The organism is Cellulosimicrobium sp. JZ28, from assembly GCF_015327065.1.
Lineage (GTDB): Bacteria > Actinomycetota > Actinomycetes > Actinomycetales > Cellulomonadaceae > Cellulosimicrobium > Cellulosimicrobium funkei.
Map to the genome: position 1 here is coordinate 3,143,225 of NZ_CP017660.1, position 57,671 is coordinate 3,200,895.

General features: G+C 74.1%; 44 protein-coding genes, 3 rRNA genes and 1 pseudogene (2 of these 48 running past the window's edge). 16 read left to right on the forward strand and 32 right to left on the reverse strand.

Translation table 11 applies throughout. The features are described 5' to 3' along the window. On the forward strand, nucleotides 1–825 hold the 3' portion of the coding sequence (locus tag BJP59_RS14040; protein WP_194521215.1) for a zinc-binding dehydrogenase. Its footprint begins 135 nt before the window's first position; only the last 825 of its 960 coding nucleotides appear in the window; its start codon lies beyond the left edge, outside the window; its stop codon occupies nucleotides 823–825. Continuing rightward, nucleotides 822–1,793 carry an alpha/beta hydrolase gene (locus tag BJP59_RS14045; protein ID WP_194521216.1) on the forward strand — a complete coding sequence of 324 codons (972 nt, stop codon included), beginning with the start codon at nucleotides 822–824 and terminating at the stop codon, nucleotides 1,791–1,793. The genes BJP59_RS14040 and BJP59_RS14045 overlap by 4 nt, the downstream gene beginning before the upstream one ends. 155 nt (nucleotides 1,794–1,948) lie before the next feature. Here the strand turns inward: BJP59_RS14045 and rrf are convergent. The 4 genes from rrf to BJP59_RS14065 form a co-directional block, all read right to left on the reverse strand. Beyond that, nucleotides 1,949–2,065, reverse strand: a 5S ribosomal RNA gene (gene rrf, locus BJP59_RS14050). Between the two features lie 96 nt (nucleotides 2,066–2,161). Next, nucleotides 2,162–5,269, reverse strand: a 23S ribosomal RNA gene (locus BJP59_RS14055). A gap of 470 nt (nucleotides 5,270–5,739) precedes the next feature. Continuing rightward, nucleotides 5,740–7,260: ribosomal RNA gene (locus BJP59_RS14060) — 16S ribosomal RNA — on the reverse strand. The 16S, 23S and 5S rRNA genes sit together here, the layout of an rRNA operon. A 536-nt stretch (nucleotides 7,261–7,796) precedes the next feature. Further along, complete coding sequence (locus BJP59_RS14065) at nucleotides 7,797–8,810, reverse strand: helix-turn-helix transcriptional regulator (protein WP_194521217.1); 1,014 nt, start codon at nucleotides 8,808–8,810, stop codon at nucleotides 7,797–7,799. A 93-nt stretch (nucleotides 8,811–8,903) separates the two neighbouring features. Between BJP59_RS14065 and BJP59_RS14070 the strand changes: the two genes are divergently transcribed. Continuing rightward, nucleotides 8,904–10,013: an ATP-binding cassette domain-containing protein gene (locus BJP59_RS14070; protein WP_194521218.1), complete on the forward strand. Its 1,110-nt coding sequence runs from the start codon at nucleotides 8,904–8,906 to the stop codon at nucleotides 10,011–10,013. Then, nucleotides 10,010–10,861 (forward strand): ABC transporter permease, encoded by an 852-nt coding sequence (locus tag BJP59_RS14075; RefSeq protein WP_194521219.1) that lies wholly within the window; start codon nucleotides 10,010–10,012, stop codon nucleotides 10,859–10,861. Before BJP59_RS14070 ends, BJP59_RS14075 begins: the two co-directional genes overlap by 4 nt. A 13-nt stretch (nucleotides 10,862–10,874) precedes the next feature. Here BJP59_RS14075 and BJP59_RS20170 read toward each other — a convergent pair whose 3' ends face one another. The 4 genes from BJP59_RS20170 to BJP59_RS14090 all read right to left on the reverse strand — a co-directional run bounded on the left by BJP59_RS20170 (nucleotide 10,875) and on the right by BJP59_RS14090 (nucleotide 13,571). Then, on the reverse strand, nucleotides 10,875–10,997 hold the full coding sequence (locus BJP59_RS20170) for a hypothetical protein (protein ID WP_255541853.1): 123 nt from the start codon (nucleotides 10,995–10,997) through the stop codon (nucleotides 10,875–10,877). A 54-nt stretch (nucleotides 10,998–11,051) separates the two neighbouring features. Continuing rightward, nucleotides 11,052–11,519 carry a hypothetical protein gene (locus BJP59_RS14080; RefSeq protein ID WP_228485073.1) on the reverse strand — a complete coding sequence of 156 codons (468 nt, stop codon included), beginning with the start codon at nucleotides 11,517–11,519 and terminating at the stop codon, nucleotides 11,052–11,054. A 127-nt stretch (nucleotides 11,520–11,646) separates the two neighbouring features. Further along, on the reverse strand, nucleotides 11,647–13,101 hold the full coding sequence (locus BJP59_RS14085; RefSeq protein WP_194521220.1) for a hypothetical protein: 1,455 nt from the start codon (nucleotides 13,099–13,101) through the stop codon (nucleotides 11,647–11,649). A gap of 149 nt (nucleotides 13,102–13,250) precedes the next feature. Further along, nucleotides 13,251–13,571 carry an MTH1187 family thiamine-binding protein gene (locus BJP59_RS14090; protein WP_194521221.1) on the reverse strand — a complete coding sequence of 107 codons (321 nt, stop codon included), beginning with the start codon at nucleotides 13,569–13,571 and terminating at the stop codon, nucleotides 13,251–13,253. 85 nt (nucleotides 13,572–13,656) lie between these two features. Between BJP59_RS14090 and cofD the strand changes: the two genes are divergently transcribed. After that, nucleotides 13,657–14,610 carry a 2-phospho-L-lactate transferase gene (cofD, locus tag BJP59_RS14095; RefSeq protein ID WP_228485074.1) on the forward strand — a complete coding sequence of 318 codons (954 nt, stop codon included), beginning with the start codon at nucleotides 13,657–13,659 and terminating at the stop codon, nucleotides 14,608–14,610. Continuing rightward, nucleotides 14,603–15,484 (forward strand): 2-phospho-L-lactate guanylyltransferase, encoded by an 882-nt coding sequence (locus tag BJP59_RS14100; RefSeq protein ID WP_228485075.1) that lies wholly within the window; start codon nucleotides 14,603–14,605, stop codon nucleotides 15,482–15,484. Before cofD ends, BJP59_RS14100 begins: the two co-directional genes overlap by 8 nt. A gap of 20 nt (nucleotides 15,485–15,504) precedes the next feature. On the opposite strand, the gene BJP59_RS14105 is transcribed toward BJP59_RS14100, so the two are convergent. From BJP59_RS14105 to BJP59_RS14120, 4 genes are read right to left on the reverse strand one after another with little or no spacing between them, the layout of a single operon-like run. Then, nucleotides 15,505–16,251: a hypothetical protein gene (locus BJP59_RS14105; RefSeq protein ID WP_194521223.1), complete on the reverse strand. Its 747-nt coding sequence runs from the start codon at nucleotides 16,249–16,251 to the stop codon at nucleotides 15,505–15,507. Continuing rightward, nucleotides 16,248–16,865, reverse strand: coding sequence for a nitroreductase family protein (locus BJP59_RS14110; protein WP_194521224.1), 618 nt, complete (start codon nucleotides 16,863–16,865; stop codon nucleotides 16,248–16,250). The genes BJP59_RS14105 and BJP59_RS14110 overlap by 4 nt, the downstream gene beginning before the upstream one ends. 40 nt (nucleotides 16,866–16,905) lie before the next feature. Next, nucleotides 16,906–17,469 (reverse strand): GNAT family N-acetyltransferase, encoded by a 564-nt coding sequence (locus tag BJP59_RS14115; RefSeq protein ID WP_194521225.1) that lies wholly within the window; start codon nucleotides 17,467–17,469, stop codon nucleotides 16,906–16,908. A 59-nt stretch (nucleotides 17,470–17,528) separates the two neighbouring features. Beyond that, nucleotides 17,529–18,512, reverse strand: a complete 984-nt coding sequence (locus tag BJP59_RS14120) for an aldo/keto reductase (RefSeq protein WP_194521226.1) — start codon at nucleotides 18,510–18,512, stop codon at nucleotides 17,529–17,531. Nucleotides 18,513–18,622: 110 nt separating this feature from the next. Here BJP59_RS14120 and pdxR point away from each other — a divergent pair, with 110 nt between their 5' ends. Further along, complete coding sequence (pdxR, locus tag BJP59_RS14125; protein ID WP_194521227.1) at nucleotides 18,623–20,278, forward strand: MocR-like pyridoxine biosynthesis transcription factor PdxR; 1,656 nt, start codon at nucleotides 18,623–18,625, stop codon at nucleotides 20,276–20,278. Here the strand turns inward: pdxR and BJP59_RS14130 are convergent. The 5 genes from BJP59_RS14130 to BJP59_RS14150 all read right to left on the reverse strand — a co-directional run bounded on the left by BJP59_RS14130 (nucleotide 20,259) and on the right by BJP59_RS14150 (nucleotide 29,372). Further along, nucleotides 20,259–20,651: a hypothetical protein gene (locus BJP59_RS14130; protein ID WP_194521228.1), complete on the reverse strand. Its 393-nt coding sequence runs from the start codon at nucleotides 20,649–20,651 to the stop codon at nucleotides 20,259–20,261. The two genes, pdxR and BJP59_RS14130, sit on opposite strands and share 20 nt — an antisense overlap. 31 nt (nucleotides 20,652–20,682) lie before the next feature. Continuing rightward, nucleotides 20,683–22,482 (reverse strand): oleate hydratase, encoded by a 1,800-nt coding sequence (locus tag BJP59_RS14135; RefSeq protein ID WP_194523076.1) that lies wholly within the window; start codon nucleotides 22,480–22,482, stop codon nucleotides 20,683–20,685. Nucleotides 22,483–22,677: 195 nt separating this feature from the next. Next, on the reverse strand, nucleotides 22,678–25,584 hold the full coding sequence (locus tag BJP59_RS14140) for an FAD-binding and (Fe-S)-binding domain-containing protein (RefSeq protein ID WP_228485442.1): 2,907 nt from the start codon (nucleotides 25,582–25,584) through the stop codon (nucleotides 22,678–22,680). 795 nt (nucleotides 25,585–26,379) lie between these two features. Continuing rightward, on the reverse strand, nucleotides 26,380–28,482 hold the full coding sequence (locus BJP59_RS14145; RefSeq protein ID WP_114554001.1) for a YhgE/Pip domain-containing protein: 2,103 nt from the start codon (nucleotides 28,480–28,482) through the stop codon (nucleotides 26,380–26,382). Beyond that, on the reverse strand, nucleotides 28,479–29,372 hold the full coding sequence (locus tag BJP59_RS14150; protein ID WP_194521229.1) for a hypothetical protein: 894 nt from the start codon (nucleotides 29,370–29,372) through the stop codon (nucleotides 28,479–28,481). Before BJP59_RS14150 ends, BJP59_RS14145 begins: the two co-directional genes overlap by 4 nt. Before the next feature lie 113 nt (nucleotides 29,373–29,485). On the opposite strand from BJP59_RS14150, the gene BJP59_RS14155 reads away from it, so the two are divergent. Together BJP59_RS14155 and BJP59_RS14160 are read left to right on the forward strand one after the other, a co-directional pair. Then, on the forward strand, nucleotides 29,486–30,196 hold the full coding sequence (locus BJP59_RS14155) for a TetR/AcrR family transcriptional regulator (protein ID WP_086149727.1): 711 nt from the start codon (nucleotides 29,486–29,488) through the stop codon (nucleotides 30,194–30,196). Between the two features lie 41 nt (nucleotides 30,197–30,237). Further along, nucleotides 30,238–31,281: an NAD-dependent epimerase/dehydratase family protein gene (locus BJP59_RS14160; protein WP_144680050.1), complete on the forward strand. Its 1,044-nt coding sequence runs from the start codon at nucleotides 30,238–30,240 to the stop codon at nucleotides 31,279–31,281. A gap of 97 nt (nucleotides 31,282–31,378) precedes the next feature. On the opposite strand, the gene BJP59_RS14165 is transcribed toward BJP59_RS14160, so the two are convergent. Together BJP59_RS14165 and BJP59_RS14170 are read right to left on the reverse strand one after the other, a co-directional pair. Further along, a complete protein-coding gene (locus BJP59_RS14165) occupies nucleotides 31,379–31,822 on the reverse strand; it encodes an OsmC family peroxiredoxin (RefSeq protein WP_043658839.1) in 444 nt (147 codons plus the stop codon). A gap of 114 nt (nucleotides 31,823–31,936) precedes the next feature. After that, nucleotides 31,937–32,653 (reverse strand): hypothetical protein, encoded by a 717-nt coding sequence (locus tag BJP59_RS14170; RefSeq protein WP_194521230.1) that lies wholly within the window; start codon nucleotides 32,651–32,653, stop codon nucleotides 31,937–31,939. Nucleotides 32,654–32,950: 297 nt separating this feature from the next. Here BJP59_RS14170 and BJP59_RS14175 point away from each other — a divergent pair, with 297 nt between their 5' ends. The 5 genes from BJP59_RS14175 (at nucleotide 32,951) to BJP59_RS14195 (ending at nucleotide 40,274) form a co-directional block, all read left to right on the forward strand. Then, on the forward strand, nucleotides 32,951–36,553 hold the full coding sequence (locus BJP59_RS14175; RefSeq protein ID WP_194521231.1) for a S8 family peptidase: 3,603 nt from the start codon (nucleotides 32,951–32,953) through the stop codon (nucleotides 36,551–36,553). Nucleotides 36,554–36,720: 167 nt separating this feature from the next. Further along, nucleotides 36,721–37,470 carry an SAM-dependent methyltransferase gene (locus BJP59_RS14180; protein ID WP_194521232.1) on the forward strand — a complete coding sequence of 250 codons (750 nt, stop codon included), beginning with the start codon at nucleotides 36,721–36,723 and terminating at the stop codon, nucleotides 37,468–37,470. A gap of 120 nt (nucleotides 37,471–37,590) precedes the next feature. Then, nucleotides 37,591–38,283, forward strand: a complete 693-nt coding sequence (locus BJP59_RS14185; protein ID WP_171468354.1) for a DUF4241 domain-containing protein — start codon at nucleotides 37,591–37,593, stop codon at nucleotides 38,281–38,283. Between the two features lie 85 nt (nucleotides 38,284–38,368). Next, nucleotides 38,369–38,917 (forward strand): hypothetical protein, encoded by a 549-nt coding sequence (locus BJP59_RS14190; protein ID WP_043658818.1) that lies wholly within the window; start codon nucleotides 38,369–38,371, stop codon nucleotides 38,915–38,917. 127 nt (nucleotides 38,918–39,044) lie between these two features. Then, complete coding sequence (locus tag BJP59_RS14195; protein ID WP_194521233.1) at nucleotides 39,045–40,274, forward strand: alpha/beta hydrolase family protein; 1,230 nt, start codon at nucleotides 39,045–39,047, stop codon at nucleotides 40,272–40,274. A 10-nt stretch (nucleotides 40,275–40,284) separates the two neighbouring features. On the opposite strand, the gene BJP59_RS14200 is transcribed toward BJP59_RS14195, so the two are convergent. From BJP59_RS14200 to BJP59_RS14235, 10 genes and pseudogenes are all read right to left on the reverse strand, one after another. Beyond that, complete coding sequence (locus BJP59_RS14200) at nucleotides 40,285–41,703, reverse strand: alkaline phosphatase family protein (protein ID WP_085387332.1); 1,419 nt, start codon at nucleotides 41,701–41,703, stop codon at nucleotides 40,285–40,287. Beyond that, the gene (gene eboE, locus BJP59_RS14205) at nucleotides 41,700–42,968 is read right to left on the reverse strand and encodes a metabolite traffic protein EboE (protein ID WP_194521234.1); all 1,269 of its coding nucleotides are present in this window, start codon (nucleotides 42,966–42,968) and stop codon (nucleotides 41,700–41,702) included. Before eboE ends, BJP59_RS14200 begins: the two co-directional genes overlap by 4 nt. A 17-nt stretch (nucleotides 42,969–42,985) precedes the next feature. Next, entirely contained in the window at nucleotides 42,986–43,864 is an 879-nt protein-coding gene (locus tag BJP59_RS14210; protein ID WP_194521235.1) for a TatD family hydrolase, read from the reverse strand. Further along, complete coding sequence (locus BJP59_RS19850) at nucleotides 43,864–44,565, reverse strand: EboA domain-containing protein (RefSeq protein ID WP_216608000.1); 702 nt, start codon at nucleotides 44,563–44,565, stop codon at nucleotides 43,864–43,866. The genes BJP59_RS14210 and BJP59_RS19850 overlap by 1 nt, the downstream gene beginning before the upstream one ends. Beyond that, nucleotides 44,562–45,476 (reverse strand): sugar phosphate isomerase/epimerase family protein, encoded by a 915-nt coding sequence (locus tag BJP59_RS19855; protein WP_228485443.1) that lies wholly within the window; start codon nucleotides 45,474–45,476, stop codon nucleotides 44,562–44,564. The genes BJP59_RS19850 and BJP59_RS19855 overlap by 4 nt, the downstream gene beginning before the upstream one ends. Before the next feature lie 7 nt (nucleotides 45,477–45,483). Beyond that, entirely contained in the window at nucleotides 45,484–45,990 is a 507-nt protein-coding gene (locus tag BJP59_RS19860; protein WP_228485471.1) for a hypothetical protein, read from the reverse strand. A 32-nt stretch (nucleotides 45,991–46,022) separates the two neighbouring features. Beyond that, a pseudogene (locus tag BJP59_RS19865) lies at nucleotides 46,023–46,400 on the reverse strand (UbiA family prenyltransferase); the annotation flags it as partial. Then, nucleotides 46,397–47,644 (reverse strand): inositol-3-phosphate synthase, encoded by a 1,248-nt coding sequence (locus BJP59_RS14225; RefSeq protein ID WP_194521236.1) that lies wholly within the window; start codon nucleotides 47,642–47,644, stop codon nucleotides 46,397–46,399. The gene BJP59_RS14225 and the pseudogene BJP59_RS19865, both read right to left, overlap by 4 nt. Nucleotides 47,645–47,923: 279 nt before the next feature. Then, entirely contained in the window at nucleotides 47,924–49,417 is a 1,494-nt protein-coding gene (locus BJP59_RS14230) for a hypothetical protein (protein ID WP_194521237.1), read from the reverse strand. A gap of 70 nt (nucleotides 49,418–49,487) precedes the next feature. Continuing rightward, nucleotides 49,488–50,051 (reverse strand): RNA polymerase sigma factor, encoded by a 564-nt coding sequence (locus BJP59_RS14235; protein ID WP_051028536.1) that lies wholly within the window; start codon nucleotides 50,049–50,051, stop codon nucleotides 49,488–49,490. A 138-nt stretch (nucleotides 50,052–50,189) separates the two neighbouring features. Here BJP59_RS14235 and BJP59_RS14240 point away from each other — a divergent pair, with 138 nt between their 5' ends. Both BJP59_RS14240 and BJP59_RS14245 read left to right on the forward strand, forming a co-directional pair. Continuing rightward, nucleotides 50,190–52,016, forward strand: coding sequence for a DUF4012 domain-containing protein (locus BJP59_RS14240; protein ID WP_194521238.1), 1,827 nt, complete (start codon nucleotides 50,190–50,192; stop codon nucleotides 52,014–52,016). 207 nt (nucleotides 52,017–52,223) lie between these two features. Further along, entirely contained in the window at nucleotides 52,224–52,904 is a 681-nt protein-coding gene (locus tag BJP59_RS14245; protein ID WP_194521239.1) for a peptidase, read from the forward strand. Nucleotides 52,905–52,989: 85 nt separating this feature from the next. Here BJP59_RS14245 and BJP59_RS14250 read toward each other — a convergent pair whose 3' ends face one another. From BJP59_RS14250 to BJP59_RS14260, 3 genes are all read right to left on the reverse strand, one after another. Next, complete coding sequence (locus BJP59_RS14250) at nucleotides 52,990–53,583, reverse strand: hypothetical protein (RefSeq protein ID WP_194521240.1); 594 nt, start codon at nucleotides 53,581–53,583, stop codon at nucleotides 52,990–52,992. A 265-nt stretch (nucleotides 53,584–53,848) separates the two neighbouring features. Beyond that, entirely contained in the window at nucleotides 53,849–55,732 is a 1,884-nt protein-coding gene (locus BJP59_RS14255) for a glycosyl hydrolase family 18 protein (RefSeq protein WP_194521241.1), read from the reverse strand. 212 nt (nucleotides 55,733–55,944) lie between these two features. Then, nucleotides 55,945–57,671 carry the 3' portion of a helix-turn-helix domain-containing protein gene (locus BJP59_RS14260; RefSeq protein WP_194521242.1) on the reverse strand. 421 nt of this gene lie beyond the right edge of the window, so the window shows 1,727 of its 2,148 coding nt (coding positions 422–2,148); the start codon falls outside the window, past its right edge — the gene reads right to left on this strand; the stop codon is at nucleotides 55,945–55,947.

The following is a 57,671-nucleotide window of genomic DNA, read 5'->3' on the forward strand; positions in this document are numbered from 1 at the left end:
GATCTCTGGTCGCTGCGCGGCGTCGGGCTGCCCGCCGACCGCCTGCCCATGATCCTCGGGACCGACGCCGCCGGCGTCGCCCCCGACGGCTCCGAGGTCGTCGTGCACGCCGTCGTCGGCGCGGACGGGCACGGCGTCGGGCCCACCGAGCGTCGATCTCTGCTGTCCGAGCGGTACCCCGGCACCCTCGCGGAGCGCGTCGCCGTCCCGAGCCACAACCTCGTCCTCAAGCCGCCCGAGCTGACCTTCGTCGAGGCCGCGTGCGTCCCGACGGCGTGGCTCACCGCCTATCGCATGCTCTTCACCGCCGGTGGCGCCGCCCCCGGCGACCGTGTCCTCGTGCAGGGCGCGGGCGGCGGGGTCGCGACGGCGGCCGTCGCGCTCGGCGCCGCCGCGGGGCTCGAGACGTGGGTGACGTCCCGCTCCGCGGCGAAGCGGGCCGGAGCGGCCCGCCTCGGGGCGGCGGCGACGTTCGAGCCCGGCGCCCGCCTGCCCGCGCCCGTCGACGTCGTCGCCGAGACGGTCGGGCAGGCCACGTGGAGCCACTCGCTGCGGTCGGTGCGGCCGGGCGGCACCGTCGTCGTGGCGGGGGCGACGAGCGGCGACGCGTCGCCCGCCGAGCTCACACGCGTCTTCTTCCACGAGATCCGCGTGCAGGGCGTGACCATGGGCTCGCGCGACGACCTCGCCGCGCTCCTGCGGTTCCTCGCGCGCAGCGAGGTGCGTCCCGTCGTCGACCAGGTGCTCCCCCTCGCCCGCGCCCGCGGCGGCCTCGCGCGGCTCGCGGCCGGCGACCACTTCGGCAAGGTGGTGCTCACGCCGTGACGTCCCCGGCCTGGGCCCCCGACGTGCTCGGGGCAGGGTTCGAGCAGCGCACCGTCGAGCTGGAGCCCGACGACGAGGGCGACGTCGTCGTCACGGTCGTCCGGCACGTCCCGCCGACGGACGAGCCCGTGCGCCCCGCGCGCGCGGTGCTCTACCTGCACGGCTGGAGCGACTACTTCTTCCAGACCGAGCTCGCCCAGACCTGGCACGGCCTCGGCGCCGCGTTCTACGCCGTCGACCTGCGCAAGTACGGTCGCAGCCTGCGTCCGCACCAGACCCCCGGGTACGCGGACCACCTCGAAGAGTACGACGCCGACATCGCCGCCGCGCTGGACGTCGTGCGGGAGGACCTCGGAGCGCACGTCGCGATCATGCTCATGGGGCACTCGACCGGCGGTCTCGTCGCGGCGCTGTGGGCGCACCGGCACCCCGGCGTCGTGCGCGGCCTGGTGCTCAACAGCCCGTGGCTGGAGCTGCAGGGCTCGTCGGTGGCGCGGACCGTCTCCGGCCCCGCGATCCGCCAGCTCGCCCGCTTCCAGCCCCGTGCCCCGCTCCCTAACGTCGATCCCGGCTACTACGCCCGGACGCTCCGGGACCGCGAGGACGGCACGTGGACCATCGACGACGCGTGGCGTCCGGTCCCGTCGTTCCCCGTCCGCGCGGGATGGCTGCGCGCGATCATCTCGGGCCACGCGCGCGTCGCCGCCGGCCTGGCGATCGACTGCCCCGTGCTCGTGCTCCTCGCCGAGAGGTCGCTGTTCAGCACGCGGTGGACGGAAGAGATGCGCGCCGCCGACATCGTGCTCGACGTCGAGCCGCTCGCCCGCCGGGCCTCGCACCTGGGTCGCGTCGTCACCCTGGTCCGTATCCCCGGCGGCATGCACGACCTGTCGCTCTCGGCGCCGGAACCCCGGGCACGCTTCTTCGCAGAGATCGTCCGCTGGTCGGCCGGGTACGGCTGGTCCTGAGGACTCCTCGGCCGCTCTCGCGTCCCGGTGCGACCGTCCGTGGGGCCGACGACGGCCCCGGACGTGCCGGCCCCGGCGCGTCCGTCGCGTGGTGTGGGGGTATGCGGATATGCCGAAGGCCCACCCCGTGTGGGGTGGGCCTTCGGTGAAGGGTTGTCCGGCGGCGTCCTACTCTCCCACCCCGTCTCCAGGGCAGTACCATCGGCGCTGAAGGGCTTAGCTTCCGGGTTCGGTATGGGACCGGGCGTTTCCCCTTCGCTGTGACCGCCGTAACTCTGTTGAACCGTGTCAACACCTGGGGCACCCCGTGCGGGGGTGTGGTGTTGGTGGTTCGGGAACCGCACAGTGGACGCGTAGCAAAGTGTTTGGTGTTGAAGTTGTCGGCTGATTAGTACCGGTCAGCTGCACGGGTCTTTCGTCCCCGCTTCCACGTCCGGCCTATCGACCCAGTGTTCTGCTGGGTGCCTCTCACCCCGTAGGGTATGGAAACCTCATCTTGAAGCAGGCTTCCCGCTTAGATGCTTTCAGCGGTTATCCCTTCCGAACGTAGCCAACCAGCGGTGCTCCTGGCGGAACAACTGGCACACCAGAGGTTCGTCCGTCCCGGTCCTCTCGTACTAGGGACAGCCCTTCTCAAGTTTCCTGCGCGCGCAGCGGATAGGGACCGAACTGTCTCACGACGTTCTAAACCCAGCTCGCGTACCGCTTTAATGGGCGAACAGCCCAACCCTTGGGACCTACTCCAGCCCCAGGATGCGACGAGCCGACATCGAGGTGCCAAACCATGCCGTCGATATGGACTCTTGGGCAAGATCAGCCTGTTATCCCCGGGGTACCTTTTATCCGTTGAGCGACGGCGCTTCCACAAGCCACCGCCGGATCACTAGTTCCGACTTTCGTCCCTGCTCGACCTGTCAGTCTCACAGTCAAGCTCCCTTGTGCACTTGCACTCGACACCTGATTGCCAACCAGGCTGAGGGAACCTTTGAGCGCCTCCGTTACATTTTAGGAGGCAACCGCCCCAGTTAAACTACCCACCAGGCACTGTCCCTGGTCCGGATCACGGACCGAGGTTAGACATCCGAAGCGGCCAGAGTGGTATTTCAACGTTGACTCCACCCGCACTGGCGTACGGGCTTCACGGTCTCCCACCTATCCTACACAAGCCGCACCGAACACCAATACCAAGCTATAGTAAAGGTCCCGGGGTCTTTCCGTCCTGCTGCGCGTAACGAGCATCTTTACTCGTAGTGCAATTTCGCCGAGTTCGCGGTTGAGACAGCGGAGAAGTCGTTACGCCATTCGTGCAGGTCGGAACTTACCCGACAAGGAATTTCGCTACCTTAGGATGGTTATAGTTACCACCGCCGTTTACTGGGGCTTAAATTCTGAGCTTCACCCCGAAGGGTTGACCCGTCCTCTTAACCTTCCAGCACCGGGCAGGCGTCAGTCCGTATACATCGTCTTGCGACTTCGCACGGACCTGTGTTTTTAGTAAACAGTCGCTTCTCCCTGGTCTCTGCGGCCGTCCACGCTCCCACCGCGAGGGTGTTCACGCTTCGGGCCCCCCTTCTCCCGAAGTTACGGGGGCATTTTGCCGAGTTCCTTAACCACGATTCTCTCGATCGCCTTAGTATTCTCTACCTGACCACCTGAGTCGGTTTGGGGTACGGGCGGCTAGAACCTCGCGCCGAGGCTTTTCTTGGCAGCATAGGATCACCCAGTTCGCGCTTGTGCGCTCACCGTCAGCTCTCAACCTGTGTGTCGGGCGGATTTGCCTACCCGACGGCCTACAGCCTTGGACGTGGTCTACCATCGCCACGCCGGGCTACCTTCCTGCGTCACCCCTGTTAATACGCTTACCTACTACCGGATTGGGTCCCGCGCGCCCCTGCCCGGTGACCCCGAAGGGTCGATGGGCAGGTTTGGGCGGTCAGCATCACCGGGCTCGGTATGGGCGGTTCTTCGCCGGTAGGAGAATATCAACTCCTTGTCCATCGACTACGCCTGTCGGCCTCGCCTTAGGTCCCGACTTACCCAGGGCGGATTAACCTGGCCCTGGAACCCTTGGTCATTCGGCGGACGGGTTTCTCACCCGTCTTTCGCTACTCATGCCTGCATTCTCACTCGTGTGGGCTCCACCGCTGGGTTCCCCCGCGGCTTCACCGCCCACACGACGCTCCCCTACCCACCTGCGCCTCTGGACCACGAAGGCCTGAGTTGAGCGCAGATGCCACGGCTTCGGCGGTGTACTTGAGCCCCGCTACATTGTCGGCGCGGAATCACTTGACCAGTGAGCTATTACGCACTCTTTCAAGGGTGGCTGCTTCTAAGCCAACCTCCTGGTTGTCTGTGCAACTCCACATCCTTTCCCACTTAGCACACGCTTAGGGGCCTTAGCCGGTGGTCTGGGCTGTTTCCCTCTCGACTACGGAGCTTATCCCCCGCAGTCTCACTGCCACGCTTTCACTTACCGGCATTCGGAGTTTGGCTGACGTCAGTAACCTTGTAGGGCCCATCGGCCATCCAGTAGCTCTACCTCCGGCAAGAAACACGTGACGCTGCACCTAAATGCATTTCGGGGAGAACCAGCTATCACGAAGTTTGATTGGCCTTTCACCCCTAACCACAGGTCATCCCCCAGGTTTTCAACCCTGGTGGGTTCGGTCCTCCACGCGGTCTTACCCGCGCTTCAACCTGCCCATGGCTAGATCACTTCGCTTCGGGTCTAGACCCAGCGACTATGGGCGCCCTGTTCGGACTCGCTTTCGCTACGGCTTCCCCACACGGGTTAACCTCGCCACTGAGCACTAACTCGCAGGCTCATTCTTCAAAAGGCACGCTGTCACCCCAGCCAAGGAGGCTCCAACGGATTGTAGGCACACGGTTTCAGGTACTATTTCACTCCCCTCCCGGGGTACTTTTCACCTTTCCCTCACGGTACTGGTCCGCTATCGGTCACTAGGTAGTATTTAGGCTTAGCAAGTGGTCTTGCCAGATTCACACGAGATTTCTCGGGCCCCGTGCTACTTGGGATCCCCTTCGGGAGGCCGCACCATTTCGTCTACCGGACTCGCACCGTCTGTGGTCCGCCTTTCAATGCGGTTCGACTATGACACGGCTTTCTTACTCCCCGGTGGACTGTCAGATCCACCAGAAGGGTCCCACAACCCCGAACACGCAACGCCTGACAGCTTGAACACGCGCCCGGTTTGGCCTCATCCGCTTTCGCTCGCCACTACTCACGGAATATCTCTTCCTGTCGGTACTGAGATGTTTCACTTCCCGACGTTCCCTCCACACACCCTATATATTCAGGTGCGGGTCACACGACATGACTCGTGCGGGGTTCCCCCATTCGGAAACCCTCGGATCACAGCTCGTTTGCCAGCTCCCCGAGGCTTATCGCAGGCTACCACGTCCTTCTTCGGCTCCTAGTGCCAAGGCATCCACCCTGTGCCCTTAAAAACTTCAACAAAAACAACAAAACTGCAGAGAACCAAGAACCACACCCCAAAGGGTGCGTCTTGATCTTTACAAAGATGCTCGCGTCCACTGTGCAGTTCTCAAACAACCAACGACCCCGACCCCACCAGACCCGCCTACCCCACCCACACCCTCAGACAAGAGCGCAGACGAAGCGGTTCGTGGTCCAAGGACCGGCCCGTACCAGGCACCCCACCAACCGGTGGCCGGTGACCTGAGGACCCAACAGTGTGCTCGACAAGCCCCCCAGGTCCCACCCGCGATGTTCCACCACCACCCACACCAACCCCCGAAGAGGCACGTGCGAGCCGGCAGGTACTGACACCAGCAAGACCAAGAAAGCTCTTTCGTCAATGTTCCACCCATGAGCAACCACCCACCACACGGACGGCGATGGCGTGGCACCTGAACCACCCACCCACCAGCAAACACCAGCGGACGAGGGTTGGTAGCTCCTTAGAAAGGAGGTGATCCAGCCGCACCTTCCGGTACGGCTACCTTGTTACGACTTAGTCCCAATCGCCAGTCCCACCTTCGACCACTCCCCCGCGAACGGTTGGGCCATGGGCTTCGGGTGTTACCGACTTTCGTGACTTGACGGGCGGTGTGTACAAGGCCCGGGAACGTATTCACCGCAGCGTTGCTGATCTGCGATTACTAGCGACTCCGACTTCATGGGGTCGAGTTGCAGACCCCAATCCGAACTGAGACCGGCTTTTTGGGATTCGCTCCACCTTACGGTATCGCAGCCCTTTGTACCGGCCATTGTAGCATGCGTGAAGCCCAAGACATAAGGGGCATGATGATTTGACGTCATCCCCACCTTCCTCCGAGTTGACCCCGGCAGTCTCCCATGAGTCCCCGGCATAACCCGCTGGCAACATGGGACGAGGGTTGCGCTCGTTGCGGGACTTAACCCAACATCTCACGACACGAGCTGACGACAACCATGCACCACCTGTGCACGAGTGTCCAAAGAGACCACCATCTCTGGTGGCTTCTCGTGCATGTCAAGCCTTGGTAAGGTTCTTCGCGTTGCATCGAATTAATCCGCATGCTCCGCCGCTTGTGCGGGCCCCCGTCAATTCCTTTGAGTTTTAGCCTTGCGGCCGTACTCCCCAGGCGGGGCACTTAATGCGTTTGCTGCGGCACGGAACTCGTGGAATGAGCCCCACACCTAGTGCCCAACGTTTACGGCATGGACTACCAGGGTATCTAATCCTGTTCGCTCCCCATGCTTTCGCTCCTCAGCGTCAGTTGCGGCCCAGAGACCTGCCTTCGCCATCGGTGTTCCTCCTGATATCTGCGCATTCCACCGCTACACCAGGAATTCCAGTCTCCCCTACCGCACTCTAGTCTGCCCGTACCCGATGCAAGCTCGAGGTTGAGCCTCGAGTTTTCACACCAGACGCGACAAACCGCCTACGAGCTCTTTACGCCCAATAATTCCGGACAACGCTTGCGCCCTACGTATTACCGCGGCTGCTGGCACGTAGTTAGCCGGCGCTTCTTCTGCAGGTACCGTCACTTGCGCTTCTTCCCTGCTGAAAGAGGTTTACAACCCGAAGGCCTTCATCCCTCACGCGGCGTCGCTGCATCAGGCTTTCGCCCATTGTGCAATATTCCCCACTGCTGCCTCCCGTAGGAGTCTGGGCCGTGTCTCAGTCCCAGTGTGGCCGGTCGCCCTCTCAGGCCGGCTACCCGTCGTCGCCTTGGTAGGCCATCACCCCACCAACAAGCTGATAGGCCGCGAGCCCATCCCTGACCGAAAAACTTTCCAACCACCCCCATGCGAAGGCGGCTCATATCCGGTATTAGCCCCGGTTTCCCGGAGTTATCCCGAAGTCAAGGGCAGGTTACTCACGTGTTACTCACCCGTTCGCCACTAATCCGCCCAGCAAGCTGGGCATCATCGTTCGACTTGCATGTGTTAAGCACGCCGCCAGCGTTCGTCCTGAGCCAGGATCAAACTCTCCGTAAATGAACAACGCCCACCACCAGGACAAACCCGGCAGTGAACAATCCATACGAAGCGAACCCCAACAGGGTTCACAAAACTGGCATCAACACGAAAGATGACATCATCTTCCGAAATCAACCAAAGGAATCCCAGACACAACCAACCCAACCACCCGACGGGCAACCAGGCCAGCCATGCCACAGGGACAAAAAATTTGGCATTGACTAACAAGCACACTGTTGAGTTCTCAAACAACCGACACACACCGCCTCCGACCTCGTTCCCGAGGCCCTTGCGCGGGGCGCTTCCTTCGTTCTGAATCCTACCAGACCCGGCCGTTCGTCCCGGACCGGTGAAAACCGGATTTCCGTTCAGAAATGTACCTGATCCAGACACCCTCACCGCACTCACGGCGCAGCACTGTGCTCCGAGAAATCTGGTGGGAGTTTCGCCCGGGGGACCAGCCACTTCGCATCTGCTCCGAAGAGCTGTGCCGTGGTGTCTGTTCCTCCCTGCCGGGCGACCTCGAGAACATTACGGGGTCGCGGGCCAGGAGGTCAACTCGCTCCCTCGTGACCCGGCTCACCCCTCGCCGCCGCTCGCGCGCGCTCCCCCAGCACGCGTACGGCGTCGCGCAGCTCGGGCGGCCCGACGACGTCGAACGGCACGTCGAACATCGCGCACCGGGCCGCGAGCCCGCCCCAGGACCAGGAGCCCGTCGTCAGGCGGCACCGTCCCTCCCCCGCCGGCTCGACGATCGCGTCCGTGCCCGCCCAGCGCGCCACCGTCGCGGCGCCCGCGTGGAGCTCGACGGTGCCGCGTACCGGGTAGCTGGTGGTGGCGAACCGCTCCACGACGAACGTCGCGACGTCGGGCGCCGGCAGCCTGCGCGGCGTGAACCGTGCCCCGGTGCCCTCGCGCGGGACCATCCGGTCGACCCGGAACGTGCGCCAGTCCTCCCGGTCGAGGTCCCACGCGACGACGTACCACCGCCCGCCCCACGTCGCGAGGTGGTGCGGCTCCGCGCGCCGCGGGGCGCGGAACCCCGCGCCCTCCGGAGCACCCGGCGCGCGCAGCACCTCACCGGTGCCGCCGTCGTAGTCGAACCGGAGCACGCGTCGTTCGCTCGCCGCCGTCCCGACGGCGACGAGCACGTCGGGACGCACGGCGGGGAGCTCCTGCTCCCGGCGCCCCGGCACGGCGGTCACCTCCAGGGCGTCGATCCGCGTGCGCAGCCGCGCGGGCATCACCTGTCGGATGGTCGCGAGCGCCCGGGCCGCGGCGTCCTCGACGCCGGGCAGCGTGCCCGTGCGCAGGGCGACCGCGACGGCGACGGCCTGCTCGTCGTCGAACAGGAACGGCGGCACGTCCGCCCCGGCGTCGAGCCGGTACCCGCCGTCGGGGCCCTTGGTCGCGCGCACCGGGTAGCCCAGCGTGCGCAGCCGGTCCACGTCGCGCCGCACGGTGCGCGGGCTCACCTCCAGCCGCTCCGCCAGCGTGGCCCCCGGCCAGTCGCGGCGCGCCTGGAGCAGCGAGAGGAGCCGCAGCAGTCGTCCCGAGGTCTCGAGCATGGCTCCAGCGTCGCACGAGGTAGAGGACCGGACCTGTCCGCTACCCGGAGCAGAGTCGTTCCCGACGCACGCACCGCACCCAGGAGGAGCACCGTGATCCGGACCAGAGCACTGACCAAGGACTTCGCCGTCGGGCGGGACGAGAGCCGCACCGTGCACGCCGTGCGGGGCATCGACCTCGACGTCGCGCCGGGCGAGCTCGTCGCCGTCCTCGGCCCCAACGGGGCCGGCAAGACGACCACCCTGCGCATGCTCACCACGCTGACCCGGCCGACGTCGGGCACCGCCACCGTCGCGGGACACGACGTCGTCGCCGAGCCGGACGCCGTCCGCCACCGCATCGGGTACGTCGGGCAGGGCAACGGGGCCGGGCACGCGCAGCGGGCCGTCGACGAGCTCGCGAGCCAGGGCCGCATCCACGGCCTGGACCGCCGGACCGCCCGGCGACGCGCCGACGAGCTGCTCGACTCCCTCGAGCTCACGGCGCACGGCACCCGCAAGGTGTCCGACCTCTCCGGCGGGCAGCGCCGTCGGCTCGACGTCGCCATGGGCCTCGTGCACGCGCCGTCGCTCCTCTTCCTCGACGAGCCGTCCACGGGTCTCGACCCGCATAACCGCGCGAACCTGTGGGAGCACGTCCTGCGCATGCGCGACGGCGCCCGCGCGACGACGGGCGAGCCCATGACGATCGTCCTCACGACGCACTACCTCGACGAGGCCGACACCATGGCCGAGCGGGTCGTCGTCGTCGACCACGGGCGCGTCATCGCGGACGACACGGCCGCGAACCTCAAGGCCGAGCTCGCCGGGGACCGCGTCCTCGTGACGCTCGCGCCGTCGGGCGGTCGCGCGCACGACGACGCCGCCCACCTCACCGCGCTGGCCCGCCGCGTCGAGGGCTTCCGCGAGGTGGCCCGCACGCCCGAGGACGCGGGCGCCGTCGGGCCCGATGCCGGGCCCGACACCGGGCCGGAAGCCAGGCCCGGCAGTGCACCCGCGCTCGAGGTCCGCGCCGAGCGGGGCGACGCCTACCTGCCCCGGCTGCTGCGTGCGGCGGACGCCGCCGGGATCGCCGTCGACACCGCCCAGGTGCGCCGGCCCACGCTCGACGACGTCTTCCTCGCCCTCACCGGGCGCAGCCTGCGCGAGGCGGGCGCCACCACGGGCGCCGACGCCCACCCCACGGAGAGGACTGCAGCATGAGCACCGTCACCACGACCCCGACCACCCCGCGCACGGCACCGAGCCACGCGTACGCCCCGCGCCGCGGCCTCGCCGCCTTCGCGCGCGACACCGGCATCGTGCTCGTGCGCGAGCTGCGGCCCGTGCTGCACGACCCGTTCTCCGTGCTCTTCGGGCTCGTCCAGCCGATCGTCTTCCTCGCGCTGTTCGGACCGCTCCTCGTCGGGTCGCTCGGCGGCACGACGACCGGCCAGGAGGTCCTGGGCGGCAACGTCTGGCAGTGGTTCGTGCCGTCGATCCTCGTCATGACGACGCTGTTCGGGACGTCCACGACGGGCGCGAACCTCCTCGTCGAGCTGCAGACGGGGGCGCACGAGCGGATGCTCGTCGCGCCGCTGTCGCGCGCGTCGCTCCTCGTCGGGCGCGCGCTCAAGGAGATGGTCCCGATCGTCGCGCAGTCCGTCGTCGTGGTGCTCGTCATGCTGCCGTTCGGCTTCGAGCTGCACCCCGCCGGCGCCGTCGTGGGGCTGGTGCTGCTCGCCGTCTTCGGCGTGGGGATCGGCTCCCTCAGCTACGCGCTCGCGCTCGCCGTCCGCAAGCAGGACTGGATGTTCTGGGTCGTGCAGCAGACGCTCGTCTTCCCGCTCATGATCCTGTCCGGCATGCTCCTGCCGCTCGAGACCGGACCCCGCTGGATGCAGGTCGCGTCCGACGTCAACCCGCTGCGCTACGTGGTCGACGCCGAGCGGGCGCTCTTCGCGGGCGACCTCACGGCGTCCGCCGTCGCGTGGGGGTGGGTCGCCGCCGTCGGGGCGGCCGCCGTCGGGCTCGCCGTCGGGATCCGGACCATGGTGCGGACGACCGACTGAGCACGGGCGCGCGTCAGGCCCGGGCCAGCTCCACGGCCCGGGCCACCGCGCTCCCCGGGCTCGTCAGCACCCGGACGGGCACGTCGGCGAGCAGCCGGGCAGCGGGCGCCATGCTCGCCTGCGCGAGCACGACCACGTCGGGCCTGCGGCGTACGACGGCGTCCCGCACCGCGTCGGCGACGGCCCGGTGTTACGCCGCGAGGTCGCCGGCCTCGAACGCCGCCCAGGCGTCGCCGCAGACGACCGGCTCCAGCTCGACCTGCGTCCCCGCGCGGCGGGCCGCGGCGGCGAGGAGCTCCGTCGTCGGGGCCACCGTCGAGGCGAGCGCGACGACCACGGCTACCCGGCCGCCGTCGCGCACCGCCTCCGCCGCGAGCGGCGCGTCCACCCGCACCACGGGGACCGCGGACGACCCCCGACCGGCGCTCTCCGCGACCGGCCCCAGCGTCGAGCACGTGCACACGACCACCGACGCGCCCGCCGCGACGAGCGCCTCGACGTGGGCTCGCACCCGCGCGGCGACGGGCACGCCCCCGCGCGCGGCGTCGAGCAGGGGAACGTCCACGCGGTGCGTGTGGCCCTCCCCCGGCGCGACCTCGTCGACGAGCGCACCGAACGTCACGACGTGGACCTCCGCCGTGTGCAGGAACCCGATCACGCGTGCCTCCGGTCGTCGTCGTGCGGTCCCGGGGCGCCGGGGCGAGATGCGAGAAGTGGCCCCTGCGGCGAGTCCGCCAGGGGCCACTTCTCCCGTCTCACGCCAGGAGCGGTCCCGGGCCGCGGGCTCAGGCGGTGTGCTCGCGAAAGGCGTCGGTGAGGGTGGGGCCGTCGTCGGTGCCCAGGCGCCAGACGCTCCAGCCGTCGGCGGTGTGGGTGCCGGAGACCGCGACCGCGGCGAGGTCCGGGTGGCGGAACCGGGCGCCGTCGGACAGCTCGATGAAGCCGTCGGGCTGGAGCACCGCCTCGAAGCGCTGCCCGCGCCGGGGTCGCGACCAGACGAGCTGGCGCGGGGCGCCGAACGCGCGGGCGAGCGCGACGAGGTCCGGGTCGTCCTCGGGGCCGAGCGGCAGGTCGGCCGCGGGCGGGGACGGCACCGGCGCGACGTCGCGGCTCGGCGACGGGAGGTCCGACCCCGTGCCGAGGTCGACGGGCGGGTGGTACGACAGCGGGTCGTACGGGCGCTCCTGCGCCGGGCTGCGCTGGTCGCCGTACTCGTGCGTGAGGTACGACTCGCGCGTCCGGATCGACTCCCGGGTACGGATCGACTCGCGCGTGAGGATCGAGGTGCGCGGGGCCGGTGCCTCGTCGGCGCTCTCGACCGGGCGGCGGTCGGCCCAGGCCGTCGGCGCGGGCTCGGGCGCCGTGCGCGCGGTGAGCGGGTCGTCCAGCGGGACGAAGTCGAGCACGGGCGGCTCGGCGCGGCGCGGCTCGCCCGTCGCGGCGAGGGGCGCGAGCTGGCCCGTCTCGTCGGCCGACGACGGCGCGACGCCGTAGGTGGTGCGGGGCTCGAGCTCGGCGGCCCGGCGGCGCTCCGCCCGGGACCTCGCGGCCTGACGCGTCACCACGGGAAACTTGCCGGTCAGGGCTCGGCCCACGGCGACGCCGTCCGCGAAGTCGGAACCGGGGGCGACGGCACGGCCCCGCGGGGGCTCGGGTGCCGCGGGTGGCGCGGGGTTGTCGCGCGTCATCGCGAGCGGGGACACGTCGACGAAGCGACGGCCGTCGGCCCCGTGGACCACGCCGAGGCGCAGCACCGCGACCGGCGAGCCGGGCTGGCGCAGGAAGTCGAGCGCGTCCTGGATGCCGGGCGCGGCGCTCGAGCAGATGACGATGAGGCGCGCGCCCGTGGCGCGCGCGGTCGCCTGCGAGCGCGTGAGGGGCACGTTGTCGTAGAACGCGGCGACGTCCTGCTGGAAGCGCGACGCGCCGCCCGTGTAGCGCGCGGCAAGCTCGGCGCGCGTGAGGCGACCGGCACGGCCCGCGTGGTTGAGCGCCGCGGTCAGGGCCTCCTCGGTGAGCTCGGCCGTGACCTCGATGACGACCGGGAGCCCCGCCGCGTCGAGCGCGAGGAGGTGCGGCTCGTCGTCGGACGTGCCCTGCGCGACCGGGAAGATCTGCTCGCCCAGCAGTCCCTCGAGGTTGCCGTCCACCACCCGCTGCGCGTCCGTCCCGAATGCTCCTGCCTGCTGGGGCGGCTGGACCAGTACGGGACGCTCGGCGTCCACCTCGAAGAGGGGCATCGGGGGTTCTCCTGCAGCAGCGGAAACGCGACCTGGGCGGGGGCGTATGCGCCATAGCCTACGGGGGCGGGTCAAGTCCCTCGAAGCGGGCGAACCGGTGCGCAAGAGCCGTCCGGCCCCGCCCTCCGGCCCGGGCGTCACCCGCCAGGTCAGGCGTGCCCGGTGTCCTCCGACTCGGCCGCGAGCCGCTCCTCGATGCGCTCGACCTTGCCCGTGAGCTCGCCCGTGCGACCCGGGCGGATGTCGGCCTTGAGGACCAGCGACACGCGGTGACCACCCGCGCCGACGGCCTCGGTCGCACGCTGGATCACGGGCATGACGACGTCCCAGTCACCCTCGATCTCGGTGAACATCGACGCGGTGCGGTTCGGCAGGCCCGACTCGCGGACGATGCGGACGGCCTCGGCGACGGAGTCCGCGACGGACTCGCCGGCACCGAGCGGGGCGACGGAGAAGGCGAAGACGGCCATGGGTCCATCGTGGCACGGCGCCGCGCCACGGGCCGGGGCACCGGGACTCCCCGAGGGGACCGTGCTCCCACGTAGGCTCGTCGTCGTGACAGCAGAACACCGCACCGACCGCGTCACCGTGCTCGCGGGCGGGGTCGGCGGGGCCCGCCTCGCGCACGGTCTGGATCTCGCGGGGACGGACCTCACGGTCGTCGTCAACGTCGCGGACGACGTCGACCTGCACGGGCTCTGGATCTCGCCCGACCTCGACACCGTGACGTACACGCTCGCCGGGCTCGCGGACGAGGAGCGCGGCTGGGGCGTCGTCGGGGAGACGTACGCGGCTCTGGAGGCGATGGGCCGGCTCGGCGAGGACACGTGGTTCACGCTCGGCGACCGCGACCTCGCGACGCACGTCGTGCGGACGGCCCGGCTGCGCGCGGGCGCGCCGCTGTCCGCCGTCACCGCGCAGCTCACGTCGGCGCTCGGCGTCCGGGCGCGCGTGCTGCCCGTGACCGACGACCGCGTCGCGACGCTCGTCGACACGCCCGCCGGGCGCCTCGGGTTCCAGGAGTACTTCGTGGGCCGCCGGCACGCGGACGACGTGCTCGGTCTCGTCTACGACGGCATCGACGCTGCGCGCCCGGCGCCCGGCGTGCTCGACGCGGTGACCGGTGCCGACTTCGTCGTGGTCGCGCCGTCGAACCCGTTCCTGTCGGTGGAGCCGGTGCTGGGCGTCGCAGGCGTGCGGGAGGCGCTCGCCGGGACGTCGGCGCGACGCGTCGCGGTGAGCCCGATCGTGGGCGGTCGCGCGCTCAAGGGCCCGGCGGCGCAGATCCTCACGACGCTCGGGCACGAGGTCTCCGCGCTCGGCGTCGCGCGCCTCTACGCGGGCCTGGTCGACGTCATGGTCATCGACGACCACGACGCGCACCTCGCGGACGCCGTCCGCGCGCTCGGGATGGACGTCGTCGTGACGGACACGGTCATGGGCGGCGCCGAGGGCCGCGAGCGCCTGGCGCGCACGCTGCTGCGGACGGCGGGGATCGCGCGTGGGTGACCTCGTGCTGCCCGACGGCGGCCCTCGCCCGGGCGAGCCGGGCTCGGCGCGCGTCGTGGCGGTCGTGCCGCTCCGCGACGGGTCGTCGGGGAAGTCGCGGCTCGCGCACGTGCTCGACCCCGCGTCGCGCAGCAGGCTGATCGGCGTGCTCGCGCGGCACGTCGTGGGGACGCTGCTCGCGAGCGACGGCGTCGAGCGCGTGGTCGTCGTGACGTCCGACCCGCGGTTCACGTGGCGGGCGCTGCGGGACGTCGTGGTCGACGAGTCCGCCGACGCGGCGCACGCCGCGTCCGACGACCTGCCCCTGCTGACCGCCGACGCCGACCGGCTGCGCATCGTGCTCCAGCCCGCGGACCGGCCCGGTCTGGACGCGGCGGTCGAGCTGGGCCGGGAGATCGCGGAGGAGGCCGCGGCGCAGGACGCGGCGGCCCCGGGCCCGGTGCGGCTCCTCGTCGCGCACGCCGACCTCCCGGCGCTCACGACCGCGGACGTCGCGGCGCTGCTCGCCGAGGACGCCCCCGTCGTCGTCGCGACGGACCGGGTCGGCGCGGGCACGAACCTGCTCGTCCTCGGACCCCCGGCTTCCGCGCCGTCGAGCACGACCGCGGTCTCGGGAACCGGCGCAGGACGCCAGGAACCTCGCGCTCGGCCCGACGGCGGTCCCGGCGGAGGGGGGTTCCGGTTCCGGTTCGGGCCGGGCAGCCGCGCGGCGCACGTCGCGGAGGCCGAGCGGCTCGGGCTGCGGGCCGTCGTCGTGCAGCGGCCCGGGACCGCCGTCGACCTGGACACGCTGGACGACTGGGGCGAGCTGCCCCCGCCCGTGCGGACCGCCGTCGGGCTGCACGTCCCGGCGCTGCGCGACCACGACGCCTGACCCGGCACCCGCCCGCGCCGCTACGACGGCCAGGTACCGAGCTCCTCGGCGGGCGCCGCGAGGCCGGCCCGCACGTCGGCGAGGAGGCGCTGCCACGCGCCCTCGTCGAGCGGCCCGGCGCAGTCCAGCGCGAGCACCACGGACTGCGTCGACGCGTCGCCCTCGAACGTCGGCACGCTCACGACGCGCGCCGCCCCGCGCACCCGCACCTCGCCGCGCGGGGTCGTCACCGTCCAGTCCTGGGCCGCGGCGTTCACCCCCTGGCGGGTCACGCCGTCGGCGAGGAGGGGCAGCAGGACGTCGCGGGGAGCCGTGAGGTCGCCGCCGTCCGCGGCGACCGTCTCCGCGAGGAGGGCGGCGGACGCGTCGCGCGGGCCCGCGGTCGGTGCCGCCAGGTCCGTCGCGGCACGTGACGACAGCACGCACGCGCCGCTCGCGCCGACGACCTGCCACCCGGACCGCGCGACGAGCGGTGTCGCGCCCGCCGCGCCACCGAGGCTCGTGACCTCGGGCGGAGCGGCCGTGGGCGCCTCCCCCGGCCCGGCAGAGGCGACCGCCGTCGGCTCGTCGGAGCCACCCGGAAGCCGCTCCGGGTCACCCGAGGCGGTCGGGTCGTCGGCCGGGACCTCGGCGGGCGGCCGGTCCGTCCGCGTCGCGGACGCCGCGCCCGTCGGGTCCTCGGGCGTCGCGCTCCCCGTGCACGCTCCCGCGCCGAGGACGGCGAGCGCGAGCCCGACGGCGAGCGCCCCCGCCCGCGAGCGCGTCACGACCGGCCTCCCCAGCGGCCGCGGTGCACGACGTCGTCGAGCGGCTTGCGCGCGCGACGGCGCGGCGAGCCCGTGGCCGCCCGGTCGGCGGGGTGCCCGACGGCGACGACCCCCGTCGGCGCGTACGCGTCCGGGATGCCGAACGCCGCGCGCAGCCGTCCGACCTCGCCCGGCGCGACGCCGAAGAAGCACGCGCCGAGCCCTTCGTCGACGGCGGTCTGGAGAATGAGCAGCGCGGCCATCCCGGCGTCGACGTGCCAGTACGGCACGGCCCAGCGGTTCTCGTCGCGGTCCGCCCAGCCCTTGTCGTCCTCGGCGTACCGGTCGAGGTAGACGTCCTTCGACGTGAGGACCACGAGGAGCACGGGCGCGGTGCGCATCCCGGCGAGCCACGCGCTCATGCTCCGCTCGGGCTGCTCGGGCGAGGTCGCGGACCAGAAGCGCGCGACGTCGTCGGGCTCCGTGAGCACGAGGAACGACCACCCCTGAGCGAACCCCGCGCTCGGCGCGCGGACGGCGTTGCGCACGAGGCGGTCGACGGCGTGCGGGTCGACCGGCTCGTCGGTGAACCGGCGCACCATGCGCCGGCGTCGGACGACGTCCTGGAACTCCACGCGGCCCCCTCGGCACGGTCCGGGATCAGGTCCCCGCACCCTATCCGGCGACGCGCCGCGTCATCCGCAGCTCGAGGAGGCGGGGGTCGCTCGGGAGGGGCTGGGTCTCGCCGGTCGGCGCGAAGCCCGCGCGCTCGTAGAGGCGGAGCGCGGGAGCGTTGGTCGCGGTGACCCAGAGCGCGAGCGTGCGCGCGCCGAGCCCGGCCGCGAGGTCGTCGGCGCGCGCCAGGAGCGACGCCGCCACACCGCTCCCCCGCGCGCCGGGCTCGACCCACACGGACACGAGCTCGGCCACGGTCGGGTCGTCGGGCGAGGGAACGACGGCCGCGACCCCGACCACGGGACCGGGCGGCCGGCCGCTCCCGGGCGGGGCGCCGTCGTCGGACTTGTCGCGGTCGCCAGGCGGGCCGCCGTCGGGGACGGTACGCGCGAGGAGCGTGCGCCCCTGCGCCGCGCGCTCGCGCCACACGCCGTCGGGGAAGGCGGCCTCGCGCGCGAGCGTCGAGCCGAACGCGGACGGGGCGTCGGCGAGCGCGCGCAGGCGGACGTCCCGCAGCTCGCGCCAGTCGTCGGGCCGGATGCGCGCGACGATCGTGGTGGGCATCGGCCCATCGTGGCAGCCCGGCCCGGCGTGGGTGCGCCGGGCCGGGCCGCTCGGCCGGCTCAGGCCGCGTCGAGGCGCGCGCGCAGCTCGGGGTCGAGCTCCAGGTCGGCCGCGCCGAGGAGGTCGTCGAGCTGCTCGACCGTGCTGGGCCCGACGACCGGGACCACCGGGTGCTCGCCGCCGAGGAGCCACGCGAGCGCGACCTGGTTCGGCGTCGCGCCGAGCTCGCCCGCGACCTCGTGCAGGAGGCGGATGCGCTCGCGCGTGGTCGGGTGGTCGAACCCGTCCCAGAGCGGCTTGTCCCGGCGCACGTACGCGCCCTGGAGGATCGGCGAGTAGGCGGTGACGGCGAGCGGCGGGCGGCCCTCGACGCCTGTGGACGCCGCGTAGTCGAGCAGCTCGTACGACGCCCAGTTGTGCCGCCCGGGCTCGGGCGTCGGGTAGGCGTAGGTGTAGTTCTGCTGGACGAGCCCGTAGGGCGCGACACCCTGGCGCAGCGCCTCCTCGCGCGCCTCGACGACGCGCCACAGCGCGACGTTCGAGATGCCCGTGATGCCGACGACGCCCTCCGCCTGGAGCTTGCCGAACGCGCCGACGGTCTCGGCGAGCGGCGTCCCGTGGTCGTCGACGTGCCCGTACAGGACGTCCAGGTGGTCGACGCCGAGGTGGCGCAGGCTCTCGTGCGCCTCGTCCGCGACGACGTCGGCGCCGAGCCCCTGGAAGTTCGTCGGCTCGACGTTCTGCAGCGGCAGGGCCGGGTCCTTCTTGGCCGCGCCCAGCTTCGTCGCGATCCGGACCTCGTCGCGCGCGCCCCGGCTCGCGAGCCAGCGGCCGAGCAGGTCCTCGCTGTCGCGGCCGTGGCCGCCGGCCCAGAAGCTGTAGTTGTTCGCGGTGTCGAGGAACGTGCCGCCCGCCTCGCGGTAGCGGTCGAGGATCGCGAACGACGTCTCCTCGTCGACGAGCGTGCCCATGTTCATCGTGCCGAGGCACAGGGTCGACACCTCGAAGGAGGTGCGCCCGTCGCCGATGGTGCGGTACCGCATGGTGGTCTCCCTGGGTCTGTCGGTGGTCCGAGCGGTCCGTGGTGGACCCGTGGTCTCGGTGACGTGCTCCACGCTAGGGAGGCATCGGCACGGGTGTACGGTCCGATGCCATGGCCGTCGACCAGACCAATCTGCCGTCCGAGCGCCCCGGGCCGACGGCGGCGCTCGCCTGGGAGGCCCTGCTCGACCTGGGCACGGGGCCGGGGTCCCGCGTCGAGCGGCTCGAGCGCGCGGTCCGCGACGCCGTGCACGCCGGCCGCGTCCCCGTCGGCGCGGCGCTGCCGCCGAGCCGACAGCTCGCCGAGTCGCTCGGGGTGTCGCGGTGGGTCGTCACGGAGGCGTACGGCCAGCTCGTCGCCGAGGGCTTCCTCGAGGCGCGCACCGGCTCCGCGACCCGCGTCTCCGCCGCAGCCGGCGCCCGCTCGACGAGCCCGAGGGGAACGAGCGTGCTGGGCGAGCGGCCCACGAGCCCGGCGGGAACGACGGCGCGCGCGGGCCGTGGCGGGCCTGGCGGGAGCCGCGAGGAACGAGCGGCGGACGGTAGACCCGCGCGCGCCGTCGTGGACGCCGGGCGGACCCACACCGGCAGGACCCACGTCGCGCGCGCCCGGTTCGACCTCGCACCGGGCGTCCCCGATCTCCGGCACGTCCCGCGCGACGCGTGGCTCCGCGCGGCACGCGAGGCGCTCGGCACGTCCGGCGGGACGGCGTCGAACGACGACCTCGGGCAGCCCGCCCCCGCCGGGCACCCGCACGCGCGCGCCGTCGTCGCCGGCCACCTGCGCCGGGCGCGCGTCGTCACCGGGCCGGACGACGCCGTCGTGCTGACGCGCGGCGCGACGGACGGCATGGCGCGCGTCGCCGCCGCGCTCGTCGAGGCGGGCCACACCCACCTGCTCGTCGAGGACCCGAGCTGGTCGGTGCTGCGCGACGTCGCGGCGCGCGCCGGTCTCACCCCCGTCCCGGTCCCCGTGGACGCCGGGGGCGCGGACGTCGGCGCGCTCGTCGACGCGTCCCGACGGACGGGCGCGCGGGCCGCGCTCCTCACGCCCGCGCACCAGTTCCCCACCGGCTCCGCGCTCGCGCCCGAGCGGCGCGAGGCCGTCCTCGCCTGGGCGCGGGACGTCGACGGCGTCGTCGTCGAGGACGACTACGACGCCGAGTTCCGCTACGACCGCCGGCCCGTCGCCGCGCTCCAGCAGCTCGACCCCGACCGGGTCGTGCTGCTCGGCTCGGTGAGCAAGACGATGAGCCCCGCGTTCGGCGTCGGGTGGATGGTCGTGCACGCCAGCTGGCGCGAGTCCGTCGCGCGCGCCTCCGCCCCGCACGGCCCGACGGCGGCCCCGTCCACCGTCGACCAGCTCACGTTCGCGCGGCTCGTCGCGTCCGGCGGCTACGACCGGCACCTGCGCGCCGCGCGGGGACGCTACCGCCGCCGTCGCGACGCCGTGCTCGACGCCCTCGCCCGCGAGCTGCCCGGCGCGACGGTGCGCGGCATCGCGGCGGGGATGCACGCGCTGCTGTCCCTGCCGGGCTCGCAAGACGACCCCGCGCCCGACGCCGCGCACGTCGTGCGCGAGGCCGCGCGGCGCGAGGTGACCGTCGTCGACCTGCGCCGCTACCAGGTGCGCCCCGCCGAACGGTCGACGACCCTCGTGCTCGGGTACGGCAACCTCGCCGACGCCCGCGTCGACGACGCCGTCGCCCGGCTCGCCGACGCGGTGCGGTCCGCCCGCGGTAGCCTCGTCAGCCCTTCAGGACGGTGACGAGCGCGGGGAGCAGATCCGGGAGGTCGCGCGCCCGGCGCTCCTCCACCCACGCCCCCCGCACGACCTCGGTCCAGGTCGGCTCCGCCCGGCATCGCGCGGCGATGCGACCAGCCAGGTCGGGCCGGCCCACGATCGCCTCCTCGACGATCCCTGCCCCGAGCCGCGTGACGAGGCGCTCGTCCCCGCTCGCGACGGCCTGCGCGACGAGCGCGTCGAGCAGGGGCAACGGGTCGGCGTCGTGCTCCACGACGCTCCGTACCTCTTCCGAGACCCCGACCTCCGCCTCCGCCCGCAGACGCTCGGCCCGCGCGCCCTCGGTCAGCAGGAGCCAGCCGAGGTAGCGGCGCGCGAGGTCCTCCGGTGTCGACATGCCCCCGATGCTGCCATGCCGGGCCGCGAGGTCACTCGTCGTGGGACAGGAGGCTGAACTCGGCGAGGAGCTCGCCGATCTCGGTGGCGTCCACCTTCTTCTGGAGCCGGTCGCGCAGGATCCGCGGCCCGGGGATGTCGAGCTCCTCGCCGTCGCGCAGGGCGTTCACCGCGGCGAGCAGCTTGCGGACGTCGTACGTGCTGTTGAAGACCTCGGGCACGCCTCGTTCCAGGTCGAGCAGCTGGTAGGCCGCCTCCATGCCGGTGCGCACGGAGTACTCGGTGGTGAAGATCGTGTCCCGCGTCGTCTCGGCGAACTGGCCGATGAACGCGAAGTTGCGTGCGCCGTCGGGCACGACCTGGGGCCGGTCGCCCGCGTGCCGGGGCATGAAGAACGCCGTGACGTACGGCATCATCACGGGCACGCAGCTCGCGGCCTCGGCGGCGAGCGTCGGGATGTCGGCCTCGGGGACACCGAGGTGGTAGAGCCACTCCTGCGTGATCTCCTCGCCCGTGCACTCCTGGAGCGACTTCTTCACGTAGTCGCCCGGGGTGTCCACGAACAGGCCGTAGACCCACACGACGATCTCGTCGGGCGACTGCGCCTTGAAGTGCGGCTGCCGGTTGACGGTCCAGCTCATCAGCCACGCCGAGTCGCGCGCGGTGACGATGCCGCCCGTGACGACCTTCCCGCTGAACGGGTCACGCCGGCAGATGCGCTCGATGTGCTCGGGGATGCGCCGGTCGAGCGTCGTGACGGTCGCGGACTGCCACTTGGTGAGCGGGATGTCGGTGCTGAAGACGTCGGGCCGGCCGAACGACGGGTCCTTGGCCGCGACGCGCCGCCACAGGTCCCACGCGGGCGCGGGCCCCGTGTCGAGGCGCGCGGGCGTGTGCTGGTCGCCGTTGTCGGAGTTCTCGGTGAGCGAGCCGATGGTCGCGATGACGAGGTCGTCCTCGCCGAGGTCGATCGTCCGCTCGACGGCGGCCCCGCCGGACTCGTGGGCCGCCGCGTGGTCCAGCAGGTGCAGCCGCGTGGCGACCTTGCGGTCCGGGGCGAGGTCGAAGTCGACGTCGGTGACCTCGACGTGGAACCGGAACGTCACGCCCTGGTCCATGAGCCAGCGCGTGAGCGGCAGCACCATCGACTCGTACTGGTTGTACTTGGTGAACTTGAGCGCCGAGAGGTCGGGCAGGCCGCCGACGTGGTGGATGAACCGGTGCAGGTAGAGCTTGAACTCGAGCGCGCTGTGCCACTCCTGGAACGCGAACATCGTGCGCCAGTAGAGCCAGAACTGGCTGTCGAGGAAGTCCCGCGACATGACGTCCTCGATCGACTTGCCCTCCATGTCCTCGCGGCGCGCGAGGAAGATCTTCGTGATCTCCTTCTGCGCCTTCTCGTCGAGGCGGAACAGGTTGTCGAAGTGCGCGTCCTTCCCGCGGTCCTCGGTGACGCGCTGGAGCGAGAAGTTCGGGTCGTCCTTGTTGAGCCAGTAGAACTCGTCGAGGACCGAGACGCCCTCGGTCTCGATCGACGGGACGGAGCGGAACAGGTCCCACAGGCACTCCATGTGGTCCTCGAGCTCGCGCCCGCCACGGATCACGAACCCGCGCCGCGGCTCCTTGATGCCGTCGAGCGCGCCGCCGGGGAGCCGGAGCCGCTCGTAGACGGTGATCTTCTCCCCCGGCACCTGGCCGTCGCGGACGAGGAAGCCCGCCGCGGAGAGCGACGCGAGGCCCGCCCCCACCAGGTGGACGGACCCGAGCCGGTCCGTCCGCTCCGGCCTGCGCGGCCGCGCGAACGCCTCGTAGTTGCCGCTGGAGTAGTACATGGCCTGCCCCTCACCGCCGACGACGTGGACGGAGCACCGCCCGCGGTGGTGCTCCCCTGCCATGCTCGCGCCGGGGTCGACGGACCGCACCTCGGTGCGCGGACGCACCCCAGGGGGACGCGCGCCCGTGCGGGCCGGGGCGGCCGTGCGTCGTCGGGCGGCGTGCGTCGTCGGGCGGCCGACCGCCCGACGGGCTCAGAGCCGCTCGGCGAGCAGCTCGACGAGGGCCTTGCCCTGCACGCCGGCGAGGTCGTCGGCCTGGGTGCGGCACGAGAACCCGTCCGCGAGGTACACGTCGCCGGGGGCGGCGTCGCGCAGCGCGGGCAGGAGCGCGTTCTCCGCGACGGCGACCGACGTCTCGTAGTGGCCCTTCTGCATGCCGAAGTTACCTGCGAGGCCGCAGCAGCCGGCGAGGACCTTGATCGTCGCGCCCGCGTCGCGCAGCAGCCGCTCGTCCGCGGCGAAGCCCATCACCGAGTGCTGGTGGCAGTGCGGCTGCACGACGGCGGTCACGTCCGAGAGGTCGGGCACGCGCCACCCGGACTCGCGCCCGGGCGCGGTGTCGACCGAGGTGAGGAGCTCGGCGAGCGTGCGCGTCGCGGCGGAGACCGCCTGGGCGCGCGGGTCGTCGGAGAACAGGTCCACGAGGTCGGAGCGCAGCACGGCCGTGCACGACGGCTCGAGCCCCATGATCGGGATGCCGTTCACGGCGTACGGGCCGAGCACGGACAGCAGGTTCTCCAGGCGCTTGCGCGCGCCGTCGAGCTGGCCCGTGCTGATCCACGTGAGGCCGCAGCACGCCTGCTCGTCGGGCACGACGACGTCGTACCCCGCCGCCGTGAGCACCTTGACGGCGGCCTGCGGCACGCCCGGCGACATGTTGTCGCTGAACGAGTCGGTCCACAGGACGACCTTCGGGCGCTCGTCGCGCACGGGGCGGCCGGGCTGCTGCCCGATGCGCAGGCCGGGCACGCCCTGGGTCGCGCCACCGCGCCTCCACCACGTGCGGAACGGCACCTCGGCGAACTCCGTCATGGAGCGGCGCGTGTCCATGCCGCCCGCCCACAGGACCGCCTTCGCGAGCGGCCGGAACCCGAGCAGCTTGTTGGCCAGGCGCGGCATGCCCGTCGCGAGGCGCGCCCAGACCGGGAGCCAGCCGAGCGAGTAGTGGTCGACGGGGCGCAGCTTGCCGCGGTACGTCCGGTACAGGACCTCGGACTTGTACTGCGCCATGTCGACGCCCGCGGGGCAGTCGCTCGAGCACGCCTTGCAGGACAGGCACAGGTCGAGCGACTCGCGCACCTCGGGCGCCGCGAGACCGCCGACGAGCGTGCCGTTCACCGCCTCCTGGAGCACGCGGGCGCGGGCGCGCGTGACGTCCTTCTCGTCCTTCGTCGCCTGGTACGACGGGCACATGAAGCCGCCCGCGGCGCTGGTGTCGGCGCGGCACTTGCCGACGCCGACGCACCGGTGCACGGCCTGGGTCATGTCGCCGTGGTCGTGCGCGAACGAGAAGCCCTGGTAGCCGGCGCGACGCGAGATCTTCGTGACCTTCGCGGGCGCGGCCGTGCTCGTCCCGGGCGTCCCCGGCGCACCGACCTTCGACAGCAGCGGGTGCGCGTGCGGGCGGCGCAGGTCGTCGTCGACGGCGCTCGGGCGCACCACGACGCCCGGGTTCATGACGTCCTGCGGGTCGAACAGCGCCTTGAACCGCTCCATGAGCGCGATCGCCTCGGGGCTGTACATGACCGGGAGCAGCTCCGAGCGTGCGCGGCCGTCGCCGTGCTCGCCCGAGAGCGAGCCGCCGTACTTCGCGACGAGCTCGGCCGCCTCCAGCATGAACGTGCGCAGCACCGAGCCCGACGCCTCGAGCGGGATGTCGATGCGCAGGTGCACGCACCCGTCCCCGAAGTGCCCGTACGGCAGGCCGTCGACGCCGTAGCGCGCCATGAGCGCGTCGAGGTCGCGCAGGTAGTCGCCCAGCTTCTCCGGCGGGACGGCGGAGTCCTCCCAGCCCGGCCACGCCTGCTCGCCCGCGGGCGTGCGCCCGGCGAGCCCTGCGCCGTCGGCCCGGATCTGCCACATCTTGGTCGCCTCGGGGCCCGCGGGCAGGATCATCGTGGCCTCGCTGCCCGACGCCGCGACGATCGCCTCCGCGTTCGCCATCGCCTCCTCGGGGGTCGCGCCGCCGACCTCGACCATGAGCCAGCCGGCGCCCGGGGGCAGCGGCGGCACGGACGCGTCGCCCTTGGCGCGGCGCACGACGTCGACGAGCCGCGCGTCGAGGCCCTCGACCGCGAGGGGGCTGAGGCCGAGGAAGGTCGGGACGTCGTCGGCCGCGGACGGCATGTCCGGGTAGCCGAGCACGACGAGCGTCGGCTTGGACGGCACCGGCACCAGGCGCACCGTGGCCTCGAGGATCGTCACGAGCGTGCCCTCGGTGCCGACGAGCGCCTTGGCGAGGTCCGAGCCGTTCTCCGGCAGCAGGTGCTCGAGCGAGTAGCCCGACACCTGGCGCCCGAACCGCCCGAACTCCGTGCGGATCAGCGCGAGGTTCTCGCGGACGAGCTCCGCCAGACCGGGGACCGCCGCGAACGTCGGGTCGCCCGTGCCGGCCGTGAAGCGGCGCCCGCGGCCGTCGACGACGTCGAGCGCGAGCACGTTGTCGACCGTGCGCCCGTACGCGACGGCGTGCGGCCCGCACGCGTTGTTGCCGATCATGCCGCCGAGCGTCGCGCGGTTCTGCGTCGAGGGGTCCGGGCCGAACCGCAGCCCGTGCGGGGCCGCCTCCTGCTGGAGCGTCGACATGACGACGCCCGGCTCGATGCGCGCCGTGCGCGCCTCCGGGTCGACGTCGAGCACGCGGTTCACGTGCCGCGTGAAGTCCAGGACCACGCCCGGCCCGATCGAGTTCCCCGCGACCGACGTCCCCGCCCCGCGCGCCGTGACCGGCACCTCGAGCTCGCGCAGCACGTCCAGCGCGGCGACGACGTCGTCCGCGTCCTGCGGGTAGACCACGGCCTCGGGCACGACGCGGTAGTTCGACGCGTCGGTCGAGTACTCCGCGCGGCGTCGCGTCGCGGTGTCGACCGTGCCGCGCACGACCGTCCGTAGCGCGTCCGCGAGCGCCGCGCGCGCGGCGTCGGCCGCCCGTTCCGCCTCGCGGACGGCAGCGGCGCGCTCCGCCTCCGGCGACGTCGTCGCGCGGGAGCCGGACCGCCGCGAGCCGTTCCCGTGGTGCTGCGGGGCGGGGGTCGGGGTGGCGTCGATCTCAGCGGACACGTCGCGATTGTCGCACCCCCTGCCCCCGACCCTCCGCCCCGTCCGCCCCCTGACCCCCGATCTGCCGAGGTAGAGCCCTGGTCTGCCGAGGTAGAGGCGTGGTCTGTCGAGGTAGAAGGGTGATCCGCCGACGTAGAGGCCTGGTCATGCCAGACGGCGCGGGGTCACCGATCACGGCCGAGGTTGCGGCCGGCATGGGCACCTGATGCCCGACGGCGGCCGGTCGCCCGCGGCGGGCGGGTCGCCGCTGCCCGACGTGAGCGAACGACGCCGCGGGTGATTCGCCCAGGTGAGCGAAGACCACGGCGAGACGACGCCGGGCGGGGTGGGTGGTGGTGCCGCGTCGTGGCGGCCCTGGAACGAGGGATCGTCCGGAGTGAGCTTGCGAACGTAGGACGATCCCGACCGAGAAGGCGGGAGCGACGCGAGGAACGAGCGGCGCGGATGGTAGACGCGGCACCACCACCCACCCCGACCACCCGACGCAACCACACGCCGTCGGGCACGAGAACCACGGCTCTACCTCGGCAGACCACAGTTCTACCTCGGCAGACCAGGGCTCTATCTCGGTAGACCAGGGCTCTTTCTCGGCAGACCTGGGCTCTATCCCGTGAGTCAGAGGACGAGCTCCGGCTGGAGCTTCTTGATGGTCCAGACGCGCTGCTTGCGGGCGGCGACCGTCGTCAGGGCCAGGGCCGCGACCAGCACGACGACGAGCACCGTGACGTCGCGCGTGACCGTCGCCATGTTGCCGCCGTAGAGGAGCTGGCGCAGGCCCTCGACCGCGTACGTCATGGGCAGGAACCGGTGCATGGAGCGCAGCGGCTCGGGGATCGTCTGCCAGGGGAACGTGCCGCCCGCGGTGACGAGCTGGACGAGCATGAGCACGAGCCCGAGGAACTGGCCCGCGGCGCCGAGCCAGACGTTGAGCGCCTGGAGGATCGCGACGAACGTCGCCGACACCAGCACGAGGAACAGCGCGGTCCCGACCCCGTGGACCGGGTCGATGTCGAGCGCGAACTTCGTCACGGTGAACATCGCGGCGACCTGCACGACGCCGATCGCGGCCGGGGTGAGCCACCCGCCCAGGGCGGTGGCCAGGCCCGACCTCCCGGCGGCGAGGGCCCGCGACGACAGCGGGCGCACGAGCAGGAAGAGCACGTAGGCGCCGATCCACGTCGCGAGCGACAGGAAGAACGGCGCGAGGCCGCCGCCGTACGTGCCCGCGGACGACAGCGCGTCGCTCTTCACGGACACGGGGTTGCCGATGGTCTCGGCGGTGTCCTGGCGGGTCTGCTCGTCGAGGTCCGGCACCTGGCCGAGACCCTCGGCGAGCCCGTCGCGGAGCTGCGTGACGCCGTCGACGAGCTCGCCCGAGCCGTCGCGCAGCTGCGACGTACCGTCCGCGAGCGAGGTGGCGCCGTCGGACACCTGGCGCGTGCCGTCGGCGAGCTGCGAGACGCCGTCCACGAGCTGCGGGGTCGCGGCGGCGAGCTGTCCGGTGCCGTCGGCGAGGCGGTCCGCGCCGTCGGCGGCGCTCGCGATGCCGGAGGTCAGCTGCGGCGTCGCGCCCGCGAGCTTGGCCGCGCCGTCGGACACCTGGCGCGACCCGTCCGCGAGCTGGTCGAGCTTCCCGGACGCGGCGGTCACCTGGTCGACGGCGCCCTGCACCTGCTCGCGCTGCTGGTCGAGCACGGGCCCGACCTGCGCCCGCACCTGGTCCGCGGTCGCCTGGTCGATGACGCCGTCGGCGACGAGCTGGTCGAGCCGGGCGTCGACGTCGCCGCGGATCGTGTCGAGCGTCGGGAGCACCTCGCCCGCGGCCGCGGCCGCCTGCTGCCCGTACTGCGCGACCTGCGCGTTCCCGTCCGCGACCTGCGCGGCGCCGTCGGCGAGCTGCTGGGTCTGGGCGGGCAGGGACGACGTCGCGCCCCGGAGCGTGCCGAGCCCGGACGCGAGCGCCTCCGCGCCGTCGTCGAGCTGCCCGACGGCGTCCGCGAGCGTCCCGGTGCTCGCGTCGAGACGCTCGGCGCCGTCGGCGGCCTGGCCCGCGCCGTCGGCGAGGGTGTGCGCGCCGTCGTCCGCGGTGACGAGGCCGTCGCGGAGCTGCGTCGACCCGTCGAGGAGCTGGTCCGCGCCGTCCACGGCGTCGGCGAGATTGGTGTGGATGGACGCGAAGCCGCGCAGGAACGTGTCGGCCGCCTCCGTGCCCACCTGCTCGGCGATCGAGTCGCGCACCTTGCCGACGATCTGGTCCGCGATCGTGCGCGCGAGGTAGTTGTTCGCGTCGTTGGTGATGAGCGTGAGGCTCGCCTGCTGCGGCTCGAACTCGCCCGCGGACGCGAGGTCCGCCGAGAAGGTCGGGCCGATGACGAGCGCGGCGTCGTACCGCCCGGACCGCACGCCGTACTCGGCGTCGACCTGGCTGGTCTCGACCCAGCCGAAGCCGCCGTCGTCGAGCAGCTGGTCGGCGACGTCGCGCCCGAAGTCGCGCCGCGTCGTCGCGCCCGTCTGGGCGTCGGTGGTCGTCGTGCCCTCGTCGAGCACGACGAGCGCGGCGGGGATCTCGTCGAGCTTGTCGTACGGGTCGTGGTTCGCGAACAGGTAGAGGCCCGCGTAGAGCGTGGGGATGAGCGCCATCGCGAGGATCGCGAGGCGGGGCAGCGTGCCCGCGGCGAGGCGGCGCAGCTCGGACAGCCCGAGGCGGATCGCGGTCATCGGTCCTCCTGGGGGTCGTGCGGGGCGGCGGGCGCGTCGGTCGTGGTGGGTGCGGCGGCGGGGACGGGCTGCTCGGGAGCAGGGTCCGGCTCGGGCGCGGGGTCCGGCCCCGGCGCGGGGTCCGGCCCCGGCGCGGGGTCGGGGTCCGACGCGAGGTCCGGGTCCGGGTCCGGCGCGGGGTCCGGGTCGCGCGGCGGCTCGGGGCGCGTGCGCAGCACGACGGCCGGCGGCTGGTGGATCGACGCGCCGCGCGCGGGCGGGAGGTCCACGCCGAGGTCGCGGGCCGAGGCGCGCGTGCACTGGACGAGCACGCCGTACCCGGCGCCGGCGAGGCTCTGCGCGACCTCCCACCAGCCCGACGGCTCTCCCCCGTGCCGGTCGGGGAGCGTGAGCACGAGGAACCGGACGTCCGGGTCCTCGGCAGCGAGCGCCGCGAGCAGCGCGGTGCGCACGACCCCGGGCACCTGGTCGAGGCGTCGCGCACGGTCGGTGGTGAGGGAGTGGTCGGCGAGCCAGCGGGTCACGTCGGTGGGCAGCGAGCGGCGGCCGGCGAGCGCGAGGCCCTCGGCGACGACGTCGGCCACGGTGAGCGCGTCATCGGGCTCGCTGATGCCGGGCACGTCGACGACGGCGGTCACGTCGCGCAGGGTCGCGGCGGCGCCGCGCGCGGGGCGGCCGGAGCGGTGCGACGGCGTGCTCGCCGGGATGAGGCGGACCTCCCCCGCGGACGGGTCGAAGCGGCCTGTCGCGACGAGGGCGAGCGCGGTGTGCCCGTGCCCGGGCTCCCCGGCGACGAGCACGCACTCGCCCGTGGACCAGGCGAGGTCCATCGGCTCGAGCATGGGCTCGCGCCGCCCGTCGACGCGCACGTCCGTCAGCGTGATCTGCATCCGGTTCTTCCCCTCCGAGGCGTCCCGGGCCTGCCCCGGGGCGCCGTTGACTCACGGTCAACAACGCTACGCCTCTTGTTGACTCGCGGTCAACAACAGCGTAGAACGGTGTCATGCCTCGCACGCCCACCCCCGCCGGCCCCTCCGGCGCCGACGGCTCCGTGCGCGCCCGGCCGGGCGGCGCCCGCCGACGGCGCGAGCCCGCCGACCGACGGCGCGAGCTGCTCGACGCGGCCGCGCGCCACGCCGACGAGCACGGCCTCGACGCCCTGACGCCGGCGGCCGTCGCGGCCCGCTCGGGGGCGTCGAAGGCGCTCGTCTTCCACTACTTCGCGTCCACGGCCGGGCTGCGCCGGGCCGTCGCGCTGGAGGCCGTGGCGGAGCTCGAGGCGGCGACGGTCGCACCGGACGATCGTCCCCTCGTCGAGCGCCCGGCGCTCGCCGTCGCCTCCTACCTCGACGCCGTCGAGGCGCGCCGGCTCGTCTGGCAGGACCTGTGGCGCGGGGTGCTCGCCGAGGACGACGCCACCCAGGAGGCGCTCGCGCGCGTCCGCGACAGCCTCGTCGCGCGCCTGACCTCGACCGTGAGCGCCACCACGACGGACGCGCTGCCCACGACGCCCCGTCTCCGGCTGCTCGCCGCGGGCTGGGTCGCGCTCGTGGAGAACGTCACGGCCGCGTGGCTCGGCGGCGGGGACCTGAGCCGCGCGGACATCGAGAGCCTCGTGCTCGCGAGCGCCGTCGTGCTCGTGCCCGAGCTCCCCGAGCCCGCGCGCGGCGCCGTCCTGGCCATCGCCCGGGCGAACTCGCCCGCGGCGGGCTAGCGTCGGGGCGACGGGCAGCGGACGAGGTCGGGAGGCAGCGCATGCGCGTGGTGGTCGTCGGAGCGAGCGGGAACGTCGGCACGGCGGTCCTGCGCCGGCTCGCGGAGGAGCCGGTCGTGACGTCCGTCGTGGCGGTCGCTCGGCGCGTGCCGCGCGCCGACGGGTCGAGCACCGTGCGCTTCCCGCACGACGTCGCGACCTGGCGGTACGCCGACGTCGCGGCCTCCGACGCGGACCAGCGGCTCGACGCCGCGTTCGCGGGGGCGGACGTCGTCGTGCACCTCGCGTGGGCGATCCAGCCGAGCCACGACCGCAAGCGGCTGCGGCGCGTCAACGTCGAGGGCACGCGCCGGGTCGTCGAGGCGGCGCAGCGGGCGGGCGTCGCGCACGTCGTCGTGGCGTCGTCCGTCGGCGCCTACTCCCCCGCCCCGTACGCGGGCGACGCGCGCGACACCCCGGTGAACGAGGGCTGGCCCGTCGAGGGCGTCCCGGGCTCGTCGTACTCGGAGGACAAGGCCGCCGTCGAGACGCTGCTCGACGACCTCGACCGGGAGACGGGGATCGTCGTCTCGCGCGTCCGCTCGGCGCTCGTGTTCCAGCGCGACGCGGGCTCCGAGATCGCGCGGTACTTCCTCGGCCCGCTCGGCACGCGCGTGCTGCGTCGTGACCCGCTCCCGACGGTCCCGCTGCCCGACGGCCTGCGGCTCCAGGTCGTGCACGCCGACGACCTCGCGGACGCGTACGCCCGGATCGTCGTGGGCCGGCACCCCGGGCCGTTCAACGTCGCCCACCCCACGGTGCTCACGGCGCAGGACGTGGCCGACGTCGTCGCGGACGGCTCGCTGCGCACCGTGCCCTACGCGACGGCGCGGACCGCCGTCGCCGTCGCGTGGCGCGCGCGCCTCGCGCCCGTCGGCGAGGGCTGGCTCGACATGGCGATGCGCGTGCCCGTGCTCGACACCGAGCTCGCGACGGAGCTGCTGCGCTGGCGCCCCGTGCACGGCGCGAAGGACACGCTCGCCGAGCTCGTCGACGGCATCCGGGCGGGCGCCGGGACGTCCTCGCCCCCGCTCCTCCCTCGCTGACCGGACCCGCTCGCGGCACCACGCCCCTGACACGACGGACCCCGGGTCGTGCACCGTCCAGCGGTGCGCGGCCCGGGGTCCGTCGTCGGTGCCGGGGTCAGCTCTCGAGCGTGGCGTCCAGCGTGATCGTCGGGACGCCCGCGAGCGCCTTCGAGACGGGGCACGAGGCCTTGGCCGCCTCCGCCGCCTGCTGGAAGCCGGCGGCGTCGATGCCCTCGACCTCGCCGCGGACGGTCAGCGCGATCTCCGGGATCTGGAAGCCGCCCGCCGGGTCCGGCGCGAGGGTGACCTCCGCCGTGACCTCGAGCGAGACGGGCGTCGCGCCGGCCTCACCGAGCAGCGCGGAGAACTGCATCGCGTAGCAGGACGAGTGCGCGGCGGCGATGAGCTCCTCGGGGCTCGTGACCCCGCCCGCGTCGTCGGCGGCGCGACGCGGGAAGGACACGTCGTACGTCCCGACCTTCGAGCTCGTGAGCTCGACCTGGCCCTGGCCGTCCTGGAGGCCGCCGTTCCAGGCGGTGCGTGCGATACGGGTGGGCATGCGAGATCTCCTTCGACGTCGTGGGTCCCGGGCAGGACCCGGTGCCCCGACCGTAACCCGCCGCGCCACGCCCCGCCGGGACGGGGTGCGTGAGGTCTGCGTCACGCGGCGCGCTCAGCCGAGCGTGCCCGCCGGGCGGTAGACGACCGACGACGCGCGGTCGTCGAACGAGCCCAGGGTCGCGCAGTGCGGCGTGCAGTTCTTCTTCGTGCCCGCGTACGAGTAGGAGTCGTAGAGCGTCACCCAGCACCCGGCGTACGTCGACGCCGAGGAGACGACGTTGTTCATGAGAAGGTTCGCGAGGTTCGGGAACCCGTACGTCGAGCCGGTGTGGCACCCGTTCGTACCCGACCCGTAGAGCACCTTCGACGCGCCCTTGTAGCTCGGGTCCCGCCACAGCACGCCGAGCACGATCGACCCGGCCGCGGCCGTCGTCGCCCGCTCCGCCGCGGCCCGCGGGCCCGCCGTCGTAGTCGCGTTGAGCTCGCCGACGAGGCCGTCGACGTCGGCCCGCGTGGCGCGACCGAGGCGCGACGGCGCGACCTCGTCCCCCGACACGAACTCGAGCGCCTCCTCGAGCGAGCCGAAGCACACCTCGGGTGCGGCGGGCAGCGAGGCAGGGTCCTCGCCGGGGAGGAGAGGCTGGGCCTCGACGGCGCAGCTCTCGCCGGTCGCGACGGGCTGGTCGGCGAGCGGGACCGCCGCGAGGTCGTCACCCGGGGCGGCCCGGACGCCCGACGGCGAGGCGAGCGCCGGGCCGGCGACGGCGCCCACCAGCACGAGACCGGCGACGAGGCCGGCGGACAGGGCGCGGAGCGGAGTGCTGGTCATGGTTCTCCTTCTGCGTGGGCCACGCCCCCGGGTTCGCACCCCGTGGACCTGACGCGGGAAGGGGACTCCCACAGGACGGCCACGTCCCGTGACCCCGCCCGCATCCTAGGGCGGACGGTCCCTCGGGGCCCGGCGGAGGTCCCCTGCCGCTGGGCAGGTCGGGCGGTCGTTGGTTACCGTGCTCGGGTGGCCTCGGTCCCACCCGGGCGAGACCGCTGGGAAGGACCCATCCACGAACCCTTCGCCGAACCGGCACTGCCGGGGAGATGAGTGTCGATGAAGCACCGTTCTCTACCCGTGTCACTGACCGCCGCCGCCGCGAGCCTCGCGGTCGTCGCGGCCGCCGCCGCGCCCGCCGCCGCGGACCCGCCGCCCGACCCCGGCAACGCCTTCGGCGTGCAGTCGGGCGCGTCCCTCGAGCCGACCGAGAAGGTCGCGCCGTCGCTCGCCAAGGCGACCGGCACGGTCACCGCGTTCGTCGAGCTCGACGCGCCGTCGGCGGTCGACCTCACGGCGCAGGGCGCGAGCCCCGACGAGGTCGAGGCCAACGCGCAGGAGGTCGCGCAGCTCGCGGACGACGTCGTCCCGCAGCAGGCGACCGCCCGCAGCGCGGGCGCGCGCAACCCGCAGCAGGTGTCGGTCACGAGCACGCTCGTCGCGGGCGTCGTCGTCACGGGCGACGCGGCCCGCGTGCGCGACCTCGCGCGCGACGCCTCCGTCCGCACGGTCTACCGGATCATCCCCAAGAAGCCCGCGAACAAGGGCACGGACGTGTTCACGCGCGCGCTCGAGACGTGGCAGAGCACCGGCCTCACCGGCGAGGGCGTGCGCATCGGCATCATCGACACCGGCGTCGACTACACCCACAAGGCGTTCGGCGGCCCCGGCACGCAGGAGGCGTTCGACGAGGCCTACGGCGACCGCGGCACCGGCCCGGTCCCGGAGGGCACGTACGACGAGCTGAAGTTCCTCGGCGGCCACGACTTCGCCGGGTACGACTACGACGCGAGCGGCACCGTCCCCGGCACGACGCTCGTGCCGACGCCCGACGAGAACCCCATCGACTCGCTCGACTCGGTCGGCTCGGGCCACGGCTCGCACGTGGCCGGCACGACGGCGGCGTACGGCGTCACGGCCGACGGCGAGACGTTCGACGGCGACTACTCGACGCTCACCGACATCTCCGACTGGCAGGTCGGCCCGGGCTCCGCGCCCCAGGCGGGCATCTACGCGCTCAAGGTGTTCGGCGACCTCGGCGGCTCGACGGGCGTCGTCGTCGACGCGCTCGAGTGGGCGGCCGACCCGAACGGCGACGGTGACCTCTCCGACCGCCTCGACATCGTCAACCTCTCCCTCGGCTCCGACGGCTCGCCCGCGGACGACCCGGAGAACCTCTTCATCGACCAGCTCTCGCGCCTGGGCACGCTGTCCGTCATCGCGTCGGGCAACGCGGGCGACGTGACCGACGTCGGCGGCTCGCCCGGCAACGCGCGCACCGCGCTGACGGTCGCGAACTCGGTCGGCGACACGCAGACGTTCGACGCGGTCCGCGTCGAGGCGCCGGAGTCCCTCGCCGGCACGTACCCGGCGCAGAACTCGCAGGCGTACGCGGGCACCGCGGACGTCACGGCCCCGGTCGCGTTCGTCGCGGACGACTTCTCCGGCTGCGACCCGTTCACGCCCGAGCAGGCGGCGGCCGTCGCGGGCAAGATCGCGTTCCTCTACTGGGACGACGACGACGCGACGCGCGCGTGCGGCAGCGCCGCGCGCTTCAACAACGCGGAGGCCGCGGGTGCCGTCGGCGTGCTGCTGTCCTCCGAGCTGTCGTCGTTCGTCGCGGGCATCGCGGGCAACCCCGGCATCCCCGGCGCCCAGCTCACGGGCCCGAGCCACGCCGCGCTGCGCCCGGCGATCGAGGCCGGTGAGGTCACGCTGACCGTCGGCCCGTCGCTCGCGCTGTCGTCGTTCGTCTCGATCCCGGAGATCGGCGACACGCTGAACAGCGGCTCGTCGCGCGGCGTGCACGGCTCGCTCGGCGTCGCCAAGCCCGACGTCGCGGCGCCCGGCACCGGCATCGCGTCCGTCGCGTCCGGCCGCCTGGTCGGCGCGAGCATCAAGTCCGGCACCTCGATGGCCACCCCGCACGTCGCGGGGATCGCGGCCCTCGTCAAGCAGGCCCACCCGGGCTGGGCGCCGGCCGAGGTCAAGGCGTCGGTCATGAACACCGCGACGCACGACGTCTTCACCGGCCCCTCGGGCACGGGCACCGCGTACGGTCCCGAGCGCGTGGGCTCCGGCCGGGTCGACGCCGTCGACGCCGCCACGAACACGACCCTCGCCTACGCGTCGCAGGACTCCGACCAGGTGTCCGTCGCGTTCGGCGTCGTGCCCGTGGGTGCGGACCCGGTGACGGTCCGCAAGACCGTGACGGTGCAGAACACCGGCGACGCCCCGAAGACGTACTCGACCGGCTTCACGCAGTCGAGCACGGCCGGCGGCGCCACCGTCTCCGTCGCGCCCGCGTCGATCACCGTCCCCGCCGGCCAGCGCACCGTCGTCACCGTGACCCTCACGGCGGACCCGGCGACGCTCGCCAAGGAGCTCGACCCGACGTCGTCGGCCGACTCCGGGGTCGGCGTGCCGCGCGACTTCGTGTCCTCGGTGAGCGGCCGCGTGGTCCTCACCCCGACCGACGGCGGCAGCGAGCTGCGCGTCCCCGTGCAGGCGTCGCCGCGGCTCGTGAGCGACCTGTCCGGCAAGCCCGTCGCCTTCCCGGGCACCGCGACGACCGCCGAGCTCGACCTCGACGGCCGCGGCGTCGACTCCGGCGGCTGGACGTCGCTCGTCGCGCCGTTCGAGCTCAAGACCACGAGCCCCCGCCTCGAGGCGGACGCGGCGGTGGGCGCCTCGGCGTCGGCCATCGCGGCGGCCGACGTGCGCGCGGTCGGCTTCGCGTCCACGGCGCCGCAGGAGGCCGCAGCCGGGGGCGACCCGGCCGACGGCTTCATGGGCATCGGCGTCGCGATGGACGGGGAGTGGGCGAGCCTCGGCTCCGTCTCGATCCCCGCGGTCGAGGTCGACGTCGACTCCGACGGCTCGGCCGACTTCGAGGTCGCGGCCGTGAAGTTCGACACCGAGATCGACGTCACGCTGGCCGTGACGTACACGCTCAAGGACTGGACCGACCCCGACGGCACCGAGCACGACGCCGGCGACGTCATCGACCAGCAGCCGGTCAACACCGTCTGGGGCGACGTCGACACCTCCGTGTTCGACAACAACGTCGTCGTCATCCCGGTCGGCATCGGGTCGCTCGGCATCGAGGAGGGCGACGTGCCGACCTTCCAGGTCCTCACGTACTCGCCGTACTCGCAGGCCGCCGACCAGCTCGTCGACGCGAGCGAGACGTTCACGGCCGACCCGTACGACCCGGCCTACTGGTTCGGGGGCGAGGGCGAGCTCGTGTACGCCGGGGCCGACGACGCGCCGATCACCGTGCACCGCTCGGAGTCGGCGGTCGAGGCCGGCAGCGGGAAGCTCCTGCTGCTGCACCTGCACAACGCGACGCCGACCTCGCGCTGGCAGACCGTGGACGTCACGACGTCGGCCGTCGTCGACGCGACCGTCACGGCCGAGGCGCGCTGCCTCGGCGGCAAGGCTCACGTCGCGGTGCGCGTGCTCAACGAGTCGGGCGCGACGGCCGACGTCGTCGTGACCACGCCGCACGGCGAGAAGACGTTCCCGAACGTCAAGGACGGCAAGAACGCCTACCGGTCGTTCTCGTCGCGCGCCGCGTCGTTCGACGCGGGCTCGGTGACGGCCACGCTCACCGCCGAGATCGACGGCGAGGAGGTCACCACGACCTACGACGCCGACTACGAGGCGCTGAGCTGCTCGTGACGCCCGCCGCCTGAGCGCCCCTCGCGGACGCTCGAGCGACACCGCCCGACGGCGCCCGGTCCCCACGGACCGGGCGCCGTCGGCGTGTCCAGGGCTGCGTGAGCCACGGGTGACGGCTCGTCGGACGGCGTCGGCGCGGGCAGGCGGTGGCCTGTAGCGTCGCCGAGGTGGAACGCTCCGAGATCTTCGACATCGCCCACCGGCGCCATCCGATCGGAGCGCCGGTGGCGCCCGAGCGGCTGCGCGAGCTGGTCGGCTGGCTGAGCCCGAGCGACGGCGCCCGCGCCGTCGACCTCGGGTGCGGCGAGGGCGAGTGGCTGCAGGAGCTGCTGCTCGCACACCCCGGGACCGCCGGCGTGGGGATCGACCACATGCTCCCGGCCTCTGCCGCCCGGCGTGCCGAGGAGCGGAAGCTGAGCGACCGGGTGCGCTGGATCGAGACGGATGCCGCCACCTGGGACGACGGGGTCTTCGACGTGGTGCTGTGCATCGGTGCGAGCCACGCCTTCGGCAGGCTGGAGGACATGCTGGCCGCTGTCCGGCGGCGCTTGCGCCCCGGTGGCCAGGCGCTGGTCGGTGACAGCCTCTGGGAGGGCTCCCCGTCGGCTTCTGCGCTGGCAGCGCTCGAGGTCTCCGCCGACGCCTATCCCGACCTCGTCGGCTTCGTGCGAGCCGTCCGCGAGCACGGGTTCGAGCCGTCGTACGGGCACGTCAGCACGGTGGCCGAGTGGGACGACTACCACTTCAGCTGGACCGGGTCGCTCGTCGACTGGGCCGTGCGGGAGGCCCCGACGACCGAGGATCGCGACCAGGCACTTGCCGCCGCACGCGGGAATCGCGACGCCTGGCTGAGCGGCGCACGAGGCGAGCTAGGGTTCGCCACCTTCGTCCTGCACGACGTCAGCACGCGTGACTGACCGGCATGCACGTCGCTGTCGTGTGACGACTGCGGCCGTACCGCCCTCCTGCCGGACTCCGCCACACGTCGCGCGGTGGCCCTGCCGTCGGCGTGGGCGCGGCCCGCTACGCTCGCGGGCGTGAGCGACTTCCCCTCCCCCGACACGTTCTTCGCCCTGCGCCCCGGCCCCGCCGCCGGCACGGGCGCAGCCGACGGCCCCGACTACACGCTGACGGTCCACGACCTGGGCGAGCTCGTGCTCCCCAGCGGGCGCCTGGAGGCGTCCGACCCGTTCACGCTGCTCGGCCACGGGCTCGTCGTGCCGGTCGAGCCGGGCCGGTACCCGGTGCGCGTCACCGTCGCCGACGTCTCCGACGAGCAGGACGGCTCCCACCTGCGCGAGGCGTACCTGAGCGTCGTGCTCGCCGAAGGCGAGGTCGCCGCCGTCGAGCCCGTGGTCCCCGAGGGCGCGGACGGCCCGCCCGAGGCGGGCGCCGCCTACGGCGTGCCGGTGGACGCCGGGACGGTCGCGTTCGCCGACGCCGACGCCGTCGCCCGGCTCATGCCGGAGGGCGACTGGTACGACGAGGTGTTCGACGACGGCACCGACACGAGCTGGTTCGCGCTCACGGACTCCCCCGACCACCTGCGCGAGGGGTCGGCGAACATCCTGCTGCCCGGCGCGCAGGACGGCGAGAACGTCGTGCTCGCGCACTCCGGCTGGGGCGACGGCTTCTACCCGCTCGTGCGGACCGTCGCCGCGGACGGCACGGTGCTCGGGCTGCACCTCGACCTGCTCGTCGCGCTGCCCGACGACGAGGACGACGACTAGGCGGGCACCGCTCCCCATGGAGCGGCGGCGCGCGGGCGGCTAGCGTTCCGGGTCAGGTGACGACCCGCGACGAAGGAGGGGCCCGATGGCCTGGTGGGAAGACGAGAAGCCGTCCGCGAGCCGGCTCGCGGACCAGCTCGCGGACTCGAGCCGTCCGGCGCAGCCCGCCTCGCCGTACGCCGACGACCGCTCGGGCTCCTGGGCCGTCCTGCCCCTGTGGCTGCTCCTCGGCGCCGCGCTCACCGCCGGCGGGGTGGCCCTGCTGGTGTCGATGCGGTCCGCGACGGGCGTCTGCCTCGGGACGACGGTGCTCGCGCTGGGCCTGTTCTACCTCAGCCAGTACGGCGTCCTCGCGGGGTACGTGCTGCAGGTCGGTCGCCTGCGCCGCCGTCGCGTCGAGGCGGCGCTCGCGCACCAGCCGCCGCCGGCGCTGACCGACCACGACGTCCGTCAGTTCCACGTGCCGATCCGGCCCTCGTACGCCGGGTCGGCGTTCGTCGGGTTCCTCGACCCGGGCGACGCGCCGGCCCCCGCAGGGCTGCGCGCAGCGCGGGTCGTGGGCGGCGTGTGCACCGCCGTCTTCGTGCTGGGCGTCGTCGCGACGCTCGTCGTGGGTGCCGTCACCCGCGCCTGACCCGCCGTCCTGCACCCCCGCATCGACCGCGCACGACCACGCGCGTCCGTCCCTCGCCGCGCGCCAGCGCCCGACCGCTCCTACCCTGGGTGGGGTTCCGTACCTCCCAGGACGGCAGGGGCACCCCATGACCGGGCACGGCACACACCGGAGCAGCCTTTCCGGACGCTTCTCCCACGACCCCGACCTCGACTTCGAGATCCGCACGGTCCTCGGCGCCGCGTTCAGCGGCGCCGCCGACGTCGGCGAGGTGCTCGCGGCCGTGGCCGACGTCGGCACGGACCACCGCGCGTGGTTCCGCGCCTGGGACGCGCTCGGCGACCGCCTGGCCGCGACCGGCGAGTCGTGCGCGGCGCGCGGGCACCGCGTGAGCGCCGCCTCCGCGTACCTGCGCGCGGCGACCTACCTCGGCGTCGCGGTGAACGCGGTGTCCGGGCTCGAGGACGACGCCGCGCTGCTGCCGACGTTCCGCAAGCACCGGGCGGCGTGGGACCGCTGGGTCGACCTCGTGGACCTCGAGGTCGAGCGCTTCCCGATCCCTTACGAGAGCACGACGCTCCCGGGGTACTTCTTCCGCGCCCCGGGCGTCGACCCCGGGACCCGGGGGCGCGTCGTCCTCGCGGTGAACGGCTCGGACGGCTCGCTGCCGGCGCTGTGGTCGGCCGTCGTGTCCGGGGCGGTGAGCCGCGGGTACCACGCGCTCGTGTTCGACGGCCCGGGCCAGCAGTCGATGCTCTTCGAGCACGGGGTGCCGTTCCGTCCCGACTTCGAGGCGGTCCTCACGCCCGTGCTCGACGCGGTCGCCGGGCGGGCCGACGTCGATCCCGACCGCGTCGCGGTCTACGGGATCAGCCAGGCCGGCTACTGGGTCACGCGCGCGCTCGCGTTCGAGCACCGCCCGGCCGCGGCCGTCGTCGACCCGGGGGTGGTCGACGTGGCCACCTCGTGGGAGCGCGAGGTGCCGAAGAGCCTCCTCAAGCTCCTGGACAAGGGCGACGACCACGCGTTCGACCGCGACATGGCGCTCGGCCTGCGCCTGTCGAAGGGCGCCGCCCGCACGTGGCGGTTCCGCGCTCGTCCGTACGGCGTCGAGGGGTTCGCCGCGACGCTGCGCGAGGTCCGCCGGTACGACGCCTCCGACGTCGCCGCGCAGGTCACGACGCCGCTGCTCGTCACGAGCCCGGAGGACGAGCAGTTCTGGCCCGGCCAGCCGGAGCGGCTGGCCGGGCTCGTCCCCGGGGCGACGCTCGTCACCTTCAGCGACGACGAGGGGGCGAGCGGGCACTGCGAGCCCCTCGGGCGGGCGCTCGTCGAGCAGCGCGTTCTCGACTGGCTCGACGAGCGCCTCGCCCGGTAGCGATCGCTCGTCAGACCCGGACGCCGAGGCCCTGCAGCTCGAGCACCAGGCCCTTGATCGCGGCGGCCGGAACCTGCCCGGACCCGCTCTCCACCACACCCGCGACCGACGCCGGCACCTCCGCGTCCGAGCAGATCACGAGCGGCGTGTCGGCGGAGGAGTCGGGGAGCCGCCCGTGCGAGCCCTTGACGTACGACGCGTCGAGCGGCACGGTGCTCATCGCGTACCGCAGGCCCACCTTCTTCTTCACGAGGTTGAGGCCGGCCTTCGCCTTCGCGAGCCGGTCCGCCGGGTCGAAGAACAGCTCGGCGGGGTCGTAGCCGGGCTTGCGGTGGATGTCGACGCCGCGCGCGTACTCGGGCGCGCGGGCGTCGTCGAGCCAGAAGTAGTACGTGAACCACGCGCCGGGCTCCGCGACGACGACGAGGTCGCCCGACCGCTCGTGGTCGAGCCCGTACCGCGCCTGCGCCTCGCGGTCGAGCACCTCGTCCACGCCGGGGACGCCGCGCAGCAGGTCCGTGACGCGCCGCCGGAGCGCCGGGTCCTGCTGGTCGCCGAGGTACACGTGCGCGACCTGGTGGTCCGCGACCGCGAACGCGCGCGACGTCCACGGGTCGAGCTGCTCCTTGCCGTCCTGCACGTAGACCTCGAGGAGGCCCTCCCGGCGCAGGATGCGGTTGAGGTGCACGGGCCGGTCGGCGTCCGCGATGCCGTACTCGGAGACCACGAGCACGGTGACGCCCTGGTTCGCGGCGTCGTCGAGCAGCGGCGCGAGCGTCGCGTCGAGCTCGGCCGCCGCGGCGTCGGCCTGCGGCGACGTGGGCCCGAACCGCTGCAGGTCGTAGTCGAGGTGCGGGACGTACGCCATCGTGAGGTCGGGCGCGTGCGTGCGCAGCACGTGCCGCGTCGCGTCGACGATCCACCGCGACGACGTGATGTCCGCCGTCGGGCCCCAGTAGGTGAACAGCGGGAACTCGCCGAACCGGCCGACGAGGTCGTCGTGGAGCGCCGCCGGGCGCACGTAGGCGTCCGGGGACTTGCGGCCGTCCGCGTGGTAGATCGGGCGCGGCGTGACGGTGACGTCCGTCGTCATGCCCATCGCGTACCACCAGCAGACGTTCGCCGACGAGTACTCGCCGTGCGCCCGGCGCGCGGCCTCCCAGAGCTTCTCCCCCTCGACGAGGCGGTTGTGCTGGCGCCACAGGTAGACGTCGCCGAGCTCGCGGAAGTACCAGCCGTTGCCCACGATCCCGTGCTCGGCGGGGCTGAGCCCCGTGAGCATCGTCGACTGGACGCTGCACGTCACGGCGGGCAGCACCGTCGCGAGCTCGGACTGCCAGCCGCTCGCGGCGAGCTGGCGCAGTCGCGGCATGTGGGCGAGCGCGGTCGAGGTGAGCCCGACGACGTCGAGCAGCAGCACGGGCTTCATGCGGTCCTCCTGGTCGTGCCCGGGTCGGCCGCGGCGTCGTCCGCGGTCGGCCCCGAGGGCGGTTCGGTGTGCGCCGTCCGTGCGGCAGCGACGTCGTGCGTCGCGACGAGGTGGGTCACGGCGAGGTGGGTCGTCGCCCAGCGCAGCTCGGCCGCGATGCCGGCGACGAGCGAGTCGGTCGCGGCCCCCTCGGGCAGCACGGCCCACGTGTACGTCTCGACGTCGAGGTGGGCCTCGTCGCCGTGCGGCGCCGCGCGGACGGCGTCGACCGCCGCGCGCAGCACGTCCGTCGTCGCGGCGAGCGGCGCGGCGGGCTCGTGGTGCAGGGGCACGTGGAAGTGCACGCGCCACGGTCCCTCCGCGGGCAGCGCGCCGCCCAGGGCGTCGGGCAGGTCGTCGGCGGCGAGCACGTCGCCCGCCGCGGTGAGCTCGCGCACCTGGTGGATGTACCGCTGCTCGGCGAACGCACCGACGGCGGCGCGCGCCGCGTCGTCGGCCGGGTCCGCGACGTGCAGTGCGGCCGACGCCTGGACCTTGACGACCCGCAGGCCCGCGTCGGTGATGCGGCGCACCGTCGCGGCCGTCCCCGCGCGGCGGTCCGCGAAGGACACGGCGAGGTGGCACGTGTCGAGGCACACGCCGACGTGCTCGGGGTCGATGCGCCGGTCCGCCGGCACGTCCGGCCCCGTGCGCGCCGCGAGCCAGGCCACGACGTCGTCCACCGTGTCGAGCACGCAGCCCGGCTCGGGCTCGACCGCGACGCGCACGACCTTGCCCGTGCGCTCGCGCAGGTCGCGCAGGCCCTCCCCGAGCGCGGCGAACGCGCGCGTCGCGGCGTCGTCGTCGGCGTCGGTCCACGGCTCGCGCCACGCGAGCGGCAGCGTCGAGATCGACCCGGCGACGCCGTCGGGCAGGAGCTCGGCCAGCACCTCGGCGCACTCGAGCGTGTACGCGAGCCGCTCCGGGTCGGCCCACGTGGGCGAGTAGACGTCGAGCTTGACGACGTCGGCGTGGAAGCCGCCGTACGGGAACGCGTTGAGCGTGTGGACCTGGAGGCCGTGCTCGTCGAGCACGGCGCGCAGGCGCACGCGGTCGTCGGGCGAGCCCGCGAGGCGGTGCGCGAGCACGGCCGGCATCCACAGCCCGACGCCGAGCACGTCGAGCCCCGCGGCCTCGCGCACGGGCGCGGCGTAGCGCACGAGCTGGTCGAGCACCCCGTCGAGGTGCTCGGCCGGGTGGACGTTGGTGCAGTACGACAGCAGCATGGTCGAGCCTTCCCGCGCTACGCCCGCGCGCCGCGCAGCACGGAGGAGCCCTCGAACTCCACGCCCGGGGTGGGGAGGTCGCCCTCGACGAACCCGGGGACCGGGTCCAGCACGAGGTTGCCCGACTGCCCGTAGAACTCGACCGGGTTGCGCCACAGCACCTGGTCGGCGTCGTCCTCGGTGAAGCCCGCGGCGAGCATCGCCTGCCCCGTCTTGAGCGTCTTGAGCGGGTCGGAGCGGCCCCAGTCGGCGGCGGAGTTCACGATCATCCGCTCGGTGCCGTGCTCCTGGAGGATCGCGACCATGCGGTCCTCGTCCATCTTCGTGTCCGGGTAGATCGAGAACCCGGCCCACGCGCCCGCGTCGAGCACGAGCGCGACGTTGGTCTCGTTGAGGTGGTCCACGAGCACGTGCTCGGGCGCGATCCCCGACTCGCGCACGACGTCCAGCGTGCGGCGCGTCCCCGACAGCTTGTCGCGGTGCGGCGTGTGCACGAGCACGGGCAGCGCCGCGTCGCGGGCCATCTGGAGCTGGCGCGAGAAGACCTCGTCCTCCTCAGGCGTCATCGAGTCGTACCCGACCTCGCCGACGGCGACGACGCCGTCCTTGAGCAGGTAGCGCGGGATCTCGTCGAGCACCTCGCGGCACCGCGCGTCGTTCGCCTCCTTGGGGTTGAGGGCGATCGTCGCGTGGTGGCGGATGCCGAACTGGGCGGCCCGGAACCGCTCCCAGCCCAGGAGCGCGTCGAAGTAGTCGAGGAACGACCCCACGTTCGTGCGCGGCTGGCCCAGCCAGAACGCCGGCTCGACGAGCGCACGCACGCCCGCGGCGTACAGGGCCTCGTAGTCGTCGGTCGTGCGGCTGGTCATGTGGATGTGGGGGTCGAAGATGCGCATCAGGCGGTCCTCCCGGTGGTGACGTCAGGGGCGAGGCGGGCGACGTCGTCGGGCACGACGCGGCCCGCGGCGCGGCGCTCCGCGGCGAAGTCGCGGGCCATGCGGGCGAGCTCGTCGTCCGCGCGATCGTCGAGACCGGCGACGGCGTCGAGGCTCACGCCCATGAAGACGAGCTTGAGCACGGCGTGGCGCCACGCGTGCGGGTCGAGGTGCGCGGCCGCGAACGGCCCGACGGCCGCCGCGACGAGGCTCTGGTCGTTCGTGCGGAGCGCGTCCGCGGCGAGGTCCCGGCCCACCGCCACGACCGACGGCGCGGCGTCGTCCGCCAGCGCCCCCCGCTCCGTGAGGGCGTCGAGACCGCGCAGGACGCCCCGCCGCTCGGCGGTGTCGCCGTGCTGGTAGAGGTCCGCGAGCCGCGCCGCGAGGGCGGCCTCGCCGTCGGCACCGCCACGACCCGCCCCCTCGGCGAGCGCGACCACGAGGTCGGCGCGGGCGGCGTCGTCGACCGTCCCGTGCACGACCCCCGCGGGGTCGGTGTCCGGGCGGACGGGCACGCGGCCCACCTGGCGGCCCGCGAGCGCGAACGCGCGCGTCACGGCCGCGGGGTCCTGCGCGACGGCGGCGCGCGCCTCGGCGAGCCAGCGCTCGCCCGGGGCGGTCCCGTCCGCCGTGCGGGCGTCGGGACGGGTGGTCTCGGTCATGGCACCTCCTGGGGGTGGTGGGGGCGGTCGTCCCACGCGCGGTGCAGCGCTGTCATGCTGCGGTGCGCGAGGCCGGGGGCGTCGTACGAGTGGCGGGGCAGCTCGACCGCCGCGACGCCCGCGTACCCGACGTCGGCGAGCGTGCCGAGCACGAGCGGGAGGTCGATCTCGCCCTCGCCGAACGGGCGGTGCTCGTGGTGGGTGCGCGGCATGTCGTCGAGCTGCACGTTCGCGAGGTACGGGGCGGCCGCGCGCAGCGCGCCCACCACGCCGTCGGGCTCGACGACGAGGCAGTGCCCGACGTCGACCGTGACCCCGAGGTCCGCGAGGTCGCCGCCGTCGCCGCCCAGCTCTTCGCGCAGCCGCAGCGCGTCGCCCACCGTCTCCACGAGCATCCCGGGCTCGGGCTCGAGCGAGAGCCGGACGCCGTGGTCGCGCGCGTGCTCGACGAGCGCGGGCAGGCGCTCGCGCAGGAGCGTCCAGCCCTCGGCGGGGGTCACGTCGTCGGGCAGGACCCCCGAGAAGAAGGACACGCACTCCGCGTCCAGCACGGCCGCGATCTCCACCGCGCGGCGCAGGAACCGCAGCCGCGCGTCGGCCTCGACGTCCACGAGCGTGGGGCGGTGCTTGCGGAACGGGTCCAGGAGGAAGCGCGTGCCCGTCTCGACGACGACGCGCATCCCCGCACCGTCGCGCGCCGCGGCGAGCCGTGCGCGCAGCGCCGCGGCCTCGTCCTCCCAGCCGTCCGCGAAGGGGTCGAGGTGCGGGAAGCCGAGCGTGAGCGCGACCGCCCCGTAGCCCTCGTGGGCGAGCACGTCGAGCGCGACGTCGAGCGGGTGGTCGGTGAAGCCGTTGGTGCCGTACCCGAGCGTGAAGGGCATCGCGTCCCCGGCGGTGCCGGGCGCGCTCACGTCTCGCTCATCTCGGCGCGGCCCGGGGCCCGCCCCGCGCGGCGCAGCAGCCGGCCCGCGACCTCGACGCCCGCGAGCACCCCCACCGACGCCAGGCTCCCCCGCGCGCGGACCACGCCGCCTGCAGCGGCAACATCGCGCGGATCCCGGCCTTGGTCGCGGCGAACGCGTTCTGGGCGGACGGCGTGATCGCGGCGTCGACCTGCCGGGGCAGGCACGTCGCGAGGTAGGCGCCCGCGGCCGCGACCCCGGTGACCGCCGTCGCGACGCGCGCCCGGCCGTTCGCGCCGCCGTCGGCCGCCCGTGCCCGGCGCACCGCCCCCGCGCCGACGACCGCCCCGCCCGCCGCGGTGGCGGCGGCCACGCCCGCGGCGAGGGACGACGTCGTGCCGTGCACCTCACCGCGCGACAGGTACGTGACGCCCGCGGTGTGCACGGCCATCCCGGCCGCGGCCGGCAGCGCGGCGCGCAGGTGCCCGGCGCCGGCCCGAGCAGCACGTCGAGCCCGCGGCACGCGGCCATGACGAGCGGACCGGCCGCGCGCTCCTTGGCGACCGTGTCGTACGTCCACACGCTCGCGGCGAGCGGGACGGCGACGGCGAGCGCGCGCGCTCCCCCGCCCGCGGCGGCGAGACCGACGCCCGCGGCCGTGAGGCCGACGGCGACCTGGAGGGCGCGCCGCTCCGTCACGCGGCCCGACGGGATCGGCCGCTCGGGCCGCTCGACCGCGTCGAGGTGCCGGTCCGCGTAGTCGTTGAGCGCCATGCCGCCCGCGTACAGGCAGGCCGAGGCGAGGGGCAGGAGCGCGCGGCGCGGCGTGAGCGCGTGCCCGGCCGCCGCTGCGCCCGCGAGCGTGTCACCGACCACCGAGAGGACCGCGGGGGCGCGGACGAGGTCCAGGTGGTCGTGGAGGGAGCCCGTCACGACCGGTCGGCCGCGGCGGTCGCGTCGCCGCCCACCCGGGCGGTCGCCACGCGGACCCAGTCGGACAGCGCGACGGTCTGCGCGGCGAAGTCGTGCACGCCGCTGCCCCAGGGGTCCTTGAAGAAGAAGCCGAGCTCGGGGACGGGGCCCGCGTACCCGGCCGCGTCCGCGAGCGCGAGCAGGCGCGCCAGGTCGAGCACGAGCGGCGCGGCGAGCATCGAGTCGTAGGCGGACCACGTGGTCTGCAGCGTGAGCCGCGAGCCGAGGAAGCCCTCGACGTGGACGTGGTCCCACGCGACCTTGATGTCCCCGAGGTCGGGCACGTTGTCGATGTGCAGCGGCGTGACGTCGCTGCCCGTGAGGTCCTGGAGCCCGCGCGACTTGGACACGAGCTTGCTCTGCACCGCCTGCGGGTCGGCGAGCGTGGCGCCGTCCCCGCCGCCGAGCAGGTTGGCCCCCGCCCACGACAGGACGCGCAGCCCGCGGGCCCCGAACGCCGGGGCGAGGATCGTGCGCAGCCACGTCTGGCCGGTCTTGCCGTCCTGGCCCGCGACGGGCACGCCGCGCTCCTCCGCGAGCTCGAGCAGCACCGGGAGGTGCATGCTCGCCGACGGCGTGAACTCGGCGAACGGGGCGCCCGCGAGCAGCGCGGCGTACGCGGTGACCGAGCTCGGCGGCAGCACCGCGCGCTCCGGGTCCGCGAGCGCCGCGCGCAGCAGGTCGCGGTCGGAGAGCTCGGGCGCGGGCTCGGGCAGCGGCTCGGTCGACACGAGGTCGACGACGACGACGCGCGCGAGGCCGTGGCGCTCGCGGAAGTCCACGATGTCCGCCGCGAGGCGCTCCGCCGCGGCCTGCTGGGACTCGCGCGCGCTGCCCTCGGCGGGGTGGGCGGAGTAGCCGGGGCGCACCTCGGCGTCGGCCCGCTCGAGCGCGGCGTGCGCGGCGGTGAGCAGGCGCGGCGCGATCATGCCGGCCTCGACGAGCAGCTCGGCGCGCTTGACCATCGACACGTCGGAGATGTCGTGGCCGCCCACGACGAGGTCGCCGAACGCGGGCAGCGGGGCGGAGGCGAAGGGCTCGCCCGCGGTGACGCACCCGGTCGGCTCCGCGCGTCCGTCGGCGATCACCGCGAGGCCGAGGGCGGCGGTGGTGGCGACCGAGCCGCGGGCGCCGACGAGCCACAGCCCGGTGCGCGCGTCCGGGGCGGGGCGGTCCGACGATCCGTCAGGGGCGAAGTGGTGCATCGTTGCTCCCGTTCCGACGGCGGACGCCGCGGCGCCGCCGATCACGACGACGATGGCCTCCCTGCCACCGTCGGACCGCACGCCCCGGGAGAGGGTCGCTCTGCTCGCTCTCCGACCCGGTGGCGCTCGGTCTGCTGCGACCCTAACCACACTTTTGTCGGTGGTCAATCAAAAGCGTGGCCACTTTCGCGACCTCGGATGCTTGCAACGTGCAAAAGCGCGCAGGCGAAGCCGACCTGACGGTCGGTATCACGATACCGACCGCCGGGCCGTGCTCCGTCAGCCGACGGAGGGCGTGAAGTCGAGCTGGTCGTCCACCACGGCCACGACCGACCAGACGTTCCCGTCCGCGTCGGACAGCTCGTACGCGGGCAGCAGGACGGCCGCGCCGTCCGGCTGGTACTGCACCGCCAGGCCGAGGCGTGCGTCCGTGATCGTCACGTCCGTGACGGGCCAGGCGAACCGCGCCCCCTCCCCCACGGTGGGCGGGACCGTCGGGGCCTCGGGCTCGGACGCGGTCTCCGGGAGGGACTGCACGTCCTCGCGGGCCCACGCGATCATCCCGCCCCCGCCGAACCGCGGGTCGCCGAGCCGCTCGACCGCCTCGGCCGGGCTGACGACGTCGTACGCGCCGATCGCGACGCGCGGCGCGAGGCTCCCGTAGAGCGACGCGAGCCCCGCACCCGAGTACGTCGCGCTCCACTGCGTCCCGGTGCGCTGCCCGTCGACCACCTCGGCCGCCGTCACCGTCGTCGCGCGCGGGGCGCCCTGGTCCACGGGCTGCTCCTCCGCGGCGATCTCGTAGCCGTCGGGATCGAGGCCGAGGGACCCCAGCACCTCGCGCAGCCGGTCACCGGCCTCGGCGCCGCTGGGCGGGGCGCCGTGGTCGGCCTCCTCGCACGTGCCCGGCTCGGCCGACGCGCTGACCCCGTCGCCCTCCTCGGCGGGCATCGGCGTCACGACGACGCAGCCCCACGGGTCCTTGGCCGGGTCGTTGAAGCTCACGCTCGCGAGACCGTCCGGCTGGAGCGAGACCGTGGGTCCCGTCCAGTCGGCCGAGCCGACCGCGTACGACCCGTACTCCTCGCGCACCTCGCCCGGGACCCCGAGGGCGTCGGCGACGCGGCGCGCCGTCTCCTGCGAGAACACGCCCGCCGCGTCGTAGGCCCACGCGTCCGCGCGCGCGCCGTCCGACGACAGCCCCTCGGCGTGGAAGACGGTGCGCCCGCCCCAGCCCCCGGGATAGGCCATGTCGGCGGTCGCGCGGGAGCTCGTGGCGAAACCCTCCTCGGTGGCGGCACCGCCCGCGAAGGCGTCCGCCCCCGCCGGCGCGTCGGCCGACGCGGGCGCGTCCGCGCTGCTGAGCCGGATCGGCGCGAGCGCCGTGCTCTCTGCGGCGGAGTCGCCCGCCGTGGTCCCCCACCCGCCGGCGCCGAGCGCGTAGCCGCCCGTCCCGATGACGAGCGCGCCCACTACCGCCGCCGCCACCTGGAGCGGCGCCCGACGGCGCAGCCGGCGCGCGCGGCGCTCGGCGAGCTCGTCGACGAGCGCGGCCGTCGGGCCGTCCGCCCCGGCGAGGCCGGCCGCGGCCGGGAGCTCCGCGGGAGCGGCGCCCGGGCCGGTCGTCGCGGGGCGGGCGAACGCCTCGGGGACGCGGTCGCGCACCGCGGCCTCCAGGGCCGTGGCGTCCGGGGTCGCGTCCGCGGCCGGGTCCGCCGCGCGCAGGCGCTCCAGGTCCGCGTCGTCGGGCTGCTCGGGGGTTCGGGTGGTCATGTCGCCCTCCAGGTACCGCAGGGGCCGTACCGCGCAGGTGCGGCCGGTCGGGTCTACCCGTGATGTGTGCTCAGGCGCCGGTCTCTTGCGCGAGCGCCGACTGCTCCGCCCACGCCGTGCGCAGGCGCGCGCGGGCCCGGGACAGCGCGGCGTCCGCGCCCCCGCGCGACGTGCCGAGGACGGCGGCCAGGTCCGCCCCGCCGAGCCCCTCCCACGCGTGCAGGAGCAGGATGCGCCGATCGCGGTCGGACAGCGCGGAGAGCGCGCGGCGCACCTCGTCGTCCTGCACGACGACGTGCTCGACGTCGGCGCCGTCGTCCGGGCGCTCGGGCACCTCGGCCACGGGCAGGGCCCGCGCCTTGCGGCGGTGGTTGGCGAGGAGGAACCCCGCCGTGCGGTACAGCCAGGGCAGCTCGGCGCCGTCGGGCACGTCGTCGCGACGCCGCCACGCGGTCGCGAGGACCTCGGCCGTCAGGTCGTCGGCGTCGGGGGCGACGCCCCCGACGGCGCTCGGCAGGCGCCGGCGGAAGTAGCGGTACAGCGGTGTCGCGTGCGCGGCGAAGAGCGCGGCGAACCAGGCCTCGTCGTGGACGGCGGCCTCGGTGGTCTCGTCACTGCCCTCGTCGGTCGTCACGGCGGCTCCTCGTCGGCGGGGCGGGCTGTCAACCGCTCTGTGTCCCGGGGCCCGCGTTCCTTGCACGCCCCGCGGTTCACCCGAACCTCACCCGCGACGGCCCCGATCCTGCCATCCCCGGCCCCTACGCTGAGAGGCATGACGACGACGGAGCGGGACGCCCCGCCGCGCCACCCCCGCCGTCGGCGGAGCCGGGCGGCCTGGCTGGGCTGGGTTCTCATCCTGCTCGCGGTCGCGCTCGTCGTGTGCGCCGGGCTCCTCGCCCGGGACGCGCTCGCCGCGCGCGACGCCCTGACGCGCGCGCTGGACGAGGTCCCCGCCGCCGAGGAGGCGCTCCGGGACGGCGACGTCGCGGCCGCCGACGCCGCGCTCGAGCGGGTCCAGCCCCTCACCGCGTCCGCACGGGCCCACACCGACGGCCCCTTGTGGTCGCTCGCCGCCCGCATGCCGGTCTACGGGCAGGACCTGCGGGCCTTCTCCGTCGCCGCAGCGACGGCCGACGACCTCGCGGCCGTCGTGCTGCCGTCCCTCACCCAGACCCTCGGCAGCGTCGAGGGCGACGGGCTCGCGCTCACGGGCGACGGCATCGACCTCGCACCGCTCGTCGCGGCCGCGCCGACGGTCGCGCGCGCCGCCGACGCGTTCGACGCGATCGACGCGCGCCTCGCGACCGTCGACCGCGACGCGCTGCACGCGGAGGTCGCCGACCCGTACGCCGCGCTCGTCGCGCGCGCCGACGACCTGCGCCCGGTGGTCCGCACCGCCGACCGGCTCACGGCGCTCGCGCCCGCGATGCTCGGCGCCGACGGCCCCCGCCGCTACCTCGTCCTCGCGCTGAACAACGCCGAGCTGCGCGCCGGCGGCGGGATCCCCGGCGCGCTCGCGGTGATCTCGGCGGACCAGGGCAGGGTGACGCTGGAGCGGCAGGCCTCGACGGTCGGCTTCCCGTCCTTCGACGAGCCGGTGCTGCCCCTCGACCCCGGGGTCGAGGAGCTCTTCACGGACCGCGTGGGCCGCTACCTCCAGGACACCCCGCTGACGCCGGACTTCCCCACGACCGCCGCGCTCGCGTCGACGATGTGGGAGCGCGCGCAGGGCGAGCAGGTCGACGGCGTGGTCGCGACCGACCCCGTCGCGCTCTCCTACCTGCTCGAGGCCACGGGCCCGGTGACCGTCGACGTCGACGGCGGCGCGGTCGACCTCGACGCGGGCAGCGTCGTGCAGACCCTCCTCTCCGACGCGTACGCCGAGCTCGAGCCCGGCGAGCAGACGGACACGTTCTTCGCGGCGGTCGCGGCCCAGGTCCTGGAGGAGTTCCTCGCGGGCGGGGCCGACCCGGCCGTCGCGCGGGACGCGCTCGTGCGCGGCGCGGACGAGCACCGCGTGCTGCTGTGGTCGGCGCGCGAGGCGGAGCAGGAGCGTCTCGCCGGCACGGTCGTGGCGGGCGACATCGACACCGCCGACCAGGCCGCGGGCTCGGTCGGCGTGTTCCTCAACGACGGCACCGGCGGCAAGATGGGCGTCTACCTCGGCAGCGACGTGCGCCTCGCGGGCAGCACGTGCACGGCCGCGGGCCGCGTGGACACGTTCGAGGTCGACCTCGCGTCGTCCGCCCCGGCCGACGCCGCGACGAGCCTGCCCTGGTACGTCACGGGCGGCGGGACGGCGGGCGTCGAGCCGGGCGTCACGCGCACGTTCGTCGTGCTCTACCCGCCGCGCGACGGGCAGGTGTCGGGCCTGCGCCGCGACGACGCCCCGCTCCCGGCGCAGCCCGGCGACGTCGCGGGCCGCGGCGCGCTCTCCGCGATGGTCGACCTCGCGCCCGGCCAGTCGACGACCCTGTCGTTCACGACGACGACGCCGCGGGACGCGGGGACGGCCGCCGCGACCTCGCTCGACGTGTGGAGCACGCCCACGACCACTCAGCCGGGCCTGCGCACGGTCGACGTCGCGCCCTGCGGCTGAGCCGCGGCGGGTCGCGTCACGGCGCGGTCACGATTCCGCGCACCGCCCTTTTTTCACCCTGGACAAGCGTCCAACTCGGGCGCCCGCCTCGCTAGCCTGGCAGGACGGAAACACCTCGCGCGCGTGTGGCACCTGCACGTATCAGGGACCTCGGGGCACGGCTCCCTCTCCACGAACAGCCTTTCCCGCCCACGGACAGGAATCACCATGAAGACGTCGGGAGAACGCCGCGCCGGGAGCCGCGCGCTGGCCGTCACCGCTACAGCCGCGACGGCGGTGCTGCTCACCGCACCGGTCGCGGGAGCCGCCGAGGACGACACGTACGTGCCGGAGCCGACGATCGAGCTCACCACCCTGTCCCCCGTCTGCGACGGGGACGTCCCGTACCTCGAGTACGCCATCGCCGTCACCGGCACGGACAACGACACCGCGACGATCACGTGGCTCAACCCGGGCGGCGCGGACGTCGTCCAGTCCGGCCTCCCCCTGCAGGGCCGCGTGCTGTGGCCCGGCGCCGTCGTCGGGGCGGACGGCCGCGGCGCCGACTGGCCCGGCTGGAGCCTCGTGGACGGCCAGTGGGTCGAGGGCGACGAGTTCGACTGGGTGCGCCCCAGCGTCCAGGTGCTCTTCCAGGTCAACCCCGAGACGGTCGTCAGCGTGGACTACCCGCCGTCGTCGCCCAGCTGCGCGACGAACCCGCCGGGCCAGGGGAACCCCACGACGACCACGACGGCGTCCCAGGTCTCGCGCACCGTCGCGACCGGCTCGTCGTCCTCGTCGCTCGCGACGACGGGCGCGACCGTGGGCCTGTACGCCGCCGTCGCCGCGGGGCTCGCCGCCGTGGGCGCCGCGGTCGTGCTGCTGACGCGCCGCACGCGCAAGGGCTGACCCGGCCGCCGGCACGGCCGGGTGCACGACGACGGCCTCGCACCCTCCCGGGTGCGAGGCCGTCGTCGGTACGGGCCGCGGCCTGTCAGGCGGACGCCCAGCCTCCCGCGGCGAGGCGCGACTCGAGGCCCTCGAAGGCCCAGCGGTCGACGACGAGCACCGCACCGCCGGGGGCGTCGGGCACGTACCACTGGAGCTGCTCGACGGTCCGCACCTCGGCCCCGGCGGCGTCGACGCACGAGAGCGTCCAGCGCGCGAGCGTCGCGGGCGTGCCGGCGACCTCGACGTCCGACTCGGCGGGGTCGCCGACCGCGCGGGCCGCGAGCGCATCCGCCCCGGGGCACGTGGCGCCGTCGGGCAGGAGCGCCGTCGCGGGGTCGACGCCGTCGAGCGCCGCACCGGTCAGCACCTCGAAGCTCGGGCACGCCGCGTCCTCGGGGCACCCGCCCGCCCGGACCTGCGTGACGCCGTCAGCCGGCTGGAGCACCGACCAGTAGTCGGCGCCGGGGAGCTGGAGGGGGCCGACGGGCACCTTGCCCGCGTCGGCGTGGTCGCCGTGCGAGCCGTGGTCCTCGGCCTGGGCGGGTCCCGACCCGCCGTCGACGGCCGCCCCGGCGTCGTCGGAGCCGCTCGTGCAGCCCGCGAGGAGCGCGGCGCCGAGCACGGCCGTCAGGGCCACGGGCAGGGCGGAGGGCGGGAGGGGACGGGAGGTGCGGGGTCGGGTCGTTCGGTGACGCACGGGCACGCTGACCGCCTTTCACGGTCGGAGGAGCCCCGCAACCCACTGGGGAGGGCTGCGGAGGTCCTCGTCGGCCCCTTCACGCTAACGAGCGCGAGGGCTGGTCGAGATGCGGGAGAACCACACGATGGCGGCCCGCGGGTACGGGATTCCCCGTACCCGCGGGCCGCCCCGGTGGTCCCCCGTCAGGAGGGGCGGCCGGGCGTCAGCACGCGCCGAGGGCCTGCCACGGGCCGTACTGCTCCGCGCCCGGGACGTTGTTCTGCGTCCACCACTTCGCGCGGTACGACTGGCCCTGGTAGGAGACCGTCGCGCCCCCGGTGTAGGCGACCGTCGCGGACCACGCCTGTGCGGTGCACGTGCCCGGCGTCGTGGGCGGCGTGGTCGGGGGGTTCGTGGGCGGCGTCGTCGGCGGGGTCGTCGGGGTGGTCCCGCCGCACGCGCCCGTCGCCTCCCAGGGGCCGCCCGCGCTCGGCCGGTCGCCCTGGGTCCACCACTTCGCGCGGTAGTTCTTGCCCTCGAACGACGCCGTCGCCCCGCCCGTGTAGACCGTCGCGGCCGACCACGCGGCCACGCAGGCCGTCGGGTCCGTCGGGGGGTTGGTCGGGGGGTTGGTCGGGGGGTTCGTCGGGCCGCTCGTGCCGTCGACGGGACCGGCCGGCAGCGTGCGGACCTTGTCCGTGAAGCCGCCGAGCAGCGTGCCGTCGTGGTTGCCGGACAGGTCCCACCACATGGCGCCTCCCAGGTTCAGCCGGTCGATGTACTCGGCCTTGGCCGCCACCGACCGGGCGTTGTCGTAGCTCCACCACTGGTCGCCGTCGTACCGCCAGGCGGAGACGGTCGTCGGGTCGTAGTAGTCCTGGCCCCGCGTGCGGAGCTTGTCGTAGTCCTCGTTGCCCGCCTCCCACGTGCCGGGGGCCGCCCCGTTCGCGGCCGACCACGGCTGCGACGACGTGACGCCCTTCCAGCCGCGGCCGTACATGGCGAGGCCGAGGCCGAGCTGGCTCGGGGCGACGCCGGCGCGGAGGTACTCCTGGACGGCCTTGTCCGCGCTGAACTGGCGGCTCGCGGCCCGCGGGTCGGCCGGGTCGTCGTAGAGGTTGCCCTGGTGGCCGGCCAGCGCCGGGTCCCAGGCGCCGTGGAGGTCGTAGCCCTGCACGTTGCCGTAGTCGAGGGACTGGAAGATGCGCGGGTCGTTCCAGCCGCCGGCCGCGATGTCGGCCGGGTTGGCGGGCAGGAACGCCGAGAGCAGGTAGTGCTTGTCGGTCTGCGCGCCGTACGCGTCGAGCTGCTTGCGGAACTCGGCGAGCAGGAGCCGGAAGTTCTCGCGGTCGTTCACGGGGTCGACGGAGTTGCCGACCTCGCCGTTGTTCGAGCCCGGCCACTCCCAGTCGATGTCGATGCCGTCGAACACGCCGGCGGCCGCACCCGGCCCGCCGCGGCCGTCGATCACGGGCAGGTTGCCCTTGATGTAGAGGTCGATGCACGACGACACGAGCTTCTCGCGGGACGCCTGCGTCGCCGCCGCGCGGGAGAAGTTCTTCGACCAGGTCCAGCCGCCGATCGAGATGAGCGCGCGCAGCTGCGGGTTCTTCGCCTTGAGCTGCTTGAGCTGGTTGAACGAGCCCGCGAGCGGCTGGTCCCACGCGTCGGCGACGCCGCCGACGGAGTTCGCGGCCGTGTAGCCCATGCCGAAGTCGGCCCACGCGTCGCCCGCGCCGTCGGAGCCGTTCGGCCCCGTGCCCTGCGCCTTGTTCGCGATGAAGCACGTGAGGTTCTGGTGGTGGATGTTGCCGAACGAGTAGTTGATGTGGGTGAGGTCCGCGGCCGCGCCGGAGTCCTGCACCTTCTTGAGCGGGAAGGCGCGGCCGTACACGCCCCACTGGGTGAAGTAGCCGACGTTGCGGTAGCCGTTGACGTCGCTGTCGCCGGGGTTGCCGACCGCCGCCGTGGCGGTCGGCGCCGCCTGCGCCGGCGCGACGCCCGCGAGGAGGCCGCCGACGAGGGCGGCCGCCGTCGCGAGCGCCGCGAGGCGCGCGCCGCGCCGCCGGGCCGGGCGCGGTGGTCGGGTGGAGAGGGACACGTCCATGGGTCCTGCCTCGTGCTCGTGCGGGGAGCTGCGGCGGCTCCGTGCTCCGGGCCGCCCTGCCCTCAGGTCACCCCGAACGTAGCCACGCCGGACCCCGCGCGTGATCCGCGCTTCCCGCAGTGTTCGCAGCTCCTCCGCGCGGTCGGCGTAGGGGAAGACCCGTAGGACAAAACCGGACAGATGCTGACGAGAGACCCCGAATCGACCCCGCCTCAGCGGCCCACGCGGTGCGCCAGGACCGTGAGCTCGACGCGCGAGCGCACCCCGAGCTTGCGGAACACGCGCCCGAGGTGGACCTCCACGGTGCGGACCGACAGGTAGAGCTGGTCCGCCGCCTCCCGGTTCGACGCGCCCTGGACGACGAGGAGAGCCACGTCGAGCTCGCGCTCCGTGAGCTCGTCCGCCCACCGTCCCCGCAGCTCGGCGAGCGCCTCGTCCGTCACGTCGCTCTCGCGCACCGCGAGCCGGCACGCGTCCGGCGGGGCGGGCCGCAGCGCGGCCTGCGCCTCGACGCCGGCGCGCGCGGCCCCGAGGGCGGCGTGCATGCTCCCGGCCCGCGGGGCCGCGGGCCACGTGCCGCCCGGGACGACGGCCCCGCCGCCGAGGACGCCGGGCACCCCCGGCACGGCCGCGGTCAGGTCCTCGGGCACCGGGCCCCCGAGGAGGCGGACCACCTCGGCGTGCTCGTCGAGCGCGATCGTCGTCCAGGCGTCCGCGCCCGCGTCGTCGAACAGCTCGATCGCGGACAGGAACAGGCCGTGGGCGCGCTGCAGCTCGCCCGCGCGCACGAGGGCGCGCGCGGCGCACAGGTCCGTCCGCGCGTGCTCGTAGGGCGACGCCGTCGTGCGGTTCACGCGCGTGGCCCGCTCGAGCGGCGCGGTGAGGTCCTCGGGCGCGGCGAGCGAGACGTCGGCGCGCACGAGCGTCGCCGACCGCAGCGACGGCGGGAGCTCCTTGGCGTCCACCCGGCGCCGCGCGAGCGCGCGCTGCGCCGCGTCGTGCCGCCCGGCGACGACCCATGCCTCGACGTCGTCCAGCCCGGGCAGCGGCAGCATGCGTGCGCTGTCGGGACGCTCGCGCTCCGCGGCGAGCTCGAGCAGCGTCGCGGCCTGGGTCACGTGGTGGGCGAACGCCGCACCCATGGCACGGTCCACGAGCAGGCCGAGGCGCACGGGCCGCGACGTCGGGCTCGCGCACGTCTCCTCGAGCGCCGTCGCGACGGGCCCGACGACGCCCCGGGTCATCATGTCGAGGCGGCGCGCGGCGGCCACGCCCATCCCCGCGAACGGCAGGCCGAGCGGCAGGCGGAACGCGGCCTCCGCGAGCTCGTCCGCGGCGCGCGTGAGGGTGCCGCGCCACAGGTGCACGAGCGCCTGCGCGAGCCGGACGTGCGCCTCGGCGAGCGGCGTGAGGGCGGCGTCCGGACCGTCGAACCACCGGCCGCCGTCGCGCACCGGGGCCAGGGAGGCGACGACGCTCGCAAGCGTCTGCGCGGCGTCGTCCAGCCGGTCGTCGGCGGCGAGCCCGAGCGCCCGGCTCACCTGGAGCGCGGCCTCGTGGTCCGGGCCCAGGTCGACGTCGGGCACGACGCCGCGCTCCCCCACCCCGAACACCGCGGCCCAGGATCGGGCGAGGGCGAGACGCGCCGGGGTCGCGTCGTCCTCGCACCACGACGCGAGGAACGTCGCGGTGTCGAGGAGCTGGGAGGTGCTCACGCCGTCGCCCCGCTCGGCGTGCAGCCGCGCCGCCGTGAGCACGCCCGTCACGACCCCGGCGACGGCGTCCGGCGGGAGGCCGTCCGGCCGGCCCCCGCGCAGGTAGGGCGACAGGACGTCGTCGGGCACCTGGCCCTCGGCGAGCGTGAGTGCCGCGACGAGCGGGCCGAGCGTGCACGCGCGCAGCGCGTCGTCCCCGCTCCGCGAGGCCTTGCGCAGCCAGT

Bases quoted from the DNA above. Each gene is read 5' to 3' on its own strand.
- BJP59_RS14090 (WP_194521221.1), bottom strand. From the start codon at position 13,571: ATGGCCGTCTTCGCCTTCTCCGTCGCCCCGCTCGGTGCCGGCGAGTCC.
- BJP59_RS14135 (WP_194523076.1), bottom strand. From the start codon at position 22,482: ATGTACTACTCCAGCGGCAACTACGAGGCGTTCGCGCGGCCGCGCAGG.
- BJP59_RS14075 (WP_194521219.1), top strand. From the start codon at position 10,010: ATGAGCACCGTCACCACGACCCCGACCACCCCGCGCACGGCACCGAGC.
- BJP59_RS14085 (WP_194521220.1), bottom strand. From the start codon at position 13,101: ATGCCCCTCTTCGAGGTGGACGCCGAGCGTCCCGTACTGGTCCAGCCG.
- BJP59_RS14150 (WP_194521229.1), bottom strand. From the start codon at position 29,372: ATGCAGATCACGCTGACGGACGTGCGCGTCGACGGGCGGCGCGAGCCC.
- BJP59_RS14165 (WP_043658839.1), bottom strand. From the start codon at position 31,822: ATGCCCACCCGTATCGCACGCACCGCCTGGAACGGCGGCCTCCAGGAC.
- BJP59_RS14195 (WP_194521233.1), top strand. From the start codon at position 39,045: ATGACCGGGCACGGCACACACCGGAGCAGCCTTTCCGGACGCTTCTCC.
- BJP59_RS14115 (WP_194521225.1), bottom strand. From the start codon at position 17,469: ATGCCCACCACGATCGTCGCGCGCATCCGGCCCGACGACTGGCGCGAG.
- BJP59_RS14245 (WP_194521239.1), top strand. From the start codon at position 52,224: ATGAAGACGTCGGGAGAACGCCGCGCCGGGAGCCGCGCGCTGGCCGTC.
- BJP59_RS14255 (WP_194521241.1), bottom strand. From the start codon at position 55,732: ATGGACGTGTCCCTCTCCACCCGACCACCGCGCCCGGCCCGGCGGCGC.
- BJP59_RS14065 (WP_194521217.1), bottom strand. From the start codon at position 8,810: ATGCTCGAGACCTCGGGACGACTGCTGCGGCTCCTCTCGCTGCTCCAG.
- BJP59_RS14230 (WP_194521237.1), bottom strand. From the start codon at position 49,417: ATGACCACCCGAACCCCCGAGCAGCCCGACGACGCGGACCTGGAGCGC.
- BJP59_RS14155 (WP_086149727.1), top strand. From the start codon at position 29,486: ATGCCTCGCACGCCCACCCCCGCCGGCCCCTCCGGCGCCGACGGCTCC.
- BJP59_RS19850 (WP_216608000.1), bottom strand. From the start codon at position 44,565: ATGACCGAGACCACCCGTCCCGACGCCCGCACGGCGGACGGGACCGCC.
- BJP59_RS14170 (WP_194521230.1), bottom strand. From the start codon at position 32,653: ATGACCAGCACTCCGCTCCGCGCCCTGTCCGCCGGCCTCGTCGCCGGT.
- BJP59_RS14200 (WP_085387332.1), bottom strand. From the start codon at position 41,703: ATGAAGCCCGTGCTGCTGCTCGACGTCGTCGGGCTCACCTCGACCGCG.
- BJP59_RS14160 (WP_144680050.1), top strand. From the start codon at position 30,238: ATGCGCGTGGTGGTCGTCGGAGCGAGCGGGAACGTCGGCACGGCGGTC.
- BJP59_RS14120 (WP_194521226.1), bottom strand. From the start codon at position 18,512: ATGCGGTACCGCACCATCGGCGACGGGCGCACCTCCTTCGAGGTGTCG.
- BJP59_RS14225 (WP_194521236.1), bottom strand. From the start codon at position 47,644: ATGCACCACTTCGCCCCTGACGGATCGTCGGACCGCCCCGCCCCGGAC.
- BJP59_RS14240 (WP_194521238.1), top strand. From the start codon at position 50,190: ATGACGACGACGGAGCGGGACGCCCCGCCGCGCCACCCCCGCCGTCGG.
- BJP59_RS14130 (WP_194521228.1), bottom strand. From the start codon at position 20,651: ATGTCGACACCGGAGGACCTCGCGCGCCGCTACCTCGGCTGGCTCCTG.
- BJP59_RS14210 (WP_194521235.1), bottom strand. From the start codon at position 43,864: ATGCGCATCTTCGACCCCCACATCCACATGACCAGCCGCACGACCGAC.
- BJP59_RS14190 (WP_043658818.1), top strand. From the start codon at position 38,369: ATGGCCTGGTGGGAAGACGAGAAGCCGTCCGCGAGCCGGCTCGCGGAC.
- pdxR (WP_194521227.1), top strand. From the start codon at position 18,623: ATGGCCGTCGACCAGACCAATCTGCCGTCCGAGCGCCCCGGGCCGACG.
- BJP59_RS14145 (WP_114554001.1), bottom strand. From the start codon at position 28,482: ATGACCGCGATCCGCCTCGGGCTGTCCGAGCTGCGCCGCCTCGCCGCG.
- eboE (WP_194521234.1), bottom strand. From the start codon at position 42,968: ATGCTGCTGTCGTACTGCACCAACGTCCACCCGGCCGAGCACCTCGAC.